47 protein-coding genes (2 of these 47 cut by a window edge) are annotated in these 57671 nt (G+C 34.3%); 24 read left to right on the forward strand and 23 right to left on the reverse strand.

Annotated features, from left to right (window positions below; genetic code table 11):
- The 8 genes from thiC to J2X17_RS00255 form a co-directional block, all read left to right on the forward strand.
- On the forward strand, positions 1–195 hold the 3' end of the coding sequence (gene thiC, locus J2X17_RS00220) for a phosphomethylpyrimidine synthase ThiC (RefSeq protein WP_310293581.1). 1629 nt of this gene lie to the left of the window's left edge; only the last 195 of its 1824 coding nucleotides appear in the window; its start codon lies off the left edge, out of view; the stop codon is at positions 193–195.
- A gap of 33 nt (positions 196–228) precedes the next feature.
- The gene (locus J2X17_RS00225) at positions 229–828 is read left to right on the forward strand and encodes a thiamine phosphate synthase (RefSeq protein ID WP_310293583.1); all 600 of its coding nucleotides are present in this window, start codon (positions 229–231) and stop codon (positions 826–828) included.
- Entirely contained in the window at positions 795–1550 is a 756-nt protein-coding gene (locus tag J2X17_RS00230; RefSeq protein ID WP_310293585.1) for a hydroxymethylpyrimidine/phosphomethylpyrimidine kinase, read from the forward strand. The genes J2X17_RS00225 and J2X17_RS00230 overlap by 34 nt, the downstream gene beginning before the upstream one ends.
- Complete coding sequence (locus J2X17_RS00235) at positions 1540–2178, forward strand: thiamine phosphate synthase (RefSeq protein ID WP_310293587.1); 639 nt, start codon at positions 1540–1542, stop codon at positions 2176–2178. The genes J2X17_RS00230 and J2X17_RS00235 overlap by 11 nt, the downstream gene beginning before the upstream one ends.
- Entirely contained in the window at positions 2159–2935 is a 777-nt protein-coding gene (locus J2X17_RS00240) for a thiazole synthase (RefSeq protein WP_310293589.1), read from the forward strand. The genes J2X17_RS00235 and J2X17_RS00240 overlap by 20 nt, the downstream gene beginning before the upstream one ends.
- 143 nt (positions 2936–3078) lie before the next feature.
- The gene (locus tag J2X17_RS00245) at positions 3079–3456 is read left to right on the forward strand and encodes a GxxExxY protein (RefSeq protein WP_310293591.1); all 378 of its coding nucleotides are present in this window, start codon (positions 3079–3081) and stop codon (positions 3454–3456) included.
- Positions 3457–3526: 70 nt separating this feature from the next.
- The gene (thiH, locus tag J2X17_RS00250; protein ID WP_310293593.1) at positions 3527–4663 is read left to right on the forward strand and encodes a 2-iminoacetate synthase ThiH; all 1137 of its coding nucleotides are present in this window, start codon (positions 3527–3529) and stop codon (positions 4661–4663) included.
- A 58-nt stretch (positions 4664–4721) separates the two neighbouring features.
- A complete protein-coding gene (locus tag J2X17_RS00255; RefSeq protein ID WP_310293595.1) occupies positions 4722–5432 on the forward strand; it encodes a HesA/MoeB/ThiF family protein in 711 nt (236 codons plus the stop codon).
- Here the strand turns inward: J2X17_RS00255 and J2X17_RS00260 are convergent.
- From J2X17_RS00260 to J2X17_RS00275, 4 genes are all read right to left on the reverse strand, one after another.
- Positions 5429–6223, reverse strand: coding sequence for an MOSC domain-containing protein (locus tag J2X17_RS00260; protein ID WP_310293597.1), 795 nt, complete (start codon positions 6221–6223; stop codon positions 5429–5431). The two genes, J2X17_RS00255 and J2X17_RS00260, sit on opposite strands and share 4 nt — an antisense overlap.
- Before the next feature lies 1 nt (position 6224).
- On the reverse strand, positions 6225–6863 hold the full coding sequence (aat, locus tag J2X17_RS00265) for a leucyl/phenylalanyl-tRNA--protein transferase (protein WP_310293598.1): 639 nt from the start codon (positions 6861–6863) through the stop codon (positions 6225–6227).
- 159 nt (positions 6864–7022) lie between these two features.
- Positions 7023–7394, reverse strand: a complete 372-nt coding sequence (locus J2X17_RS00270; protein WP_310293599.1) for a DUF3127 domain-containing protein — start codon at positions 7392–7394, stop codon at positions 7023–7025.
- 31 nt (positions 7395–7425) lie between these two features.
- Positions 7426–8301 (reverse strand): flavin reductase family protein, encoded by an 876-nt coding sequence (locus J2X17_RS00275; protein WP_310293600.1) that lies wholly within the window; start codon positions 8299–8301, stop codon positions 7426–7428.
- A gap of 299 nt (positions 8302–8600) precedes the next feature.
- On the opposite strand from J2X17_RS00275, the gene J2X17_RS00280 reads away from it, so the two are divergent.
- Positions 8601–9755, forward strand: coding sequence for a sensor histidine kinase (locus tag J2X17_RS00280; protein WP_310293601.1), 1155 nt, complete (start codon positions 8601–8603; stop codon positions 9753–9755).
- 40 nt (positions 9756–9795) lie between these two features.
- Here the strand turns inward: J2X17_RS00280 and J2X17_RS00285 are convergent, their stop codons facing one another.
- A complete protein-coding gene (locus J2X17_RS00285; RefSeq protein ID WP_310293603.1) occupies positions 9796–10185 on the reverse strand; it encodes an HIT family protein in 390 nt (129 codons plus the stop codon).
- A 116-nt stretch (positions 10186–10301) separates the two neighbouring features.
- Entirely contained in the window at positions 10302–10778 is a 477-nt protein-coding gene (gene greA / locus J2X17_RS00290) for a transcription elongation factor GreA (protein ID WP_029271926.1), read from the reverse strand.
- 155 nt (positions 10779–10933) lie between these two features.
- Here greA and J2X17_RS00295 point away from each other — a divergent pair, with 155 nt between their 5' ends.
- Positions 10934–11347, forward strand: coding sequence for a Rieske (2Fe-2S) protein (locus J2X17_RS00295; protein ID WP_310293607.1), 414 nt, complete (start codon positions 10934–10936; stop codon positions 11345–11347).
- Positions 11348–11402: 55 nt separating this feature from the next.
- Here J2X17_RS00295 and J2X17_RS00300 read toward each other — a convergent pair whose 3' ends face one another.
- The 5 genes from J2X17_RS00300 to J2X17_RS00320 form a co-directional block, all read right to left on the reverse strand.
- Positions 11403–13565, reverse strand: a complete 2163-nt coding sequence (locus tag J2X17_RS00300) for a TonB-dependent receptor (protein ID WP_310293609.1) — start codon at positions 13563–13565, stop codon at positions 11403–11405.
- A 339-nt stretch (positions 13566–13904) separates the two neighbouring features.
- Entirely contained in the window at positions 13905–14309 is a 405-nt protein-coding gene (gene arfB, locus J2X17_RS00305) for an alternative ribosome rescue aminoacyl-tRNA hydrolase ArfB (RefSeq protein ID WP_310293611.1), read from the reverse strand.
- Positions 14309–16423, reverse strand: a complete 2115-nt coding sequence (locus J2X17_RS00310; RefSeq protein WP_310293612.1) for a DUF4301 family protein — start codon at positions 16421–16423, stop codon at positions 14309–14311. Before J2X17_RS00310 ends, arfB begins: the two co-directional genes overlap by 1 nt.
- Positions 16384–17007 carry a nicotinamide riboside transporter PnuC gene (pnuC, locus tag J2X17_RS00315; RefSeq protein ID WP_310293614.1) on the reverse strand — a complete coding sequence of 208 codons (624 nt, stop codon included), beginning with the start codon at positions 17005–17007 and terminating at the stop codon, positions 16384–16386. The genes J2X17_RS00310 and pnuC overlap by 40 nt, the downstream gene beginning before the upstream one ends.
- A gap of 39 nt (positions 17008–17046) precedes the next feature.
- Positions 17047–17775, reverse strand: coding sequence for a phosphoglycerol geranylgeranyltransferase (locus J2X17_RS00320; RefSeq protein WP_310293616.1), 729 nt, complete (start codon positions 17773–17775; stop codon positions 17047–17049).
- A gap of 94 nt (positions 17776–17869) precedes the next feature.
- Here J2X17_RS00320 and J2X17_RS00325 point away from each other — a divergent pair, with 94 nt between their 5' ends.
- The 3 genes from J2X17_RS00325 (at position 17870) to J2X17_RS00335 (ending at position 19247) form a co-directional block, all read left to right on the forward strand.
- Positions 17870–18466, forward strand: a complete 597-nt coding sequence (locus tag J2X17_RS00325) for a Crp/Fnr family transcriptional regulator (RefSeq protein ID WP_310293618.1) — start codon at positions 17870–17872, stop codon at positions 18464–18466.
- Positions 18467–18546: 80 nt separating this feature from the next.
- The gene (locus J2X17_RS00330) at positions 18547–18834 is read left to right on the forward strand and encodes a hypothetical protein (protein WP_310293619.1); all 288 of its coding nucleotides are present in this window, start codon (positions 18547–18549) and stop codon (positions 18832–18834) included.
- Positions 18831–19247: a group III truncated hemoglobin gene (locus J2X17_RS00335; protein WP_310293620.1), complete on the forward strand. Its 417-nt coding sequence runs from the start codon at positions 18831–18833 to the stop codon at positions 19245–19247. Before J2X17_RS00330 ends, J2X17_RS00335 begins: the two co-directional genes overlap by 4 nt.
- A 42-nt stretch (positions 19248–19289) precedes the next feature.
- On the opposite strand, the gene J2X17_RS00340 is transcribed toward J2X17_RS00335, so the two are convergent.
- Positions 19290–19940 carry a 4'-phosphopantetheinyl transferase family protein gene (locus J2X17_RS00340; RefSeq protein WP_310293622.1) on the reverse strand — a complete coding sequence of 217 codons (651 nt, stop codon included), beginning with the start codon at positions 19938–19940 and terminating at the stop codon, positions 19290–19292.
- Positions 19941–20185: 245 nt separating this feature from the next.
- On the opposite strand from J2X17_RS00340, the gene ahcY reads away from it, so the two are divergent.
- From ahcY to J2X17_RS00360, 4 genes are all read left to right on the forward strand, one after another.
- Entirely contained in the window at positions 20186–21502 is a 1317-nt protein-coding gene (gene ahcY / locus J2X17_RS00345) for an adenosylhomocysteinase (RefSeq protein ID WP_310293625.1), read from the forward strand.
- Positions 21503–21696: 194 nt separating this feature from the next.
- The gene (locus tag J2X17_RS00350; RefSeq protein ID WP_310293627.1) at positions 21697–24015 is read left to right on the forward strand and encodes a patatin-like phospholipase family protein; all 2319 of its coding nucleotides are present in this window, start codon (positions 21697–21699) and stop codon (positions 24013–24015) included.
- 171 nt (positions 24016–24186) lie between these two features.
- Entirely contained in the window at positions 24187–25038 is an 852-nt protein-coding gene (locus J2X17_RS00355) for a methylated-DNA--[protein]-cysteine S-methyltransferase (protein WP_310293629.1), read from the forward strand.
- A 202-nt stretch (positions 25039–25240) separates the two neighbouring features.
- A complete protein-coding gene (locus J2X17_RS00360) occupies positions 25241–25849 on the forward strand; it encodes an alpha-ketoglutarate-dependent dioxygenase AlkB family protein (protein WP_310293630.1) in 609 nt (202 codons plus the stop codon).
- A gap of 111 nt (positions 25850–25960) precedes the next feature.
- Here the strand turns inward: J2X17_RS00360 and J2X17_RS00365 are convergent, their stop codons facing one another.
- The 9 genes from J2X17_RS00365 to J2X17_RS00405 form a co-directional block, all read right to left on the reverse strand.
- A complete protein-coding gene (locus J2X17_RS00365; protein ID WP_310293632.1) occupies positions 25961–26281 on the reverse strand; it encodes an MmcQ/YjbR family DNA-binding protein in 321 nt (106 codons plus the stop codon).
- 206 nt (positions 26282–26487) lie between these two features.
- Positions 26488–28716: a beta-glucosidase BglX gene (bglX, locus tag J2X17_RS00370; protein ID WP_310293634.1), complete on the reverse strand. Its 2229-nt coding sequence runs from the start codon at positions 28714–28716 to the stop codon at positions 26488–26490.
- Between the two features lie 102 nt (positions 28717–28818).
- Positions 28819–29916 (reverse strand): glycoside hydrolase family 16 protein, encoded by a 1098-nt coding sequence (locus tag J2X17_RS00375; protein WP_310293635.1) that lies wholly within the window; start codon positions 29914–29916, stop codon positions 28819–28821.
- A 45-nt stretch (positions 29917–29961) separates the two neighbouring features.
- Entirely contained in the window at positions 29962–31719 is a 1758-nt protein-coding gene (locus J2X17_RS00380; RefSeq protein WP_310293637.1) for a cellulase family glycosylhydrolase, read from the reverse strand.
- Positions 31720–32131: 412 nt separating this feature from the next.
- Positions 32132–34399, reverse strand: a complete 2268-nt coding sequence (locus J2X17_RS00385; RefSeq protein ID WP_310293638.1) for a glycoside hydrolase family 3 N-terminal domain-containing protein — start codon at positions 34397–34399, stop codon at positions 32132–32134.
- Positions 34400–34433: 34 nt separating this feature from the next.
- Positions 34434–35894, reverse strand: a complete 1461-nt coding sequence (locus J2X17_RS00390; protein ID WP_310293641.1) for a glycoside hydrolase family 30 protein — start codon at positions 35892–35894, stop codon at positions 34434–34436.
- A 384-nt stretch (positions 35895–36278) separates the two neighbouring features.
- Positions 36279–37064, reverse strand: a complete 786-nt coding sequence (locus J2X17_RS00395) for a hypothetical protein (protein ID WP_310293642.1) — start codon at positions 37062–37064, stop codon at positions 36279–36281.
- A 27-nt stretch (positions 37065–37091) separates the two neighbouring features.
- The gene (locus J2X17_RS00400; protein ID WP_310293643.1) at positions 37092–38798 is read right to left on the reverse strand and encodes a RagB/SusD family nutrient uptake outer membrane protein; all 1707 of its coding nucleotides are present in this window, start codon (positions 38796–38798) and stop codon (positions 37092–37094) included.
- 16 nt (positions 38799–38814) lie between these two features.
- Positions 38815–42042: a SusC/RagA family TonB-linked outer membrane protein gene (locus J2X17_RS00405; protein WP_310293645.1), complete on the reverse strand. Its 3228-nt coding sequence runs from the start codon at positions 42040–42042 to the stop codon at positions 38815–38817.
- A gap of 342 nt (positions 42043–42384) precedes the next feature.
- Between J2X17_RS00405 and J2X17_RS00410 the strand changes: the two genes are divergently transcribed.
- Positions 42385–45264 carry a helix-turn-helix and ligand-binding sensor domain-containing protein gene (locus tag J2X17_RS00410; RefSeq protein WP_310293646.1) on the forward strand — a complete coding sequence of 960 codons (2880 nt, stop codon included), beginning with the start codon at positions 42385–42387 and terminating at the stop codon, positions 45262–45264.
- A 58-nt stretch (positions 45265–45322) separates the two neighbouring features.
- Here J2X17_RS00410 and J2X17_RS00415 read toward each other — a convergent pair whose 3' ends face one another.
- Complete coding sequence (locus J2X17_RS00415; protein ID WP_310293647.1) at positions 45323–46606, reverse strand: UDP-N-acetylmuramoyl-tripeptide--D-alanyl-D-alanine ligase; 1284 nt, start codon at positions 46604–46606, stop codon at positions 45323–45325.
- A 116-nt stretch (positions 46607–46722) separates the two neighbouring features.
- Positions 46723–48408 carry a gliding motility lipoprotein GldJ gene (gene gldJ / locus J2X17_RS00420; protein ID WP_310293648.1) on the reverse strand — a complete coding sequence of 562 codons (1686 nt, stop codon included), beginning with the start codon at positions 48406–48408 and terminating at the stop codon, positions 46723–46725.
- A gap of 214 nt (positions 48409–48622) precedes the next feature.
- On the opposite strand from gldJ, the gene porU reads away from it, so the two are divergent.
- The 6 genes from porU to J2X17_RS00450 all read left to right on the forward strand — a co-directional run.
- Entirely contained in the window at positions 48623–52459 is a 3837-nt protein-coding gene (porU, locus tag J2X17_RS00425; RefSeq protein WP_310293649.1) for a type IX secretion system sortase PorU, read from the forward strand.
- 41 nt (positions 52460–52500) lie between these two features.
- The gene (gene porV, locus J2X17_RS00430) at positions 52501–53703 is read left to right on the forward strand and encodes a type IX secretion system outer membrane channel protein PorV (protein ID WP_310293650.1); all 1203 of its coding nucleotides are present in this window, start codon (positions 52501–52503) and stop codon (positions 53701–53703) included.
- A 74-nt stretch (positions 53704–53777) separates the two neighbouring features.
- Positions 53778–54260, forward strand: a complete 483-nt coding sequence (gene cdd, locus J2X17_RS00435) for a cytidine deaminase (RefSeq protein ID WP_310293652.1) — start codon at positions 53778–53780, stop codon at positions 54258–54260.
- A 157-nt stretch (positions 54261–54417) separates the two neighbouring features.
- Entirely contained in the window at positions 54418–55416 is a 999-nt protein-coding gene (pdhA, locus tag J2X17_RS00440) for a pyruvate dehydrogenase (acetyl-transferring) E1 component subunit alpha (RefSeq protein ID WP_134147759.1), read from the forward strand.
- Positions 55417–55422: 6 nt separating this feature from the next.
- On the forward strand, positions 55423–57090 hold the full coding sequence (locus tag J2X17_RS00445) for a 2-oxo acid dehydrogenase subunit E2 (protein WP_310293655.1): 1668 nt from the start codon (positions 55423–55425) through the stop codon (positions 57088–57090).
- 91 nt (positions 57091–57181) lie between these two features.
- Positions 57182–57671 carry the beginning of a hydrolase/aminopeptidase gene (locus tag J2X17_RS00450; RefSeq protein ID WP_310293656.1) on the forward strand. It continues 1358 nt past the right edge of the window, so 490 of the gene's 1848 nt are visible here — the first part of the coding sequence; its start codon is at positions 57182–57184; its stop codon lies beyond the right edge, outside the window.

Here is a 57671-nt window from a genome sequence, read left to right on the forward strand (position 1 = left end):
GATACCGCCAGAGAATTTCATGATGAAACGCTTCCTGCTGATGGTGCAAAAGTGGCCCATTTCTGTTCTATGTGTGGTCCTAAATTCTGCTCGATGAAAATATCTCAGGAAATTAGAGATGTCGCCGCCGCAGAAAAAGGAATGCAGGAGAAATCAGAAGAGTTTATTGAACAAGGGAAAGAGATTTATATTTAGTAGAAAATAGAGTCAAGAATCAAGAGAAAAGATATGATTGTGATTACTAATCCTTCCGCAATTTCTGGCGAAATTGGCATTATTGATTCTTTGTTTGAGGAAGGATTGTCTTTGCTTCATATTCGGAAACCCGAATTTTCTGAAGTTGAAATGGCGCATTTTATTAATCATATAAAAAAGGAATTCAGATCTAATTTGGTTTTACACAGCCATCATCAATTGGCAGAAGATTTTGGAATTAACCGAATTCATTTTTCTGAAAAAGACAGAAAAAATTCTCATGTTGTTCCTGCAAGGTTTTCAAAACCTTATAGGTATTCAACGTCAACGCATTCTATTGACGATTTTAACGCCTTGGAAAGCCTTTTTGAATATGCCTTTTTAAGCCCTGTTTTCAAAAGCATTTCTAAAGAAGAATATTATTCTGAAAAAGATCTTTTTGAGGCGTTAAAATTAAGAACAAATTCTAAGACAAAAGTTATCGCTTTAGGCGGAATTGATCTTAAAAACATAAAAAAAACACTTGAAAATGGCTTTGATAATATCGCGCTTTTAGGAAGCATCTGGAATAGTGAAAACCCAATAAAACAATTTAAATTATGTCAGAAAATCGCCCTTTCGTACTTAGTGTAGCAGGATTTGACCCTTGTGGTGGCGCGGGTGTTTTGGCAGATGTTAAAACATTCGAACAGCATCAGGTGACAGGTTTTGCTGTCGTAACGGCAAATACAATTCAAACTGAAAATTCTTTTTATGAAATTCAATGGACTAATTTGAGTTTTGTAATCCGTTCTATTGAAACCCTTTTCCTAAGCTATAAAATTCAAACGGTAAAAATTGGAATTGTACCAAGTTTCCATTATTTAAACCGAATTCTTTCGACAATAAAACTGTTGTCCCCTACCTCCAAAATTGTTTGGGACCCCGTTCTAAAATCCACAACAAAATTCGAATTTTTAAAAGTCGAAGAAAATCTGGATCTGAATACAATTCTCTCAAAAATTGATTTGATTACACCTAATTACAATGAAATTGAAATTTTATTTCCAGGTTTTGTTCCAAACAAACTTTGGCTCCAAAATGAAATTCCAACCAACATTTTACTAAAAGGAGGACATAACGAATTGGAAATCGGAACTGATCGTTTGTTCTTAAAAAATGAAAATATTGAACTCTCCCCTTCAGCAAAAAAATGCTTTGAAAAACATGGTTCCGGCTGTGTTTTATCAGCAGCAATCGCCGCAAATCTGGCGTTAGATCAAACTTTGGAAGAAGCTTGTAAAAATGCTAAAACCTACATAGAAAAATACCTGAATTCAACATCAACCTTAATCGGATATCACTATGTACAATAAACTGCAATACATTTCGCAAGGAAAAACAATCGAAGAACAATTGTATAATATTCATCACGCCTTAGATGCAGGATGCGATTGGATACAGCTGCGTTTCAAAAATCAAACAGCCAAAGACACTTTTGCTTTAGCGGAAGCGGTAAAATTTTTATGCGAAGAATATCTCGCCAATTTTATTGTAAATGACAATTTATATCTGGCACAACAAATCGCTGCAGATGGTGTGCATTTGGGGTTAACCGATATGAATATTGCAGAGGCAAGAGCAATTTTAGGAAATACAAAAATTATCGGCGGAACAGCCAACACTTTTGAAGATATTGAAAATCATGTAAAAAATGGTTGTGATTATATCGGATTAGGACCTTTTCGGTTTACCGATACAAAAGAAAAATTAAGTCCCATTTTAGGTTTGTCAGGCTACTATACTACTCTTCAAAAAATGAAAAACAGTAAAATAGAAACTCCTGTTTACGCCATTGGCGGTATCACATTAAATGATATAAATCCATTATTGGAAACCGGAATTCACGGAATAGCTGTTTCCGGAATGATTACAAAAAGTGATCAAAAAGAAAAATTAATTCAACAACTCAACGAAAAATTATATGCAAACGTCAGTGTTTAATATTGGGGATAAAAGCTTTAAATCGCGTTTATTTTTGGGAACAGGAAAATTCGGTTCCAATATCCAAATGGAAGAAGCGATTTTAGCTTCAGGAACTGAATTGGTAACTGTGGCCTTAAAGCGCATTGATCTTGAAACAGAAACTGATGCTATTTTATCACATTTAAAACATCCAAATATTAATTTATTGCCCAATACATCCGGGGCAAGAAATGCTAAAGAAGCTGTTTTCGCCGCACAATTAGCGAGAGAAGCGCTCGAAACCAATTGGGTAAAACTTGAGATTCATCCGGATCCAAAATATTTAATGCCCGATCCTATTGAAACTTTAAAAGCTACAGAAGAATTGGCAAAACTTGGATTTTTTGTATTGCCTTATATTCACGCTGATCCTGTTTTATGCAAACATTTAGAAAGCGCCGGAACGACCGCGGTGATGCCTTTAGGATCCCCAATTGGAAGTAATAAGGGATTAAAAACTATTGATTTCCTGGAGATAATTATCGAACAAAGTACTGTTCCTGTAATTATCGATGCCGGAATTGGCGCTCCATCCGACGCTGCAAAAGCAATGGAAATTGGTGCTGATGCTGTTTTGGTCAATACTGCCATTGCGGTCGCCGGAAATCCAAAATTAATGGCTGAAGCTTTTAAAGAAGCTGTTATTGCAGGACGAAAAGCTTTTGAAGCTAAGATTGCTAATCAGCAGAATCGTGCGATTGCTTCTAGCCCTTTGACTTCTTTTTTATATGAATAAAATTTTTCACGCAGATTCTGCAGATTTAAGCAGATTAAAAATGATTTTATTTTACATGTCAAATATTATAAAATCTTAGATAATAGAAACAATAAAAAAGAAAGAAAATTCTTTAATTTTGAGTAAATTTAAATTAAAGAATAATGACTGAAAATGAAATATCGTATATAATTAGAGGAGCAATTTTTAAAGTGTATAATAATTTAGGACCTGGATTATTTGAATCAGTGTATGAAAGCGCTTTGTTTTATGAATTAACAAAAACAGATTTACAAGTTCAGAAACAAGTTGAAATTATAATTCCTTACGGAGATATAATATTAGATCCTGCTTTTAGAATTGATCTCTTAGTTGAAGACAAAGTGATAATCGAATTAAAATCTGTTGAAGATTTAGCTCCAATACATTACAAACAACTTTCGACATATTTAAGACTCTCCAATAAAAAATTAGGTTTGCTGGTTAATTTCAATACTCTAAACATATTAGATGATATAAAAAGAATTGCAAATAAGATATAAATATTATAAAAAAATCATTTTTAATCTGCTTAAATCTGCCAAAATCTGCGTGAAATAAAAAACAATCAAAATGAAAACATTTAAATCGGTTTTTGAAAACTATAATTGGGATTCCATTCAATCAAAAATATACCAAGCGACTTCGCAGGATGTAGAACGTGCGCTGGCAAAAACAAAACGTAACCTTGACGATTTTTTAGCTTTGATTTCTCCTGTTGCCCAAAATTACTTAGAGCAAATGGCACAGCAATGCCATGAACTAACCAAAAAACGTTTCGGAAAAACGATTCAAATGTACGCGCCATTGTATTTAAGCAATGAATGCCAAAACATCTGTACGTATTGTGGTTTCAGTTTAGACAATAAAATCAAACGAAAAACACTTACAGACGCAGAGATAAAACTCGAAGTTGAAGCACTAAAAAATGTTGGTTTTGATCATGTTTTATTGGTAACCGGCGAAGCAAATTACACGGTAAATATTAATTATTTCCTGAATGCCATTACCTTAATAAGAGAACAATTCTCCATTATTTCTGTAGAAGTTCAGCCGCTTTCTACCGAAGATTATGAACGTTTGCATGAGGCTGGTGTATATTCAGTTTTGGTATATCAGGAAACATATCATCAGGAAGTCTATAAAAAATACCACACGAAAGGAAAAAAATCGAATTTCGATTACAGGCTGGAAACTCCTGACCGAATCGGGAGTGCCGGAATTCATAAAATAGGTTTAGGTGTTTTATTAGGTTTGGAAGATTGGCGAACGGATAGTTTTTTCAACGCACTGCATTTAGATTATCTTCAAAAAAAATATTGGCAGACAAAATATTCAGTTTCTTTTCCGAGGCTGCGTCCTGCGGAAGGCATTATTGAACCCAATTTTATTATGGATGATAAAGATTTGACACAGTTAATTTGTGCATATCGTTTGTGGAATGAAGATCTGGAAATCTCTATTTCAACTCGTGAAAATGAAAAATTCAGAAACAATATTATTCCGATTGGCGTAACCAGCATGAGTGCCGGTTCTAAAACCAATCCCGGTGGTTACGTTGTTGATCCACAATCGTTGGAACAATTTGAAATAAGTGATGAAAGATCTGCAAATGAAATAGCACAAATCATAAAAAACTCAGGCTACGAACCTGTTTGGAAGGACTGGGATAGAACATTTAGTCAAAGGTCTGAAAGTCGAAAGTCCTAAAGTCCACCAACTTTTGACTTTATGACTTTCGACTTTCAAACTTTAAGACTTAAAAAAAATGAGTATCATACAAGAATTTCTACGTTACAACCGACAAACCATTCTTCCTGAAATTGGCGATGAAGGTCAGGAAAAACTGAAAAAAGCAAGAGTATTGGTAATTGGAGCTGGGGGTTTGGGCTGTCCTGTTTTACAATATATTGCAACGGCAGGTGTTGGCTTTATTGGGATAATGGATTTTGATACCGTTGAGATACACAACTTACATCGACAGATTTTATATACTGAAAATGAAATTGGAAAAGAGAAAGCAATTGTTGCCAAAGAAGTCGTTTCAAAACTGAATCCGTTAATTGAGGTTGCAGCTATTAATATGAAACTGACAAGGGAAAATGCAGCAACAATCATTCAACAATACGATGTTATTGTAGATGGCTCTGATAATTTTGCAACCCGTTATTTGGTAAACGATACCTGTATCCAATTTCAGAAACCTTTGATCTACGGAAGTATTTTAAAATTTGAAGGTCAGGTTGCTGTTTTTAATCATAACGGAGGTAAAAACTTACGTGATTTATTTCCTGAAATGCCAGACCCGAAAGAAGTTCCAAATTGTAACTTGAATGGTGTTTTGGGAACTTTACCCGGAATTATAGGCACGATAATGGCGCATGAAACGCTGAAATTAATTTTAGAATTACAAACTTTAAAAAATGAATTGGTGATTTTCAACACGTTAAACTGGAGTTTTACCAAATTGAATTTCTAAAAAATAACGGCATCGCCAACACTAATTATTCCCGAATTCAAACTCACGATATTAGTTCCGAATAAAACGGAATTATTTACATTTCGATACTTGCTTAAGGTTTTTAAAGGTTCTTTTTTTACGATTCCTTTCTGTGGATCATTGTTTACCATAATGCATCTTCCGCAAGGTTTTACATTTTTAAATTGAACCTCTCCAATTTTGAAAGTATCAAGATTGTCTTCTTCATGTTCTTTTTGAGTACTGATTACAATGTTTGGACGAAATCTTTTTATGGTAATTTTTTCTGCTAATTTAATATTCAAAAAATCAAGGCTCTCTGTTCCGATTAATAAATACGGATAACCATCGGCTAAACTTACATTGAAGGTTTCTTTAAGTCTTGAACTTTCGTGTTTTCGTCCTCCAGTTTTTATGATTTTAACCAATTTGCATTCAAAACCCAATTGCTGGCTAAACCATTCTGAAGTAACAATATTCACTTCAACCACTTCACTTTTATCATCCCAAACATTAACTTCTATTGAATTTTCTAAACTTTCATTAATAGAGAACTCATGCTTTTGATCTTTAAAAGAAATACTAATTTTTCCATCTGAAATTTGAGGATAAAACTGACTCATAATTGGATATTCTCTTTGCGTTATCATTTGGTTTTCAGCATCAATCAACATCCATCTGCGGTCATTTTCAAAACCCATTTCTTCTGCTTTAGCGTTTTGACAGCTAATTCCGGCCAAACTTTTTATCGGATAAATGTAAATTTCTTTTACAACATGAATTGTACTCATTTTACTTACTTTTTAAAATAGACATAAATGCATCACGATCAATTTCGCAACAACCCAAACTTTCTAAATGCGGATTATAAACCTGACAATCCAGAAGCTTATAATTCTTTTCTCTTAAATAATTGACCAAAGCTATAAAGGCAACTTTAGAAGCATTTGATACTTTTGAAAACATACTTTCCCCACAAAAAACATGACCCAAATCAATTCCGTACAAACCTCCAACTAAAACTTCATCCTGCCAAACCTCAACTGATTTTGCAATTCCCTGAGTATGTAATTTGCAATATGATTCGATCATTTCATTTGAAATCCAGGTTCCGTTTTGACCGTCGCGTTTTATTTTTTGACAATTTGAGATTACATCTTCAAAATTTTGATTAAAGGTAACTTTAAACTGATTTCGGTTCAAAATATTACGCATGCTTTTGGATACAATTAATTCATCCAAAAACAAAACCATCCGAGGATCCGGTGACCACCACAAAATAGGCTCTCCCGCGTTAAACCACGGAAAAATTCCGCTTTGGTAAGCCAGCTTTAAACGCTCCGGATTTAAATCACCACCAATGGCCAGAATCCCTTCTTCATCGGCTTCTGAAACGGGTGGAAAAAACAGCTCTTCACGTAAATAATACATCTTATAAAAAATTCCAATAATAAAAATCCAAATTCCAAACCCTTAGAAAACCTTTGTCAAAGTTTAAAACTTTGACAAAGGTGTACAGAATATAAAAAATTCCAAATCCCATACACAGAATGATTGGAATTTGGAATTTTTAAATTGTATTTTAAACTCTTAGAAAGGCAAATCGTCCGGTTCGTCTTCGTTTAAGTTTGTAGCTGGAGCAAAAGCCTCTGCAGCAGGCATTGCTGGTGTCTGAGCAGGACCTTCTGGAGCTAATCTTTCGATTCTCCAACCTTGAATACTATTAAAATATCTAGTTTCTCCTTGTGGATTAACCCATTCTCTTCCTCTTAAATTGATAGAAACTTTTACTGCTTCACCTTGCTTGTAGCTGCTCAATAAATCGCATTTATCCTGAGTGAATTCAATCAAAATGTGTTGAGGATATTGCTCGTCTGTAGTAACGACCAACTCTCTTTTTTTGAATGCAGCACTAACTTGTTGCTCTGGATTAACCACTTTTACTTTTCCTGTAACTTCCATCTTCGTCTATATTAATTATTGTTTCTATTCTTTATTTTTTGGCTAAAAGCACTTTCCAAGCCGATGAAACATCTTCTTTATCCAGATATTTTTTGGCTTCTAAATGAATTTTTTCCTGATCATCTGAGCTTAAAACTCCTTTCACAGAAAAATTTTCTTTCACAAATATACTAACTTCTTCTGTTGTGGGCAAGGCTTCAATATTGCCTAATTTTCCGAGATCATTTCCGCTAAAAACACCGCTTTCCCTAATGAAATTCGGAATTGCATCTACCCCAACCCCTAAAGCCGTAAGTGGTTTTGTCACTTCAAAAAGTCCCTGGTTTGATCTTGAGTACCAATTATTTCCAAGTCTTGAAACCAAATCAATTTTATGCTGGTCAATGGCTCCATTTTCATCTAAAATCGATTCGTGAATATGAATTTTCACTACTTCACAAAGGATCAAATTCCCGGCTCCGCCTTCTGTCCCTAACGGAATAATCTGCGTCACTTTGCATTCAAACTGCACCGGAGATTCTTTAACACGATACGGTTTTACCAAATCTGACGGAATTTGAGTTAATCCGGCTTTGATAAATTCGTTTACACCATCTCCATATTCTGTACTTGCCAGCGAAGTTTGCTGTACCAAATCATAATTAACCACATTAATAACCACTTCGCGAGTTGCTTCAACATTAACAAGCGTATGTTTTACCGTATTGTCGCGCACGCGTCGTGCCGGCGAAAAAACCAAAATTGGCGGATTGGCACTAAAGACATTAAAGAAACTAAAAGGAGACAAATTAGGAATTCCTTTTGAACTTATTGTACTTGCAAATGCAATAGGCCTCGGCCCTACAGCGCTTTGCAAATAACCTTGTAGTTTTACCGTTGGTATTTCTTTTGGATCAATGCTAATCATATTTTTTGTTTTAAACCGAAGCTCGTTTCGGCAGCTACAAAAGTATAGAAATCGTTTATGCCAAAGAAATACTTTAGGGCATAAAAACAAAAATCTTTAGTAAATAACAAAATATTATATGATTATCCATGACTAATAGCATACTGAAAAATTAGCCACAGATTAACACAGATTCAACAGATTAAGGGCATAAAATCTGTGCTAATCTGTGGCAAAAAAAACATTTGGTACACTTTGCAGACTTTCATAAAATATTAAATGTGATTATTTCGTTATATTTATACCTCAAAACAATATTTATGTTTTTTTCCGAAAGAAGAAATACAACCCGCTGGATCATCATTTCTATTTCCTTTTTAATCATTTCTTTGATTCTTTGGAATACCTATACTTTTTTTCAGGTTTTCAAAAATGAAGAAAGAATAAAAATGAATCTTGTGGCCAATGCGCAAAAAACCTTAGTCAGTGCTGATGAAAATACGGACTTAAATTTAACTGTTGAGATTTTAAACAACAACCACTCGATTCCTGTTATGCTGACAATGTACGGAGATAAAATTATTGGCTCTGTCAATGTACCGGAAAAAATAATGGCAGATGAAAAAAAATCACTGCAATATTTGAATAATCTGAAGCACGAAAATGACCCAATTAATATTGAATATGCACCCGGAAAATTTCAAACATTATATTATGGTAATTCGGAATTACTGAATAAACTTAAATACTATCCGATAGCATTATTGCTGATTTTCTTTTTGTTTGGAGCATTAATCTATAATTTCTACAGAAGTACCAAAATGGCGACCCAAAACAAACTTTGGGCAGGAATGGCAAAGGAAACAGCACATCAGATTGGCACACCATTATCCTCATTAATTGGCTGGGTTGAAATTTTAAGAACCGAAGAAATTGATCCGTCTATAACAGTCGAAATCGAGAAAGACGTTGACCGACTACAAACTATTGCAGACCGTTTCTCAAAAATTGGGTCTATCCCCGTTTTAGAAGCGCATAATATTGTTTCTGAGACTTTAAACACGTACGAATATTTACAGTCGCGATTTTCAAAGCAGGTAACATTTTCCTATAATGTTCCAGAAGAACCTATTTTTGCCATGATAAATCCGACCCTTCACAGTTGGACTATTGAAAATTTAATCAAAAATGCGATTGATGCCATGAGGGGAAAAGGAAGTTTAGAACTTCAAATTGAGCAAGATGCGCATCATGTAAAAATAAACATCAAGGATTCTGGAACCGGAATTCCCAAAAAACAATTTAAAAGCATTTTTGAACCTGGTTTTACCACCAAAAAACGCGGTTGGGGATTAGGGCTTTCTTTAACCAAAAGAATTGTTGAAGAATACCATAACGGAAAAATTAAAATTTTGCATTCTGAAGTTGGAAAAGGCACTACTTTTCAAATTCAATACAATAAAAAAGAGCAGTAAATTTTACTTTACTGCTCTTTTTTATTGTATTGAATTTGTTTTATAAATTCGCCTGAATACTTTTTGCCAAATCTTCAAATTCTTCTTTAGAAAGAGATACTTTATTTTGAAAACGCATTTCATCCATATGATTTAATGGAATCAGATGAACGTGCGCGTGAGGAACTTCTAAACCAACAACCGCCATTCCGACTCTTTTGCAGGGAACCGTCTTTTCTAAAGCAATTGCAATTTTTTTAGAAAACTTCATCAATCCTAAATACAGCTCATCATCCATATCAAAAATCTTATCGATTTCTTGTTTTGGAATACAAAGTGTGTGACCTTTTGCGTTTGGATTTACATCTAAAAAAGCCAAATACTTATCGTCTTCAGCAATTTTATAAGAAGGAATTTCTCCGTTTACTATTTTAGTGAATATGCTGCTCATTGTATATTTGTTGAATCGGTTAACCGTTTATTTGTTTAATCGTTTATTCGGTTAATTGTTTAATCGGGTTTTTCCGTTTAACCGATTGAACGATTAAACAGTTAAACTAAAAATTACTAGTCTCTTGAGATTTCAAGAATTTCAAATTTCAAAACGCCATTTGGTACTGTAATTTCTGCTACCTCTCCAACTGATTTTCCTAGTAAACCTTTTCCAATAGGAGAAGTCACTGAGATTTTTCCAGTTTTAAGGTCCGCTTCACTTTCAGCAACAAGCGTATATTTCATTTCCATTCCGTTGCTTTGGTTTTTAATTTTTACATTAGAAAGTACCAATGCCTTTGAAACATCCAATTGTGATTCGTCAATTAATCTGGCATTAGAATACACTTCTTCCAGTTTAGCAATTCTCATTTCTAATAAACCTTGTGCTTCTTTTGCTGCATCGTATTCGGCGTTTTCAGATAAATCACCTTTGTCTCTTGCTTCTGCTATATCTTGGGATGCCTTCGGACGCATTACACTTTTTAAATGCTCCAATTCATCTTTTAATTTTTTTAATCCTTCTGCGGTATAATAAGATACTTTACTCATAACTTCATCGTTTATATAAATACAAAAAATCCCATCGGGACGGGATTTCTTATTACAAATATACTATTATTTTTAATAGTACATAATTATATGTTAATCATATAGAATTCAAAACTAAATAATTTATTTTTGTTTCACTAATACTCCATAAAATAATGAAAAAATTCTGGCTACTAATAATATTTGTTTCTGTACTTTTCTCTTGTAGTGATAAAGAAAGAAGCAATAATAACCCAAATATCCCTAACTATTCCGTTAACTTATCTGTAGATATGAATCTGCCAGCTTATTCAAATCTTAAGTTTGTGAGTAATGGTGTTATTGTTCCGAATTTTGGAGCCAAAGGTGTTATCATTTTCAATGCCGGAAGCGGTTACAATGCTTTTGATGCCGCTTGTCCAAATCAGGCTCTGAATTCTTGTACCGCTATGACTATTGACGGCATCAATGCTGTCTGCTCTTGCGATAAAACTTCTTATAGTTTATTTACAGGACTTGGAGGCAAGGAATATCCTTTAAAACAATACAAAGTCGAAGTTATAGGAACTGTAATTCACGTTTATAATTAAAAATAGAAAAGCCTGAAAATTTTAAACTTTCAGGCTTTTTAGTTTTTGGAAACTTTTAGAATTTTAAAGTCAATCCTGCTAAGAAATTAATTCCTGCCTGAGGATAATAGTACGGGTAAACGTCCCACATATATCCGTTTGACACATATTTCTTGTCTAAAATATTATTCACTAAACCGGTAATCATAATTGATTTGAAGACAGATTTTGGTTTTATTTCATAAGACACATTCAAATCGTTTACGAAATAATCTGCCAGTTTTGCTGATGGCAATTCGATATTGTTCATGTATTGTTCACCAACAAATTTCTGCAATAACGATATGTGCAAACTTTCAATTGGGCTGTAAACAATAATATTTCCTACAATCACTTCTGGCGAATATGCTATTTTAGTAGTTCCGTAGTTTTGGCCTTCAACTGCCAGATTAACATTTTTATTACTGCTTATGGTTAAGTTTGGTCGAAGCAAAAACTGTTCAGAAAGTTTAATTGTCGCATCAACTTCAAAACCTAAACGGTAACTTTTATCAGTATTGGAGCGAATTGGCGAGCCAACATCATCTAATGTTCCGGTTAAAATCAACTGATCTTTGTATGCCATGTAGTAGAAGTTTGAATTCAGTTGAAATTTCTCCGAATTGAATCTCCAGCCTAATTCGAAATCATTTAGTTTTTCAGGCTTTACGTTTCCACCTTCGTAATCCGTCCTGTTTGGTTCACGATTCGCTCTGGCGTATGAAAAATAAAGTGTGCTTTTTTGATTGATTTCATAATTCAAACCCGCTTTCGGATTAAAAAAATTGAAATTATCATCGACAATACCAGTTTCAACACTATTGGCTTTATACTTTACATTTCTATATTGCAAATCACCATAAAAGCTTAATTTTTCTGTGAATTGATAATTGGCTTTCGCGAAAATATTGCCATCTGTTTTTGTTGAAAAATCATCGTAATAATGATCTCCTAATTCTGATTGCGAAGCATATCTCGCCCAGATTACTTTTCCGTAATGATCGCCTTCGTACTTATTCCCGCCTCCGCCAAAAATAACGTCCAGTTTTTCTTCTTTGTATTTTACTGAGAAAGTTGTTCCGTAGAAATCATTATCCAACCATTTCTGACGCACTAAATCGGTCGTTGTTACACCCCCAACTGGTAATAAACCATACTCGGCCATATCTGCATCTTCTTTGTAATTTTCGTAATAGCCTTTTCCTTTTGTGTAATGAAAAGCCAGGTTCATACTCCATTTATCAGACAGCGATTCGCTCCAATGCAATTGATAATGATCCTGTTGATAATTATCGGTTTCATTATCGTAAAAACGAACATTTCCGGCTTCATCTGTGTACATTCCGGCAGAGTTAAAAGTACGGTTTGTATTTAGGGTTTCGGCATCAATTCCGTTCCAGGATTGGTATGTTTTTTCTGTTCCGCCAAAAACCAAAGCTTTAATTAAAGTAGTTTTTCCAACGTAAGTTCCTTGTAAAAAATACGATTTCAAATCAGAACTTGCTCTGTCTACATAACCATCCGATTTAATTCTTGACAAACGTCCTGCCAATTCAAAATGATCGTTTAATAAGCCTGTGCTGAATTTTATAGTTTCTTTTTGAGAATTAAAACTTCCAAACGAACCTGAGATTTCGCCATTTGCTTTTGAAGCATAATTATCAGTCAGCATATTTAAACTGGCACCAAAAGCAGCCGCTCCATTTGTAGAAGTTCCAACACCGCGTTGTAATTGCAGACTCTCCAAAGAAGAAGCAAAATCAGGCATATTCACCCAAAATGTTCCCTGACTTTCGGCATCGTTGTACGGAATTCCGTTGATGGTAACATTTACCCTTGTTGCATCGCTTCCGCGGACACGAATCCCAGTGTAGCCCATTCCGTTTCCAGCATCAGAAGTAGTGATAACAGAAGGCAGATAATTCATTAAAATTGGAATATCCTGACCCAGATTTCGATATTTAATATCTTTTTTATCCAAATTACTAAATGTAACAGGCGTTTTTGTAGTCACACGAACTGCCGAAACCAAGACATCATCAAGCTTATTGACTTTGGTTGAATCCTGTTCTTGTGAAAAAGAAAAAAGAGAATAGAGTAAAGAAAATAGAGTAAAGAAAATAGATTTGTTGTTCAACTTTGAACCTTTGTGCCTTTGCACCTTTGTACCTTTAAGAGCACCTTTAAAAAATGTTTTCATCCGTAAAAAAAATTACGAATAAAAGGGGGAATTATTCTTTTTGTTAAATTAGTAAATGTGTTTCTTTACGACAAGATATAGTGTGCACGCTAACAATTGTCGTTTTTTCCCTTAGCAACATTACTTGCTCAGGTTCTTTGGGTATGATCTCAGCTCGTTATTTAGAGCACCCCTTTGAGACAGTGCAAATGTAAGCTTAAAAAGCAAATTCCAAAAATTAAAATTCCAAATTCCAAAAAAACTTACAGATTAAATCAAATTCCAAAACTAAAATTCCAAATTCCAATTGAAAACTACATAAAGTAATCTTTTTGGAATTTGGAATTTATAAATTGGAATTTAATCTAAATCTGGCTTTCTACGAGATTGCTTTATTTCAGAGATATTCTTTTTGTCTTTGATTCGTTTTTTGATCACTGATTTTGGAACTTTCGTCGCTTTTCGAACTTTAGGAACATGCAATCCTTTTTTGATGATTTCTAGAAAACGTTTTACAACAATATCTTTATTTTTTAGCTGACTTCGATCTTCATCACAATTTAAAATCAGAATATTTTCAGTTGTTAAACGTGGAGAAATGTTAGTCAATAAAAGTAATTTTTCTTCATCAGATAAGGACTGAGAAGCATTTAAATCAAAAGTCAATACCACTTTTGATGATACTTTATTTACGTTTTGACCACCGGCACCACTGCTGCGAACGGCTTTAAAACTCAATTCTGATATGATTTTATCGATTTCCATTATTGTGGCTGATGTGCTGCTTTTAATAAATCATTTACTGTTTTTACAGGATTAAAAGTGATCAGCGGAACTGCTACAAAAATAGTCAGCCAATTCGCCATAGCACCATTCCATAGGCCAGGCAATTCATAACTTTTAACCGTTTTGCCTTCAACACTTTTTTCAACTATAAAGCCGGCATTATGATCTACAAATTGTTTCAGATCAAATCTTTTGTTTTTATAATTTTTAATTCCGCAAACTAAATCTACCGGATTAAAATGAGTTGCTTCAGATAAAATTTCGAGATGTTTTTTATTGTGTAAATCTACCTGAGAAGTTTCTACAATTTGTAATGAAAGTATGCCTTTATCATTCATCACCCAAAATGGCCCACCACCCGGTTCTCCTTCATTTCTTACCATTCCACATACCCGAATTGGCCGATCTAACAACTCTTTGATTTTGTTTATTTTATTTTCGAAAGTAAATTTATTAAAATCATTTGTTACTGTGATATTCAATTTTTGCTTTAAAAACTCAATGATTACGGCAATGTCGTTTTCTCTTATTTCTTGTTTTTCAATAGCTATCAAATACCCAAAAACTTTTTGCTGAATTTCGATTAAAACACCAGCCAAAGCCTTTTTGTAAAGCGCAATTTTATCAATATGATTTTGAATTACATTGTCAATATTCTTAATGAAAATAATATCTGAATCAAGTTCATTTAAATTTTCAATCAAAGCACCATGTCCTCCCGGTCTAAAAACCAGTGATCCATTACTATTTCGCGCAAATTTATTAGCACTATCAACTGTAATAGAATCCGTTCTTTTGTTTTGATACGAATATCCAATATTAATTTTTGTTCCTGATAGCTCTTCAATTTTACTTTTTAACAAGCCAACAGCTTCCTCAAATAGATTTTGATGTGCTTCGGTTACCGTAAAATGAAGATTAGAAACTTGATTTGATGACGCATAATGCACACACTCATTCAAATGTTCTTCAATAGGATTTGCAATATGGGTCTTATACTTATGAAAAGGCAAAACTGCTTTTGGCTTATTTGCAAAATCAAAATAATATGAAGAAAGCAATAATTTTATGAAATAATAATTTTTATAATCACGCTCTAAATTGTCAAAATCCGGATAAACTAATTTTAATTTTTTATCGATCGCCTTAAAAAAAGGAAATTTATCCATTGCTACAATAAAAATAGAAAGTTCTTTGTCCTTTTTTCTATTGATATAGGCATTTATAGTTTCTTTTTCAATATCAAAATCATTCAAAAATGCATTTAAAAACTTAAACATTCTTGTAGCCGCTCCAGAAGCAGGCACGAATTTTTTTATTTTCAAATTTGATTTCTGACTATCAAAAAAACTAGCTTTTTCTTCGAATTCATCTTCCGATAAGGTCAAAATTCCATTACCAATTGTCGCCGGACTTACTAAATTACTCTTTGCAATTCCGTTTTTTAAAATATCCAATTGCTGTAAAATGTTTTCAATCGAAATTCCGTGTTCATAAATTTCTACAAAATCAGCCGATGAAAATCCCTTTTCTTTAGCTATGGCTAAATTATTTATAATAGTTGACGCTTTTGCCAAACGGCTTTTCTTATCACCTGAAAGCGTAATAAATGGCTTTTTAGTATCAATTAAAGTTTGTTTGAAAACAGAAAATACGCTTTCTCTACCGACAGGAGAATCTCTGATATCATCTTTTTCCCAAGGGACATCAATATCCGTCAGGAAAAATAAATCATATTCATGTTCCAGTGCGGCTTCATTTAATAAAGAATCACAGAACCCATAATACATTTCAGAAAAAACCTTTGTAACCATTAAATTGGTATCACAAAAAAGATATTTTTTAGCCGAAGAAAGTTTTTTATTTTCTAATGCAACCTGCCCGTAAGCAATAGGAAGCAAGTCATCAGCTACGCAAATATGCTGATTTTCTTCCCACTTTTCTTGTAGGTAATCGCGTGCAAATTCGGGAACCCATTGAGTTTCGTAATATTCTGCAAGTTGTTTTGCCAAAGTTGTTTTCCCGGTACTTTCGGGCCCAAATAACGCAATTTTTATAATGTTTGTTTTTTGTTGTCTAAGATTTTTTTCCATTCTAAATAAGCTGAAATAGCTAAAATTGTAAAAATTAAATATTGTAGTGACAACATTCCTAAGCCACGATAAGCATAAAGAGGCACTACAATAATATCACCAATAATCCAAAGTGTCCAGTTTTCGATTTTTTTTCTGGCCATGTACCACATTCCTGCGAAAAATATTCCGGACGAAATCATATCGACATAATTGTCATTTTTGATTTCATAATCGAAGTATTTATAAATGCCGAAAACTACAAAAACAGTAACAATAAATAGTACGATTCCGATTATTTTTTCATTAAAATTTGTACGAGTAATTGGCATATTATCTTCGGCCGTTCCTCCTTTTGCCCAAACGTACCAGCCATAGATACTCATAATTGAAAAATAGCCGTTAATAATCATATCTCCTATATATCCGGCAATAAATAATAGATATACTGAAATGACTGTTGCAATCAAACCCGTTGGGTACACCCAAATATTTTCTTTTTTTGCAAACCAAACGCTTAATATCCCAAAAACAAACACTAAAAACTCTAAAGCAATATGCCACAAAGGGGCGTTTTTATAACTGTCAAGAAAAAAATCAATCATTTGGGTCAGTTGTTTGGTTGGTTGTTTTTGGTTATGTTTTTATGATTCAAAAAAATGACTGTCGTTTTCAAAAGCAGTTCCAATAACTACTAAATCTGCGCCAGCATTATAGGCATTTTGAATTCCGTGCAAATCTACAATTCCTCCGCCAACAATTATAGGAATTTCAATATTTCGCGAAATTAACTCTATCATTTTCAGTGGAACAGCATTTTTAGCACCGCTTCCTGCTTCCAGATAGATTAATTTATTCCCTAACATTTCTCCCGCTTGTGCTGTGGCTAAAACTAAATCGAAATTTTCACGATTAAGCGGTTTCGTTTTACTCACACGCGCAACGGCAGTTTCATTGCCGCTTTCTATCAAAATATAACCCGTAGAAATCACTTCAAGATTGGTCTTTTTAAGAATCGGAGCTGCCTGAACCTGATATTCGATCAAATAATCCGGATTTCGACCAGACAATAACGATAAAAACAAAATCGCATCGGCCTGAGGTGAAATTTGTGACGGATCGCCCGGAAATATCACAACGGGTAAATTTGTCTTTTGTTTCAATTCGAAAATCAATTCCTCCAAAATAGTATTCTGAACAATACTGCCGCCCACAAATATATGTGTGGCAGGAGATTGACTTATTTTTTTTATTAATTGATCTAAGTTTTCCAACACAATTTTATCCGGATCTAAAAGTATGGCGAGTAACTTTTCGCTACTTCTTTTAGCTTTCAAAATCTGTTGATGAATATTGAGTATTTTTTGCTCCATAATGGGCGTAAAAGTAAAAGTTTTTTAATGCAGAAGAACTATTTTGAATGAATTATATTTGTATGGAGATGTAGAATAAAGTAAAAAACAAATTATGATTGCTGCTGAATTACTAGAAAAATACGGTGCTGTAAAAAAGTTTTTTTCCAAAAACGATATTGTCTTTGAAGAAAGAAGTTTGCCCGCCTATTATTATCAGATCATTTCGGGAGAAATAAAAATGAGCAATTATAATGATGACGGGCGCGAATTTATTCAGGGGATTTTTTATAAAGAACAATCTTTTGGTGAACCGCCATTGTTTTTAAACCAAAATTATCCTGCAAACGCTATTGCTGTTGAAGATTCTGAGATTCTTCTTCTTCCCAAAAACAGCTTCATGAAATTGTTAGAAGAAAATGCCGCAGTAAGCCTTAAAATAATCCAAAATTTAGCGCAGCGATTATATTACAAATCGGTTATGGCGGCAGAAATGTCTACGCAGGAACCAGAACATCGGGTTTTAAAACTGATTGATCACGGAATCGCTTATTTTAATTTCAAAAAAGATGAAAATGGTTACCTCATCACTTTTACGAGACAGCAAATTGGCGATTTAACTGGCTTACGTGTCGAAACCGTAATCAGAACCATTAAAGCCTTGGAAAAAAAAGGTATTTTGAAGATTATAAACCGAAAAGTATACAGATAAAATAATTCTTGTTTTATGATTTAAGTCATAAAATGAAGTGTCATAACGAATGTAAATTTGTGGTATAAAATCTCAACATCATGACACTATATCAAACAACATTCGAAAATTTCAATAAAAATTACATGGGTTCTGCAGCAATGGCTGTTATTGGTCAAAGCTGTTTAGGCGGTGCGGCTGCCATGTATATTCTTTCACACGGAACCTCTGTTGGACAAATGATTCAGCTGGCAATTATTGTTTTGGCCTGTGTTTTTGCCAACACTTCAATTTTAGCACAAATGAAACATAAAGTGGTTTTTAACCTCATTATTTTGAGCGCTATTTTAAGTGTTTTACTAATATTTCTGAATAGTTTTGTACTATGAAAAAGCTAATAGAAAATAGAACTGATGTCGAATTTTTAGTACATCAGTTCTATGCTAAAATTCGGGGCGATAAGGAAATTGGATTCTATTTTAATACAATGATTAAAGATTGGGATGCACACCTCGAAAAACTGACAGATTTTTGGGAAACCAATTTATTTGCAGTCAAAAAATACATAGGCAATCCGCATACTGTTCACAATGAGGTTGACGCTCGTTTTGAAGGCAAAATCACTTCAAACGAATTTGGAATCTGGCTTAACTATTGGTTTCAAACTTTAGACGAACATTTTGAAGGCGAAAATGTAGAAACATTAAAAAGACGCGCCAGAAAAATGGGAACTTTTTTATTTTTAAGTATGTTTGAACATCGTAAGAAAACCGCTGAAATATCTTTTGATCCATTAAATTAAATCAGTCTCTGGAATTTTTACACTTGGAATTTCCTGAAAAACTTATTTCTCAAAAGCATACACCAATGTAAAATCCTGATCAAAATTATCCGATTTTACTTCTTTATAATGTACTTCAAAATCTTTTACCAAATCATCAAAATGAAGACTTGCCTGAGTCTTGCAGTTGTCTAAAGAAAAATCTCCAACTCTTATATGATCTTTAAAACTGATTCCTTTTTCGTTTCTGATTTTAAAGATTGCTTCTTTTGCTCCCCAGATTACAGTAAGTTTCTTGATGTACTCTTCAGAAACATTTGGATTTAAGTAACTAAATTCGGTATCGACAAATTTATCCGCGATTTTAAGAATTTTTTCGCGTTGTAATTCCATGTCAATGCCCACTGTCTGATGGCTAATAATGATTGCGGCAAAATGATATGAATGTGTAATCGAAATATAATTATGACAATCGAAATACGGTTTTCCGAATTCATCATAATGCAAATCCTTATCTGTAAAACCCATTTCCTGAATCAGCATACGAACACTCAAAAAAGCACGCTGATGCATTTGGGATTTCATTCCGTCTAGTCTGCGCTGTGTTTTTTCTTTTAAAACTACTTGGCTCAATAACTCCTCAAACGATTCGGTTATTTCCCAAATTAAAAGTTTGGTCGATTCGTTACATTGTATGGTTTCAAATAAAGGCATTACTTATTTAATTATGAATTATAAGTTGTGAATTATAAATTTAAGCAATTCGTAATTTAAAAAGTATTTATGAAGAGAATCTTTTTAAATGAACTTATATCACTTATATGGTTTAAAAACAATTCACAAACTAACCTTCTAAAGATTAAGAAATTAAACATTTCACAAATCTTACAGAAATAGTAAAAATTCCAAAGGTATTCCGTAAATTTGCAAAAATTTTACAATATACAAATATACTATAAATGAGTACTACAACTACGCCTTTTGTGGCTTTCAAAGTAAAAGACATTTCTCTAGCGGCTTGGGGAAGAAAAGAAATTGAACTAGCTGAAGCTGAAATGCCAGGTTTAATGGCACTTCGTGCTGAATATAAAGACGAACAGCCTCTTGCAGGTGCTCGTATCGCTGGATGTTTGCACATGACGATTCAGACTGCTGTTTTGATCGAAACTTTAATCGCTCTTGGTGCTGAAGTTACTTGGTCTTCTTGTAATATTTTCTCTACTCAGGATCAGGCTGCTGCTGCTATTGCTGCTGCCGGAATTCAGGTTTACGCCTGGAAAGGTCTTGATGAGCAATCATTTGACTGGTGTATTGAGCAAACTTTATTCTTTGGTGAAGACAGAAAACCATTGAACATGATTCTTGATGATGGTGGAGATTTAACAAACATGGTTATTGACCGTTTCCCGGAATTGGTTCCTGGAATCAAAGGATTATCTGAAGAAACTACAACTGGTGTTCACAGACTTTACGAAAGAGTAAAAGCCGGAACTTTACCAATGCCTGCCATCAATATTAATGATTCTGTTACTAAATCTAAATTTGATAACAAATACGGTTGTAAAGAATCTGCTGTAGATGCTGTACGTCGTGCAACTGACTTAATGTTGGCTGGAAAAAGAGTTGTTGTTTGTGGATACGGTGATGTTGGAAAAGGAACTGCTGCTTCTTTCAGAGGTGCCGGATCTATTGTAACTGTTACTGAAATCGACCCAATTTGTGCTTTACAAGCTGCAATGGACGGTTATGAAGTTAAAAAATTAAACACTGTAATTGCTAATGCTGACATCATCATTACAACTACTGGAAATAAAGATATCGTTCTTGGAGAGCACTTCGAGCAAATGAAAGACAAAACTGTTGTTTGTAACATCGGACACTTTGACAACGAAATTGATATGGCTTGGTTAAACAAAAACCACGGTGCATCTAAAATCGAAATCAAACCTCAGGTTGACAAATATTCCATCAACGGAAAAGATATCATCATCTTGGCTGAAGGTCGTTTAGTAAACCTTGGTTGTGCTACAGGTCACCCAAGTTTTGTAATGAGTAACTCATTTACAAACCAAACTTTGGCTCAAATCGAATTATGGAAAAACAGTGCTGCTTACAACAATGATGTTTACATGTTACCAAAACATTTAGATGAAAAAGTTGCTGCTTTGCACTTAGCTAAATTAGGAGTTGAATTGGAAACTTTACGTGACGATCAGGCTGCTTATATTGGTGTTCCGGTTGAAGGTCCATTCAAACCAGAATACTACAGATACTAAGACATCTTAGATTTTAGATTTTAGATTTTAGATTTACATATTTAAACCCGACAGATTTTAAAAATCTGTCGGGTTTTTTGTTTTGCATTTCATCCAAAAAACATTTCTCTCAAAAAATTGCACGTTTACAAATATCTACTTACTTTTAAGAATCAAAATAAGACCCTATTTCTCAAATACTTAAACGTACAAACTTGAAAAAAACAACTTATTTAATCGTCTTCTTATTTTTTCTAAGTCTCCCACAAATTATTTTTTCTCAGGAAAAGAAACCTAAAGTCGTATTAGTACTGAGTGGCGGTGGAGCAAAAGGAATTGCACACGTTCCACTTTTGCAAAAACTCGATTCTTTACACATTGTCCCCGATCTTATTGTGGGAAATAGTATGGGAAGCATCATTGGAGGTTTGTATGCAATGGGTTATTCCGGAGATAGTATCGAAAAACTAACCAAAAATATTCATTGGGATAAAATTCTTGGTGGTGGTCAGTCTCTGCGAACCGTAAGCGTTGAGGAAAAGAGAGAGTTTCAGAGATATTTAGTCGGAATAGGAGTCAAAGATGGAAAACTAAACAGTGTGAGTTCTTTATTAAATGACCAGAATTTAAGAGAATATCTTTCCGAATTAACTTTTCCGGTTTACAATGTAAGAGATTTTGATAGTCTGCCAATACCATTTAGGGCAATGGCAACAGATTTGTCTGAAGGGAAAGAAGTTGTTTTAAGTAAAGGCAGTCTGTCTTATGCCATGAGAGCCAGTATGTCTCTTCCGGCTGTATTCAAACCTATGCCATACGAAAAAACAATTTTGGTTGATGGCGGTGTGCTGAATAATTTCCCTACAGATGTTGCCAAGCAATTGGGGGCCGACATTATAATTGGAAGTGATGTAGGTGGTGGACTGGAATCAATAGATAAGCTGAATAACCTTGTAACTGTATTGGTGCAAACGAGTATGTTTCCGAGCAATATTAAAAATCCTGCAAATCGGGACCTTTGTGACATATTGATAGATCACCTGCCCTATTTACGTTTTTCTACCGCGGATTTTGCACAAAGTGATGAAATCTATAAGGATGGAAAAATTGCAACAGAAAAAAATTTACCAGCTTTAATTGCTTTAGCAGAAAAACTAAAAAATTATCCACAACGAAAGCATGAACTTCCAAAAATGCTTGACGAATTTATACTTGATACTATTGTTTATAAAAGAATAAGTCCTGAAAATATTCCGTTGGTGAGGGCCAGAGTAAACCTTAAAACCCATACAAAATACACCTCTAAAGATTTAATAGCCGGTATAAACAGAGCTATGGGAACCAATCTTTTTAACGAAATCACCTATAATTATTTCATAACAGATGATAATAAACTTGGAATTGCAATAATTGGTTTTGAATATGATAAAAATCAACTTAACACTTCTGTGCATTATGACACATATCGAGGCGTGGGTATCATTTTTAATTATACTGCCAGAAATGTTCTTGACAAATCGTCCCGTCTTCTTATAACGGGAGATATCGCAGAACAGCCAAAAGTGCGAATCAATTTTCAGAAAAATTTTGGAAAAAACAAAGATTGGTGGTCGGTATCTGAGCTTTACGGCGCATTTTTAAAGCAGGAAATTTTTATAGATGGCAAATCTGCGGATAACATGCTTTATAATGCTTTTGAATTCAATAATGAGATAAACAAAAATATAAACTCCCTAAAAAGTTACGTTGGATTTGGATTAAACTATCACTTTACAAACGTAAACCCAAAATACGATACCGAATATAACCCAAACGTTTTCAACATAATAGACTACAATTTTAACGATATAGAACTCAACATGCATTATTCTTATAATGACATGGATAAAGTTTTCTTCGCCACAGAGGGAACTATTATGAAGGCCAATGTAAGCCGATCGTTACTCACTGAAATGAATGCCTCATTTTCTGATCCGAGTCAGGCAAATATTTCCGGATCAACGAATGGCTACACGAAATTGGGTTTCAGTTATGAAAGGAGACTTTTAATAAAAAAGAAAATTACGGGTCTTGTTGGGTTTGATTCTTATTTTATTTTTCAGGACAAACTTAAAGATGATCAAATCTCGTTTTCGCAATTTGGTTACGCCGCCAAATATTTCATCGGTGGAATTATCCCAACTTCCGGCAGTAATCGTTTTTCATTTGCTGGTTTAAATGAAGACGAACTCAATGCTACCCAATTTATGCAAGTTAAATTAGGAACTCAAATAAATCTATTAAGAAAAATATATCTGACCCCTCATTTTAATATTGCAACTGTTGGTTTTGGCGATTTTAAAGACTACATTGACGAAGCGTTTTCCCCAAAAGGAAATTGGGATGAAAACGACCAACCCAGTCTCGTCCTTTCAGGAGGGGCAGCGCTTTCTTATCAATCTATTTTAGGCCCTATTCATTTTGATATGTCATGGGCAAACCACATCGATAACGTAAGATTGTTTTTTAGTGTTGGATTATCACTCAATCCATAATTAAAATTGTTTCAAGTTTCTGGTTTCAGGTTTCAGGTTCCAGGTTCCAGGTTCCTACAGAACTTGAAACCTGAAACCTGAAACAAAAAGAACAAAAACAAAAAACTTCGCAAGTTTCGGATTTTATGACTGCAAAAACCGGTCGATATTTGCATTATAAAATGGAAAGAAATGAATACTCAGGAAAACATCAATTATAACCGAATTGCAGCTGCGATCGATTATATCAAAGCCAATTTTAAAGCGCAGCCCAATCTTGATGAAGTTGCCGAGAAAGTGCATTTGAGTCCGTTTCATTTTCAGCGTATTTTTACCGAATGGGCAGGCACAAGTCCGAAGAAGTTTTTGCAATATATTAGTGTCGAGCACGCCAAAAAAATCTTGAAAGAAGACCGTCAGGCAACCTTATTTGATGCCGCTTTTGATACCGGACTTTCCGGAACGAGCCGCCTTCATGATTTATTTGTAAACATCGAAGGAATGACGCCTGCGGAATATAAAAATGGCGGAAAAAATTTAGAAATCAATTACAGTTTTGCTGAAAGTCCGTTTGGGAATATCGTTGTTGCGTCAACTCAAAAAGGCGTTTGTTTTATGGCTTTCGCCGAAACCGAAGAGATTGGTTTTGAAGATTTAAAACACAAATTCCCCAACGCAATTTTTACTCGTAAATTAGATTTATTACAACAAAATGCCCTGTTTATTTTCCAAAACGACTGGAGCAAATTATCTGAAATCAAACTGCATTTGAAAGGAACCGATTTTCAATTGAAAGTTTGGGAAGCCCTGCTTAAGATCCCAATGGGGCAGCTCTCTACGTATGGTTCAATCGCACAAAAAATCGAGAAACCAAATGCTGCTCGAGCTGTCGGAACTGCAATTGGGAGTAATCCTGTAGCGTTTTTAATTCCGTGTCATCGTGTGATTCAATCCACAGGAACATTTGGCGGTTACATGTGGGGAAATACCAGAAAAACTGCGATTATTGGTTGGGAAAGTGCGCAAATTGATTCGGATTTATAAAAATTTAGAAACATATTATCGTAAAAATGGATATTCGTTGGGGAAGACGCACTGCTGTGCGCCTCTACAATGAAAATTCGTTAAAAATATTAAGAGATATTATAACGATGAAATTGAATAAATCTCATCAATACTTTATCATAGATCACAAATAAAATGCGGAAATTTGCTTCGATAAAAACCGAATATCAAAACTTGGAAAATGGACTTATTTAATCCACATTCAGACGAAACAACCAATTTACTTCCGAAAGATGGAACTGTAAATTATTACGGAAAATTATTCTCAAGAGATGAATCAAATCATTATCTGGACGTACTTTTAAATTCAATTGAATGGAAAAACGACGAAGCCATTATCTTCGGAAAATTAATTATTACCAAACGAAAAGTAGCCTGGTACGGCGATTCTGGTTTTGAATATACGTACTCAAATACAACAAAAAAAGCACTTCCGTGGACGAAGGAATTATTGGAACTAAAAGCTTTTATCGAAGAAAAAACAGGAGAAACTTTCAACTCTTGTTTGCTTAATTTATATCATTCCGGTGATGAAGGAATGGCCTGGCACAGTGACGCCGAAAAAGATTTAAAGAAAAATGGCGCCATTGCTTCAGTAAGTTTTGGTGCTGAACGAAAGTTTGGCTTTAAACATAAAGAAACCAAGGAAACGGTTTCACTGATTTTAGAACACGGCAGTTTATTAATTATGAAAGATGAAACACAAACGCATTGGCTTCATCGTTTACCACCAACCAAAACAACTTTAAAACCTCGGGTAAATTTGACTTTTAGAACGATTGTTGAATAACATTCAACATAAAAAAATTAAACCATTAAGAAATTAAGAAATTAAGAAATTAATAAAAATTAAGAGCTTGACTTTATGAACCTTAATATCTCAATGGTAAAATATAAAAATTTATTTCTTTTTTGAAATTACATTTTCATAAGATCTTATCAAAGCATCTTCGAACATTTCGGGTCTTACTTTTGAAAGTTCAACAATTGTCCAGCCCTGTTTCCCCCATTTATTTGGGATCGGATAAAAAATCATTTCGCTTGAAGCGCAAAAAACAGATTGATCGATCTCGTTTAATTTTAGAAACGCCCTGTCGTTCTTCTCATCAAAAGTGGCGAAGATTTTCTTTTTGATGCGGAAAGAAGTTTTCTCGAAATGCGGCTCTTCCGTTGTTTCCGGAAAAGACAAAGCTAATTTTCTAAATGTTTCAATGGAGACCATAATCGCTAATTTTAAAATTAAATTTCAATTTTTATCTTCCCAGATTTACATATTTATCTTAATCAAAAGCACACAAATTTAGCGTTTTACATTTATTATTCACCTCGTTATAAAGGAATTGGCGTCATGGGTTTATAAATACAGTCCTGAAATAAATCAAAACCTTTATAAAATCCATAACGCCAATATTTTAATCTGAATATAGTTTATTGCACTAATTCAAAGTCAGCTTTAAGTTTAATATCTGCTGATGAAGCTCCAATCATTACTTCAAAATCTCCAGGTTCAGCAACCCATTCTAATTTATTATTGTAAAAAGAAAGTTTTTCTTTGTCAATGGTAAACTCGATTGTTTTAGATTCTCCTGCATTCAGTTTTACTTTTTGGAAATCTCTCAGTTCCAAAACTGGTCTTACAACAGAACCGAATTTATCTTTCAAATACAATTGCACTACTTCTTCCCCAGCTACTTTTCCAACATTTGATAATTGAAAAGAAACCTTAATTGTTTCGTTACTTTTTATTTTTGTTGAAGACAATTTCAAATCTGAATAATTGAATTTTGTATAACTCAAACCATATCCAAACGGAAACTTAGGCGAGTTTTTTAAATCAATATAAGCCGAAACATAATTTGTTGCGTTTTCATCCTTAGCAGGTCTTCCCGTACTGAAATGGTTGTAATAAATTGGCACTTGCCCTACTTCTCTCGGGAATGTCATAGGCAATTTTCCAGACGGATTGTAATCTCCAAACAAAACATTTGCAATTGCAGTTCCAGCCTCAGTTCCTAACCACCACGTATATACAATTGCCGGAACATTATCTGCCGTCCAGTTAAAAATCAAAGGTCTTCCTGCATTTACCAAAACTACAACCGGTTTTCCTGTTGCCTGAATTGCTTTTACCAAATCTTCCTGAACTCCCGGTAAATGAAGATCGCTTCGGCTTTTTGCTTCGCCGCTCATGTCGCGTCTTTCTCCAATACTCAAAATAATAACATCGGCTTGTTTGGCAGTTGCAACAGCTTCAGCAAAACCATCTTTATTATCTCCATCAACTTCACAACCTTTTGCGTACAATAGTTTTGTGTTTTTACCCACTTTATTTTGCAGTCCATCCCATTGCGAAACTACCCATTTATCATAATCAACATCTGGCAATTCAACAGCCCAAAATCCCATATTGGCTTTGTATTCTTTTACCATCGGTCCAATAAATGCAATTGTTTTCAGGTTTTTAGAAAGTGGCAAAGTCTGATTTTCATTCTTTAACAAAACAATACTTTTTTCAGCAACTTCAAGCGCTGCTTTTCTATTTTCAGGATTGCTTAAAGCTTTTTCAGCTCTTTTTTCATCTGAATATCTGTATGGATCATCAAATAGACCTAACTCATATTTTTTGCGTAAAATACGTTTCACCGCATCATCAATCAAATCGATAGAGACTTTTCCTTCTTTTACCAATTCGGCCAAATTATAACGATATGCATTACTTTCCATATCCATGTCGCTTCCAGCTGTAATTGCAGAAAGTGCTGCAGATTTCAAATCTTTTGAATATCCGTGTGCTACCATTTCTCCAATTGAACCCCAATCTGAAACTACAAATCCCTGAAAGTTCCATTTTCCTTTTAAGATATCACGTTGTAAATGCACATTTCCTGTTGCCGGAATACCGTTTAAATCATTAAAAGAATTCATAAACGTTGCCGCTCCAGCGTCTAAAGCTGCTTTAAATGGAGGCAAATAAGTTTCAAGTAACATTCTTTCGCTCATATCTACTGAGTTATAATCGCGTCCGCCAACACCTGCACCGTAGGCCGCAAAGTGTTTTACGCAAGCCATAACGGAGTTTAAATCGCCTAATTTATTTCCTTGAAAACCTTTTACTCGCGCATAAGCAATTTTAGAACCTAAGTACGTATCTTCTCCTGCTCCTTCCATTACTCTGCCCCAACGCGGGTCACGCCCGATGTCTACCATTGGCGCAAATGTCCAATGAATACCGCTTGCAGAAGCTTCTGTTGCGGCCACTCTTGCGGCCAATTCGATCGCTGCTAAATCCCAGCTTGCAGCCTCGGCTAGCGGAATCGGGAATGTTGTTTTGTAACCGTGAATGACGTCCTGACCAAATAGCATTGGAATTTTAAGACGTGACTGCATCGCCAATTCCTGATATTGTCTGGTATATTTTGTTCCGATGATATTCAGCATCGAACCTACTAAACCTGCTTTAATTTCAGCTTGTTTGTTTGGATTTATGGTGATTGGTCCCGTTGCAGAATTATCACCTGTATATTGCGTAAGCTGACCAATTTTTTCTTCAATAGTCATTTTTTTCAATAAATCATTTACTTTCTGATCTATTGTTTGTTGCTGAGCCACCGCAAAAAGCGACACCATCAACAAGGTAAAAGTGGTTAATTTTTTCATTTTTAGTTTAGTTAATTTGGTACAAAGTCAATATTGACAACGCCTCTTGACTTTTGTCCCGTCCCGAAGCTTCGGGATCGGGATTGACTTGCGACTATTAGGTTAATTATACACTCTCACGTAATCAATTTCATAAGTTGCGCTGGTAAAATTCGGATCAACTATCCCTCCAAAATTTCCTCCCATAGCCAAATTCATAATGATAAAAAACTTTTCATTAAACGGTGTTGAAGCACTATTTTTATAAGTATAAAACAATTTATCATCTACAAAAAACTTAATATTTTCAGCATTCCATTCGGCAGCATAAATATGAAATTCTGTATAAGCAGTTGGGTTAGTGGTGGTTGCTGTATCAGGGGTATTTCCTGAACGTCCAGGAGAATGCAGCGAAGAATGAATCACATTTGGACTGTTTCCAACTGATTCTAAAATATCAATTTCACCACATAATGGCCAGCCAGCTGTATCAATATTATCACCCAACATCCAGAATGCCGGCCATGTTCCGCCACCAACTGGTAATTTTGCACGCACTTCAGCTCTTCCATATTTAAATGAAAATTTGCCTTTTGTAAGCATGCGAGATGATGTATAATGACTTCCCTGATATTCTTCTTTAATGGCTTTGATTTTTAAAATACCATTTTCGATAACTACATTTTCTGGTCTGTTGGTATAATACTGTAACTCATTATTCCCAAAACCATTTCCTGTTCCTAAATCATAACCCCATTTTGAAGTATTCGGAGATCCGTTCACATCAAATTCATCTGACCAGATTAACTTTCGAGCTACAAAAATGCTTCCTGTAACTGAAGTACTCGCATATTTTATTCCGTTGAATGAAGTTACTTCTATCGTGTAATCTTTATTTCCGGATTCCTGAAATTCATAAATAAAATCTCCGGTTGCATTTTCAATTACTTTACTGTTGATCGTTACTTTAATTGATTTTGAATCTGCCGCAGAAATCGTCAAATGTATTTTTCCGCTTCCGTCACCAAATGGTTTATCAGCCGTTTTACCAATTGTTTCAACATTAACAGTTGGCTTTACCGCTTCAGTAATAACAGGTGAGGTTGGGTTCTCATCGCTTTCATTACCACTGCTGCAAGCCTGAGCCTGGAACGCGAACAATAAAACAAATGTTAAAACAACTGTTTTATTCATTAGATTCTTCATTTTCATTAGTATCATTTTGGTTTATTTTTTAAATTAAATTCTCAGAATGTAAATTCTTTATTATTTTTTGGATGAAGCTTTTTTATCAGCTGTAAAATCGAAATAATTCAGATTGAAACCTCCTTTATCAAAAACGACTTTAATTTTATTCGTTCCCGAATTTAAATCGACACCAGATAAAACAACGGTTTTCCAATTATCATTTCCGCCAGTTGAAGGTAGTATAATTATTTCTGATTTTTTTCCGCTTTCTGTTTCAAAATGAAGTTTACCTTCCGCTTTTTCACTCGAATAGCGAATCGCAACTTTATATGAATTCTGTGTTTTAACTTCAGTTGTAAATTGCAGCCACTCTCCATCTTCGATAAAAGAAACCTGATAACCGTTTGATCCTGAATCTTTGCAAGGCAAAATATCAACACCATCATTTCTCATGACATTACCTTTATTCCATTGATCGAAATTTCCTGTTGCAACTCTGTAATTAATAAAATCCTTATCAGAATAGGCTTTTTCATTGGTACCCAAATCATAGTAAACTGCTATAATTTTCCCCGGAATTGTATTCTTTTTATACGGTTTTGTATCATCTGTCTGAACTTGTCTGAACATAGCATCAATCACATCTGGTTTAACAGTTACGTTTCCCATTTTATAATTGTCTGCCATTTTCATCAGTGCTTTTTTAGCGAAAGCTTCTGTAGGTTTTTGACCGCCGTCTTTCCAGTATTTCAACAAAACATCGTATTCCGGAATTTTAGTTACCGAAGTTACGCCTGCAATATTTTCTATCTTTTTCATTGGCCAGAAAGCCCATCCAATATTATTTCCTTCTACGAGTGTAAGGGCATCTTTGAACCAGACATTAGAGTTTTCTCCACTTTCTCCCATCCAAATCGGAACATTATATTTCTTTCTGTAATCGAGCATTTGCTGAATAGAAGCGGTCGTGTTGTAGTTCCAGTATTTATGAAAACTCAACGCCATATTTTCGTCCCATAAAGGAAAAATTCCGTTGTAATTATTCCCCCAGCAATTTCCTTCAATAAAAATTAAATGATTGGTATCAACTTCGCGAATTGCTTTTGTCACCTGAACCATTAAATCTCTTAAAGGTCCGTTTGAATTTTCATCGCAGCCATTTTTATTGGTTCCGGTAAAATTCCAGTTTGGTTCGTTGATAATGTCGTACGCTCCCATCCATGGATTATCTCTGTATCTTGAAGCTAATTTTTTCCAAAGCGCAATCATTTTTTTCTGATTGGCTTCGCTTTCCCAAAGTGATGGTTTTGTAGTATCGTAATCTGAAATTGCGGCATCATTTCCCTGACCTCCCGGTGCGGCGTGCAAATCGAGAATAAGGTAGATTTTGTTTTCGGCACACCATTTCAGTAAATTATCTGTCATGGTAAAACCTTCTTCAATCCAGGTAATTTCACCATTTTTTTCTTCCTGAATTGATGGTGTGTACAAGTTGTAATGCATGGGTAAACGGATCGAATTGAAACCCCAGGCTGCTAGTGAATCGACATCTCTTTTTGTGATTCCATTTGCTTTATAGGCCGCGTAAAATTCTTTTGTGCCCTGTTCTCCGGCAACTTCCTGAATTTTTTGTCTGATTTGATATTGCGGACTGGCAAAAGGCTGTGTTTGTAACATATAACCTTCCTGAACCATCCAGCCTCCAACTCCTAATCCTCTTAAAAGCACATTTTTCCCATTGCCATCAACAATGTTCTGGCCATCTCTGTGCAAAAATCCTTGCCCAAAAGAAGCGATTGAGAACAATAATTGTAATGTTAAAACTAATTTTTTCATGTTTATTATTTAATAAATCTGGCTATAATCAGCATTTAATTTTTACCATATAAGTCATAGAAGCTTTTTTAAAATTTTAATCAATTAATGATTAAAAAAGAACATATAATTTAAAAATGTTTTTAAACATTTTGGCTCAAATGAACTTATATCTTATTTTTAAGAAAACTAAAAACTCATACTGAGTCCTATGGTGAAAATTCATTCCATAAAGTTCATTTAAAATTTTACTTGACTTTTCTTATATTTTAACTTAATACTTGAGAAAACATCTGGCTTATAATCTCTTAAATGAACTTATATGGTTAAAATTTATTTGATAAAAATGCTGTTATTTACAGCATTTAGCGATAAATCTGAATCGATTATTAATTCCTGCAAGGTTTATTGAAAACCTCGCAGGAATGTTTTTTTATTTCAAAAGAAAATCCTTTTTAAGGTTTGAAACCTGAATTGTAAAAGTGCCTTTTTCAGAAATCCATTTTAAATCGTCATTTACAAATTGCAGATCTTTTTGATTCAGAGTAAACTTTACCGTTTTAGTTTCGTTTGGCGCTAAGCTAATTTTATCGAATCTTTTTAATGCTTTAACTTCTGGTGTAATTGAGGCAAAATTGTCGTTCAGATATAATAAAACTGTTTCTTTTCCGGCTTTTTTTCCAGAGTTGGTAACATCTACTGAAACATTGATTTCATCTGTATTGCTGATTTCTGTCTTATCAATTTTTAAGTTTGAATAACTGAAAGTGGTGTATGATAATCCTGTTCCGAATTCATATTGAGGCGAATAGCTTTTTTCATATTTAGCGTCGTCATTTTGTTCTCCTTCAGAAATACTCTCCGTATATTTTCGATTGTATTTTTCGAAAGAATTTGGATATCTTGGATAGTTGTAAGGCAATCTTCCACTCGGATTTACATCTCCGTATAAGATATCAATTAATGCTCTTCCACCTTCGTTTCCTGGTAAATAGCATTGTACCACAGCATTCATTTTACTTTCAAAATCATTAATTAATCTTGGTCTTCCTTCATTTAAAACCAAAACAATAGGCTTGTTTAGTTTTGATAAGGCAAGTGCTAATTTTATTTGCGATTTACTGATATAAATGTCGCTGATATCACCAGGCGTTTCGGTATAATTTTTCTCCCCTAAACACAAAACAATTTTTGATGCGCTTTTGGCAAGTTCTACTGCTTTTTGAATCTCGTTATCATCCTCCTTTTCTAAATCGGCACCAGCTGTATACAACACATTCTCTTTGCCGATTTTACTTTGAAAAGCTTCTAAAATAGTTGATTTATCTGCAGCATATACATCAGCATTTTCACCTTGCCAGGTATAAGTCCAACCTCCATTAAGGTACTTCATGCTATTAGCAGTCGGGCCTGTTACCAGGACCTTCTCACTCTTGTTTAATGGTAAAACAGCACCTGTATTTTTCAGTAAAGTAATTGATTCTGCTGCCGTATTATAAGCTTCCTGAACATGCTCGTGAGAACCAAATTTGGGATAATCTTTTAAATCTGCAACGGTATTTTGGAACAAATTCAGTTCGAACTTCATTCTTAAAATACGAGTTACGGCATCATCAATTCTTGACATTGGCACCTCTCCTTTTTGCACTAAATCTAATAAATCAGTATAAAAAGAATATTCTTCAGGAACCATACTCATATCGATTCCCGCCATAACCGCAATACGAACAGCATCTCTTTTGGTTTCGGCAACTTTATGTCTGGTGTTCAGATTAATAATATCTTTCCAATCTGTTACTACAACTCCCGTAAAACCAAGTTCATTTTTAAGAATATCAGTAATTAAATGTTTGCTTGCATGTACCGGAGTTCCGTTTATTTCTCCAGAACTTACCATAATACTTTTTGCTCCCGCATTAATTGCTGCCTGATATATTGTTAAGTCATATTGTCTTAAAATACGTTCCGGAATAATACTTGGCGTTCTGTCTTTTCCTGTAGTTGTACTGCCGTATCCAATATAGTGTTTCATACAGGAAGCCACGCTATATTTAGAACCTACATTATTATTTCCTTCAAAACCATTCACTAAAGCCACAGCCATTCTTGAAGACAAATAGGCATCTTCTCCAAAAGATTCCCACATTCTTGACCATGCCGGATTTCTTGGAAAATCTAAATCTGGAGAAAAAACCCATGGAATAGATGAAGCTCTTGTTTCGTATGCTGAAATTTCGGCACCACGCTTTACCAAATCAGTATTGAAAGTGGCTGCCAAACCTATTTGTTGCGGAAATAACGTAGATCCTGCAGTATAATTGGCACCATGAATTGCATCTATACCATATAAAACAGGAATTTTAAGTCTCGTTTTATTAGCTTCATTTGTAATTGCAGTCATCGTTTCCTGCCATCTTTTTACCGTTGGAGCTCCTGGATTTGGTACATTCAAAATTGACCCGATGTGATAATCCTGAATTCCCTGTTTTAATTTTGCAGCATCAAAGTATCCTTGTTTTTTAGAATCTTCAAAAATGGTTACCGTAATTTGGGTCATCTGCCCAACTTTTTCTTCGAGTGTCATTTTTGATAGCAATTCCGAAACTTTGGCATCAATATCAGTTTTTGTTTTTTTTACTTCCTGACTCCATATCGCTCCACAAAAAAGAAAAGCAATCACAAGACATTTTGTGTTTTTCATTTTATATTTTTAAATTAATATCAAATTTAAAACTCTAATACACTAGAGTTTGTATGGCATGCGCCGGAATTTTGACAATTGTTTTTTCAGATGCAATAATAAAATTATAGGTGATTTCATTATCTGTATGATTCATTACAATTGTTGCCATTTTTCCATCAGTATTTAAAAATGAAGTACTTAATAAATAACTTCTGCTTACGGAAGAACTCACACGCACTGCATTAGGACGAATGAATTTTGAAAAATGTCCGATATAATAATAAGACGGCGTGTAAATTAACTCGCCTGTTGCAGTATCTGCATGTATTGGGGCAAAACAAAAATTACCAACGTGATTTGGTCCTCCAAATTGGTCCAAAAGGATATTCCAATCTGTCCATGCTACTGTTCCATTATTAAAATCATTTATCATTGCTGTTCCATATCTTTCGGCATTTGGCCAAAACTGATATTGGGAAGCATCAAATTTTTCTACGCAGCCTTCTGTAAACATTAAATTTTTATCAGGGTATGCTTCATGTACTCTCGCGACATTTTCAAACATAGGCTGTGCACCGGTCCACGTTTCGTACCAATGAAATCCCATTCCCCAAACATACTTTGAGGCTTCAGGATCTGAGAAAATAACATTAGCACGTTGTACCATTAAATCACGATTATGATCCCAGGCAATGATTTTAACATCGCCCAAGCCTTCTTTTTTTAATGTTGGCCCAAGATAGTTTTTAATATAATCTCTTTCTTCATCTGCTGTGTATAAACACGATTCCCAGGTTTGGGTCGCCATAGGTTCATTTTGTACCGATGTTCCCCAAATTGGAATTCCCTCTTTATTGTAAGCTTTTATAAATTTGGCATAAAAATTAGCCCATGGCTGAAAATATTCCGGCAATAATTTACCACCCTTCAGCACGTCTTTATTGCTTTTCATAAAAGCATTTGGTGACCATGGAGTAGCATAGGTAATTATTTTTCCACCGGCAGTTTTAATTGCTTCTTTAATCAAGGGAATGCGATATTTTCGATCATGATCAATAGAAAAAGTTTTTAAATCCTTATCTCCTTCTTCGATATAAGAGTAGCTTCCGCTGCTAAAATCAGAACTCTGAATCGTTGTTCTTAGCAATGAATAGCCGATTCCTTTTTGAGTATCGTAATAGGCATTTAAAAATTCTGTTTGTTTTTCCTTTGATAATTTAGCGAAAATTTCTGCACTGGCATCAGTGATAGCGCCGCCAATTCCCATAAAAGTCTGAAATTGTTTTAATGGTTCTACAAAAACAGAAATTTCTGTTTCAACGGGTTGTTTTGATGATGTAAAACTTAAATTATCAGTAGCTGTTAGTTTTAATTTTGTATCTGCTGCTGTAGTATAAACAGTGATTTTTTTGTTGGTTGTTGTAAATTTCTGTATTTGCTTTTGACTTTTTTGTGAAAAAACAGATAAAGAAAAACATAAACAAGTAGTAATAATAAATCCAAATTTTTTCATTGTATATGTTTTTAGGAAGTAAGACTTGGATATAAATCTTTGAATTCAGCTAAATTGATTTTAAAAAATAGCCCATAATCAAGAAGAATATGGGCTATTCTGGCAACCAAACTTAAACTTAACTTTAACGTAGTTTAGCACTTACCTGAAAACAAAATCTTAGTTTCATTTTAGGTGGTACTAAGTTTATTATTATTTCACCTCTTTTAGGCAGAGGCTTTTTCTGAAAATTACGAATATTCAAGAGCGTGTTTATCCATAAGAGAAAAATCAAAAGCTTATTACAAACGCTTTCTTCCTTCTAATGATTAACACTTTTAATTTTAAAATTCGAAAAGAGAAGTTTTTTATCTTCCCTTTTCGAAAAATAACTAACACAAAATATTATTGCGGTCTAAAAACAAATGTCCAACCAGTTCCGTTAGCTTCATTGTTACTTAAGTAAAGTACCAATTTAGTTTCAGTAAGTGTTACAATAGTATAAACACCATCCTTATTCCCTGCAGCGTAACCTAACATTTTAGAGTCTTTAATTATAAGTTTTTTATTCGTCGGATCTAAAACAAAACTTCCTTTTTCAGCTGGTGAAGTAAGAGTTTCATAGTGATTGTAATTTGCGGCACCATTCAGGTCAAAATGCATCTTACCATTGGCATCACTTGGAGGACAACAATCTCCAGCATTCCACCAAGCTGTCATAGCACCGTCAGCGCTACCAGGAGGAGACATGAACCACCATAGTGATCCTGCACCTTGGTTATCAAAAACCCAAGTTTTTCCAGTTGCAGTATTTTTACCAACTAAATCATACCAATCCTGATCTAATGGTGTATCTAATCTGTCAACTTGTACATCAATTTTCTTAGTAAAAAACTGTGATCCTAAACTACCCACATAAGTAAAAGTAGATTTACCAGGAATTGGGTAAACAACTGTTACTTCATTTGTTAGTGCTGTTCCTAAATTATAGTCCCAGTAACCTGTAATTCCAGGTGAAGCCATCTTAAGCGTAATTTTATTTCCTCCCGGAGGCGATTGAGTTGCTACTAATTGAACTCCGGCAACATCCGTAGAATCACTCAAATGCGCTTCGTCTACAATTGGATCGCATGCAGTAAAGACTAGCATAAACGAAGCAATTAAGAGATATATTATTTTATTAATTTTCATATTTAAATTATTAATAGTTATTAAATTTTACCAACCTGGATTTTGTTTGTAAACTCCATTAGATAATCTAATTTCCGTTTCAGGAAGCGGAACTAATCCTTTAGTTTCAGGTCTGTATTTTACGCTGTAATTAACCGCAGTTCCAGAATTTTTAACCGGAATAACACTATTAAATGCCGTATCAACATCTCCCCAACGAATTAAGTCAAACCAATGTAAACCTTCAAAAGCGAATTCATGCAAACGCTCTTCTTTGATAGCATCTAATGAATATCCAACTGGTCCTAATTTTGCTCTTCCTCTTACTGCATTAAGTCCATCAGGAGTTTTAGTAATTTCTGAATGCATTAATAATACATCAGCGTAACGCATGAAGATAAAATCTTGTGCATGCATTAACTGCATATCAGTATTACTCCAATTATATAATTGCACAAACATACCTACAGTAGTTCCATCAGCATTAGGATATTGTAAAGAAGTATACTTTTTATTGAAGTATCCAGTCTCATGATCTCCTTTGTTAGCAGCATAACCATCTGTACCTTGGTCTGCTTTACCAACTTCAAGTATAGAACCTCTTTTTCTTGGATCAAGATCTGACCAACCACTAAATAAATTAGGGTTTACAGTACACCATCCCCAACCAGCTCCAAACGGAACTAATGAGTTATCACGTAATGCATCAAACAAACAAAGTCTGTTAGTGTAAATATTACCATTCGTCCATTGCCAATCTCCAAAAGAGAATCTTTGTACAAACATTGACTCGTAGTTTCCTGTACCAAAAGTTGGCGCAGCACCGTCCTGACCTACCCATGAAAGACCTTCAGTTGCTGCCCAAGGCAATACATTTTTACCAGAAGCCTTATTTACATATGAATACGGCCAAAGATTTCTAAAATCTGAAGCTAATTTATGTCCACTATTAGTCATACAATCTTGTAAATATCCTGCAACCTGAGTAGCGGTTAAAGCACCACCACCTACAAGAGGCAAATCAGTAGTTGCTTTTTTCTCTATGTTAGTCATGTAACCAGTATAGAACAAGAATACACGTCCCATATAAGCTTCAGCAACCCATTTGTTTGCATGTCCGTATCTTGAAGTAGGTATACTTGGAAACGGAGTAGCCGGCATAGTTTCAATTGCTAATTTTAAATCACTTGCAATTTGGGCAAATGTTTCAGTATAAGTTGCTCTTGGGCCATTCTTTGGTCCGTCAACTGTAGTAATTAGAGGCACTCCTCCAAAAAACTTAGCCAATCTGAAATAAAAGAAAGCTCTCATAAATAATGCTTCTCCAATTGCTTGTTGTTTAAACGATTGTGCTTCAGCAGGAGAGTTAAAATACTTAGAGAAATCTGCAGCTTTGGTTTTTTCAATAATTGCATTTGCTCTTGCAATACCTTTATAAGACTGTCCGAATAAATCGAAATATGTATCTTCTACCGGGTCTTCGAAATTGTCAACCCATTTAGCGGTTTTATCATCAGGACCACCGCCACCTAACATCATATTATCCATCAAGTTGGCTGCGATTTGTTCTTCACTATGAACATTTGTAGTATAAATCGCATTATAAACACCCGCTATTGCCTCATTAATATCATCCGGAGTTTTATAAAAAGTCTCTAAACTCTTGTCCTTAATGTTCTCTGTATCCAGATAATTATCGCAACTCGATGCTGCAAAAATTGCTGAAATTGCTATAAAATATTTTATTGTTTTCATTGTGAATTTGTTTATATTAAAAATCAGCACTTAATCCAAACATTACTGTTCTTGCTTGTGGGTATAAACCTAAATCTACACCAGAAGCCCATGCATATTTTTCGTTATCTCCCCCGAAACGAACTTCAGGATCCATACCATCGTAATTAGTAAATGTATACAAGTTATTTACTGCGACATAAAATTTAAGATTTGACATAAATTTAAAGTCTTTTAATATTTCATTAAAATTATATCCTACCGTTAAGTTATTAATTCTCAAATAATCTGCATTTTGCATAAATATATCAGACATATAACTTGTATTTTGATTCACAACAGAACTTAATCTAGGCATTTTATTTGAAGTTCCTTCACCATGCCAACGATCAAATACATCAGAGGTATAGTTTTGTTTCGGATTATCAGCAAAAGATCTGTAAGATTGCATTACCTGCATTCCAAATTTTCCTGCCATAGTTGTATTCAAATAAACATTTTTATATTCAAAATTCAACTGAATCCCTAATTCAAAATCTGGATTTGGATTACCTAAGAAAACTTTATCACTATCATCAATTACACCATCCTGGTTTTGGTCTACAAAACGAACATCACCTGGTCGTTGATTTGGAAAGTAAGCAGCACCTGTAGGTCCAACGTACTCATTTACTTCTTGTTGATTTTGTAAAATACCTGCTGTTTTGAAACCATAGAATGCTCCAATTGGATATCCAACCTGTGCTCTGTAAATTTCTGAAGTACCTTGAGACAATAAATGTTGTAATCCATTGATTACACCATTTGCATTATCAATTTTAGTAATTTTATTTTTGTTTGCAGCGCCACTCACAGTAACACCATATTTAAAATCTCCTATTTTATCTCTCCAGTTTACAGACAATTCAAAACCTGTATTTTGAATATCTCCACCATTGATGTATGGTGCTGGTGCTCCTGCAGCTTGTCCGATAGAAGCTAATACTAACCAATCTTTAGTTGTTTTTTTATACCAGTCAAAAGTCACTCCTAATTTAGAATCAATTAAGCTTGCGTCAAATCCAAAGTCCAATTGCTCTGAAACTTCCCAAGAAATATCTGGATTTGTAACTCTTGAAGGGTAAGCTGTTGAACCAGAAACTGGTTTTGTATCACCAAAAAAGTATCCTGGGAAAACATTCGAAATAGTTGCTGAATATTGAAAATTATCAACCGATTGATTTCCATTTTGTCCCCAGCTTCCTCTTAATTTTAAAGAGTTAAGAATGTTTGAAGAACCAGCCATAAAATCTTCTTTTGTAATTACCCAACCTGCAGAAACTGAAGGAAAGTAACCCCATCTGTTATCTTCAGCAAAATTCGAAGATCCATCAGCACGAATAGTGGCAGAAAATAAGTATTTTTCTTTATAATCATACTGAGCTCTCGCGATATATGACATTAAACCTCCGCCACCAGCAGCTGTATCAAAACCAGTAGTATTGATATCATTGATTGAAGTTACGGGAAGCGTATTATCTAAGTAAGCATATTTAGGATCTCCAGGGAATTTTAAACCATTTCTAGATCCGTATATGTTAGTATTTACAACGTTTTGAAGTAACTCTGTTCCAATCAAAGCATTAAAACTATGGTCTCCAATTTGTTTAGAATAAGAAACTGTATTTGTCCAGGTTGTATTTAATCCCTGGTATTGACTTTGTGATGCACCTTCTGTACTATCATCATATAATCTTCCTAAATGATAAGTTGGATTCATTGATCTGCTATAACCAAACCATGAATCAACTCCAAAAACAGATCTGAATTTTAAATCTTTAATAGGCTCAATTTCCACAAAAGCATTTCCAATAATTTTACCGTCATGAGGGTAGTTATAGTTACTTCTGTAAAACATTACTGCCAAAGGATTAGTTTGTCCTGTTGATAAACCATCTAATGTAGGAGTATATCCAAACTCATTGATGTTTTTATCAATAGCAGGCTGCCAAAAAGCAGGTTGCAATGGGTTTTGTGTAAGTGCGTTATGCAAGTCATTACCATAAATATTACCTGTAGAAACTGATCTGTTTTGAGTATTTGTATACGTAAGATTTTCTCCAACAGTAATAATATTATGACTATCATTCTTTTTCAAAACCATTTGAGTATTCAATCTTGTAGTCAATCTCTTAAATCCTGCGTCTACAATATTTCCACCGATGATACCATCCTGATCAAAATAAGCAACCCCGAATGAATAGATAATATCTTCACTTCCCCCAGTGATATTTAATGAATGATTAACAACTGGAGCATCTTTTTTAGACATCTCATTAATCCAATTTGTTCCTTTCCATCCATTTTTAAGTTTATCCCAAATTTCAGTTCCCAATTGAGTTCCTAATCCTGGAGATTTATCATTTAACCAGCTATTGTTAGAAAGGATCGCTTTCCAATCGTTAGGAGCCAAACCATCATTAACCATACCTTCATCCATGATATACATGTATTCCTGTGCGTCTAATGGGTCAAGATTTTTATATACATTTTGAATTCCGAAATAACCATCATAACTAATTTTTGCCGGTCTTCCTTTTTTTCCTTTTATAGTTGTTACCAAAACAACACCATTAGCCGCTCTGGAACCGTAAATTGCTGCAGATGCCGCATCTTTTAAAACGTCAATAGATTCGATGTCAGAAGGACTCAAATAATCAATATTACCAACAGAAATACCATCTACGACATATAATGGATTTGAATTTCCGATAGTTCCTAATCCACGAATCGTAACTCTGGTACCTGCTCCAGGTACACCACTGTTTCTGGTAACACTAACTCCCGGTGCGATACCTTGAAGAGCCTCCATTGCAGATCCTGTATTTAACTCTTTAAGTGTTTCACCTTTGAGGTTCGTGGTTGATCCAGTGATTAAACCTTTCTTTTGAGTACCATATCCTACTACAACAACCTCATTTAAATTTTGAGACGCTGCCTTAAGTACAATACTTACTTTCGTTCTACCATTTACAATTTCATTGACTGTATCAAAACCAACGAAACTAATTGTCAGGGTTCCATTAGAAGGAACATTTATTTGAAATTTCCCATCAAAGTCAGAAGCAGTAGCTTTAGTAGTTCCTTTAATTAAAACTGTTGCCCCTGGGACGGGTAATCCACTTTCATCATTTATAGTTCCATTTACCGTAACATCCTGTGCAATTGCGATAACTGAAAACAGCAAAGATGAAATACAAAAAATAAGTAATTTTGTTAATTTCATTTTTCTAAAAATTTTGGTTAATTAATTAGTAATTTAATGCAATAATAATGTTAAATTTGACAATTTGCAATTAAAAATCATTACAAAAACACATCAAAACATAAATTAATATGTTACAAAAACACATCAATTAAATTATAATTACCTGATTATAAATATATTAAAAATCTCAATATAATGTTATAAAAATGTTAACTAAAAAAAATAACACTACAAATATAAAATTCTAACTATTTCGATGTAAATTCAAAATAATCTGGAAAAATTAAACCAAAGCAAATAATAAATCAAAAAACATATCGCTTTATAAAACATTTCTAATAAAAATACACTAAAAATATTATGAAATTCGCAAAAAATTTTTTTTTCATTGTTGTATTCTTTCTCTTACATTCCTCTCATTATGCTCAGGTAAAAAGTATTGGTTTGCCTAATATTAACAATTATAAAAGAGCAGAATATAAGGGTGGGACACAAAATTGGGATATCGATCAGGATAAAAATGGAAATATGTATTTTGCCAATAACAATGGATTGATTCAGTTTGACGGATCAAGCTGGCGAAAATATTCACTACCTTCAGAAACCGAAATCAGAAGTTTAAAGATCGATTCGTCAGGCAGAATTTATGTAGGGGGAAATAATGAATTTGGTTACTTTCAAAGCAATGATAAAGGAGTCTTAGAGTATCACTCGCTTTCTCATTTAATTAGTAAAATTGACAAGCAGAATTTCAATTTAATATGGAAAATACATATATTCAAGGATGAAGTTATTTTTCAATCTTTCACCAAAGTTTTTTTTCTTAAAAACAATAAATTACGATCGGTAAACGCTCCGACGAAATTTCAATTTTCATTTTTGGTGAAAAATCGCCTTTATTTTCAGGATAAATCATTGGGGATACTTGAATACAAAAACCGAAAATTGGTACCAATAAAAGGAACATCATTTTTCAACGACAAAGAAATCTGGTCTGTTTTTCCTCTCGCCAATGACAAACTACTTATAGCTACTTTAGAAAAAGGCCTTTTTACCGCAGATGGCAAAACAATTGAACCATGGAATACTGACGCCAATGCTTTCATCAAAAAAAACACATCATTAGGCGGCTCAATAATAAAAGGGAGGTTTATTATACTAAATTCTGTATTAGACGGGTTCATTATCTGTGACCTAAATGGCAAAATTATACAGCATCTTAATCGTCAAAAAGGACTTCAGAATAATACTGTATTGACTTCTTTTGTCGATAATAAGGACAATCTTTGGTTAGGACTTGATAATGGAATCACCTTTATATATGAGAACTCTCCATTCTCCTATTTTGATTACAGCTACAATTTAGGAACCGTTTATTCTTCAACTGTTCATGACGGTAATTTATATGTCGCAACCAATCAGGGGCTTTTTTATCATCCTATTGCAAACCATTTTAAGGACAGTCCTTTTGAAAGAGTAGAAGGAACAATTTCGCAAGCATGGAATATCCAAGTATTAAATAATGTATTGATATGCGCAAGTAATAGTGGAGCATTAGTAATAAACCAAAATAAAGTATCCAAAATATTGGATACTAAAGGGTATTTTGGATTTAAAAAAATCCCGTTAAATGACAATTATATAATAGGAGAAAGTTATAACGGTTTTACCGTTTTCAAAAAAACTGATGGAGGCTATGAGTATTCACATCAAGTTCAAGGATTTGATGAAACAACAAATACATTTTCTATAGAACTGGACGAAAATTACTTGTGGCTCAAGAAGGACAAATTTCTTTATCAGATGAAATTATCAAACGATTTAAAAAGATTTGACTTCGTAAAAAAACATTCAAATATTTCTAAGTCATATAGAGGAATTGGAAGTATACAAACGATAAATAATAAAGTTTATATCCAGACACAAAATCACTTTTTTAGATTTTCTAAAGAACAGGAAACCTTTTTCGAAGATAAAAAGATTAGCCACTTATTTCGAGAAATTCCGCTGATAAACACATTAATAGAAGATTCTCATGGAAATTTATGGTATATTTTTAATGAATCCCTTGGGGTATTAACAAAGAACCAAAACGGTACTTTTACAAGAAAGCAAACACCATTTTTAAATCTGACAGGAAATTTGGTAAACAAATACATTTCGGTTAATACCGTAGATCCGGCCAACATTTTTATTGGCCTGACTGATGGATTAACGCATTACGATTCTAAAATCCCGAACTCGTTTATAACAAAACCAAGGGCTTTTATAGAAAGTTTTTCATTTCCTGGCGACACAATACTAACTGGAAATGTAGATCAAAACTTAAAGTCATATAGTTTACCATATAGCTCAAATCGGGTCAAATTCACATTTTCATCCCCAACCTATGAAAATCAGGAAAAAGTAATGTATTCGTACAAACTAATCCCTTTTGAGGATAATTGGCGTAACTGGTCACCAAACGCTACTATAGAATATACAAATTTGAGAGAAGGCAATTATACCATGAAGTTAAAAGCTAAAAACAGTTATGGTATAGAGTCAAATATCAGCGAAATTCAGTTTACTGTTTCACCGCCATGGTACAGACACTATTTAGCCTACCTACTATATTGTATGGTATTTTTGGCAGGTACTTTTATCATTTCGAATCGCATTAAACTTAAAATAAGAAAAAATAAATATTACGAAACTATAGAACAACGAAGATTGTATCTTGAAAAAGAATCAAAAATCAGACATGAACAACACGAACTAGAAAAAGAAATTGAAAAATTAAAGAACGACAAGCTTCAAATAAAAATCCTGGCAAAAGACAAAGAACTAGTGAATAACTCGTTACAGGTTGTTAAGAAAAATAAAGTGCTAAATGGAATTATTCACAAGCTTAAAGATATTGATTCTATTATCCTTGACGACTCCACAAAATTCGAATTTAATAAATTACACAAAAGCATTGTGAAGGAAGTTAATACGGATAAGAGTTGGAAAGATTTAGAAAAACACATCAAAAACGTTCACTTTGAGTTTCTAAAGCGATTAAAGGAAAAATATCCAACCATTTCTCCGCGTGAACTAGATTTATCAACGTATCTGCTTATGAACATGTCCACGAAAGAAATAGCAGAAATTATGAATATCTCGGGCGGAGGAGTTGAACTTGCCAGATATCGTTTAAGAAAAAAATTAGGCCTAAACAAAAAAGAAAATTTAATTGGCTTTTTAATGAGCATTTAAACCAAACAAAACCCCATTCGCATCAACGAATGGGGTTATATATTTCATCAATTAAAAATTAAATATAATCTAATGTTCGTTCCAAAGCCATTCCTCTGGAGCCTTTTATTAATATCGAATTGTTATCAAAATTTCTTGTTTTAAGATAATCCGAAAAATCATTGAAAGTCTCGAAAAACTGAATATTTTTATTGAAAGCTTTATTTTCATAAAACGCTTTTCCAATTAAATAACAAACCGATTTATCCTGATTCGATAATAATTCAACTAGATTTTTATGCTCTTGCTGACTCTCATTTCCAAGTTCGAACATATCTCCTAAAATCATTATTTTATTCTGACTTTCCAATTGCAGGAAATTAGCAATTGCCACCGACATACTGCTAGGATTTGCATTATAAGCATCAAGAATAATTTGGTTTGATCCTTTTTTTAGTAATTGAGATCTGTTGTTTTCCGGAATATAATTTTCTATTGCTTCTTTTACAGCCTTATTATCGACTTCAAAATAGCGTCCGATAGCAACTGCAGCATTTATATTATTAGCGTTATACAAACCAATTAAATGCGACTGAACACTGAAGCTTTCGTAATCAATCTCAACAAAAGGGTTCGCTTTTATTTTATTAATTTTAATATCTGCTACATCATTATTAAGTCCAAAAGTAAATGACCTGATAGATTTCGACTTCTCAATCTGAATTGGATCTTCAAGGTTTACAAAAGCCAATTTATCGTTCTTTGCCAAGTATTGGTACATTTCACTTTTTCCTTCAATTACACCTTCAACACCACCGAAACCCTCTAAATGCGCTTTTCCAAAATTAGTTATATAGCCATAATCCGGCTGCGCAATCCCGCATAAAAACGCAATCTCTTTTTTGTGATTAGCACCCATTTCAACAATTCCTATCTGAGTTTCTTTTGTAAAAGACAACAAAGTCAAAGGAACTCCAATATGATTGTTCAAATTCCCAACAGTAGCTTTTGTAACATATTTTTTAGACAAAACCACATTTATAAGCTCTTTAGTTGTTGTTTTCCCGTTACTACCCGTTAAGGCAACAATTGGTAATTTCAAATAAGTGCGATGAAATTTTGCCAATTCCTGTAATGTTGCTAAACTATTTTGAACCAAAATGGTTCTTTCATCTATAAAGTAAGATTCATTGTCAATAACAACAAATAAAGCACCTAATTCCAAAGCTTCTTTAGCAAAAGTGTTTGCATCAAAATTATCTCCTTTGATGGCAAAAAACATAGAACCTTTCTCAATTTTCCTTGTGTCAATTGATACAGATTTACATTGTAAAAAGAGATTATGAATGTCTTGAATATTCATTTATATATTTTTTAATAGATCATAAATGTAGAAAAAATTCCATAAAAAAATTCCAAATTCCAGACTGAAATATTCAGCTTTGGAATTTGGAATTATAATATTGAAATTTCTAAAACTTAATTTCTTGGTGATTTTCTTTTTTCAGCTTTAGAACCTACTCTAGACATCGCACATCTAAATCCGATGTAGTCAGTAGCCATATCCTGCGGGAAATATCTTCTTTGAGCCGGATCTAACCAATAAGCTCTATCTCTCCAAGAACCTCCTTTATAAACTCTAACTTTATCATCGATTAAAGTAGTACGTTTACTAGAGCTGTCATATTTTCTAACCATTTTTCCTAAACTATCTACTGTAACATTGTGCTTAGGAGAGTTGTACATTGCCTGATCAGCTTTAGGACCTGACTCAGAATCTCCAAAGTCAAAATATCTTGAAGATTGTTTATCACCATCTCTATAGTTGATGTTATCGCTTGTACTAAAGTTTTGTCTCAAATATGTTTCTTGGTCGTCAACTGGAACCTGAGCAATTTCACCTGGAAGGTTTCTTGCTACAATTTTACCATTACTTAAAGTATCATATTTTATATTAGCTGTAGAAACAATTTCGATTTTACCATCTTTACCGATTTTGTTTTTAGCATATTGATTTCCTCTGTAGTAGTTGAAATCATTTGCTTCATTATCAATTATAGGTCTGTATACATCGGCAACCCATTCTGCAACGTTACCAGCCATATCGTACAATCCGAAATCATTTGGCGCATAACTTTTTACAGAGTTTGTGATATCAGCTCCATCATCAGACCAACCTGCAATTCCACCGTAATCACCGTTTCCTTGTTTAAAGTTAGCCAATTGATCTCCTTTGTTTTTACGTTTTGATGAACGTGTATAATCTCCGGACCAAGGATATTTCTTTTGTCCTTTATAAATATTGTATTCTCTTTGTCCAACATCTGCAGCAGCTGCGTATTCCCATTCTGCTTCAGTAGGAAGTCTGTACTCAGGTAAAATAACTCCGGAAGAACGTTGTGCATACACATTTTTTTCTTCAGGAACTACACCGTCTTTTCCAGCTTTAGGTTTTTTTCCGTTTGGATTTTTCTTTAATACAAGCTCTTCATTTCCTCCGTAGGTTGTAGATGGAGATGCAAGATAAGCTTCTGTATTAAATAAACTTTCAGCACTAACATCTTGTGTTTTAGCACCTTTTTTAAGATATCCGTCTTTTTCTAAAACAGCTTCGTTTACACGGTCTGTTCTCCATTTACTGAATTCAACTGCCTGAATCCAATTTACACCCACTACAGGATAGTTTGCGTATGAAGGATGTCTTAAGTAGTTATTAGTCATCGTTTCGTTGTATCCTAAACGATTTCTCCACACTAAAGTATCTGGCGATGCTCCTTCGTAAATATTTTTGTAATTTTCTTCTGTAGGAGGAAATACTTTCTTCAACCACTCCAGGTATTCTAGGTACATACCATTCGTAACTTCGGTTTCATCCATATAGAATGACTGAACGTGTTGTTGAGTTGGTGTGTTATTCCAATCGTGCATAACATCATCCTGTACTTTACCCATAGTAAATGTACCTCCTTCAACAAAAACCAAACCAGGACCAGCCTGTTGTTTCTTTCCTGCATTTCTAGCAGCAGTTCCATTCTGACTGTCTACGTCCCAACCTGTCGCTCGAGAAGCGTGAGTGGAACTCGATTTTTTGCTACAACTAGCCGTGCCTAACATCAATACCATTGACATCATTAATTGCAAGGCTACAATTTTGTTTACTTTCATACTCATTCTTAGGTGATAAATTTAGGTGCTGCAATATAATAATTAACATTTAATTAGCAACATCTGTTCTAATAATTTTATTTTACTGTTTTTTACCAGAAAAATAACCTATAGTTACGAACGCAAAAATATACTTTTTATTATTCACTATAACATGAAATACTATATTTTTACTTACTAAAATGTTATTAAAAATAATTTTGTTTTTCATCCTATGAAGCAAGCCCTAATCTTATATTTTTTTCTAATTCCAATTTTGGCATTTCCCCAATCAAAACAGGACTTTACGATAGATTGGCAACCGAAAAAAGAAATGAGTTTTGGCGATTTTAAAACCATTATTCCCTACTTTTCCGGGAACAGTTTCAGATATGAAATTTCAAAAAAAAGCATCACCTTGCTTCTTAATTTGAATGAATCTAATTATTCTAAAAACTCTTCGGTTCAAATCTCAAATGTTATTTACGAATCGATCTCACTATCTGATCTTGGCAATTTATCGCTTGAAAACATCCCTGAAAAACCAAATGAAACGTTAAAAATCGCCTCCTCAAGAGATAAAACCGAAATTTTTCTTTCGCTTTCTCCAGTAATAAAAGAAGGAAATAGTTATAAAAGAATTCGATCATTTTCATATAATTTAAACAATGCCACTTCAAAAAGCAGCAATACTTCTTTCACACAAAAATTAACTATTATCCAGAATTCAGTTTTAGCGAATGGAGACTGGTATCGCTTTTATGTCGAAAAATCAGGCGTTTATAAAATCTCAAAATCTTTTTTACAAAGTTTAGGCTTTGACACCTCTAAAATAGATCCAAGAAGAATAAAAATCTATGGAAATGGAGGAAAAATGCTTCCGCTGGCGAACGACATTTATTACCCTAATGATTTAACTGAAAATAGTATTCAGATTATTGGCGAATCCGATGGTGTTTTCAACAATGAAGATTATATTCTTTTTTACGCTGAAGCCGTTGATAATTGGAATATTGAGAGTCAGACCAACATCAATTTATTCAGCACAAAATCCTACTATTATATTACTGTAACTGGTGGTGATGGCAAACGAATTCAAACACTAAACCAACCTTCCGCGAATGCGACACTAGAGCTAAATACGTTTGATGACTATCAATTTCATGAAATCGACCAGACAAACATCGCTCATTTAGGCCGACAGTGGTTTGGAGAAGCATTTGACATAAATCAGGAACAGGAATTTTCATTTATTTTTCCCAATCTTGAAACCTCAGTACCTGTAAAAATTGAAGTCAAAGCAGCCTCAGCAGCCTTTACCCCTACTTCATTTGCAATTACCGCAAACGGACAAAACGTTGGTAGTATCAATTTTAACCCACTAGTATCAAACTCTGATGTTAAATTCTACACTGGAAACTTACCCGCTAACACTACATTTACAGGAGCAGAAAGTGTAAAAATAAAACTTACCTATAATAATAATGGCGTTCCCGGATCGAAAGGATATCTGGATTACATCAATATTATTGCCAAAAGAAAACTTATTGGAACAGGGAAACAATTCAAATTTCAATACAATTTAGCCGGTTCAACTGCCGGAATTGCAAATTACACCCTAAGTGGTGCAGCTGGCATCAGTCAAATTTGGGATATAACAGACCTATATAATGTATCAAAAATAGAAAACCCAAATCAGTCCACTTTTAGCTTCAAGGCTTCTTTAGGAGAAATCAGAAAATATATCGCTATTGACCCTGCAGATTATTTAACTCCATTAAAAGAAAATCAGTCTAAAATAAACAATCAAAACCTAAAAGGAACTCTTTTTAAAAATTCTCAAAACAGCTTTCAGGACATCGATTATGTTATAGTAGCTCCAAAGTTTTTAGTTTCACAAGCTGAAAAATTAGCCAACTTCCATCGCAGTTATTCTAATTTAAACACAAAAGTAATTGCACTAGAAGACATATACCAGGAATTTTCTTCGGGAAAACAAGACATTTCAGCTATTCGAAATTGTATTAAATATATCTATGAAAATGCTTCTTCTCCAGAAAAAAGAATAAAATATGTAAACCTATTTGGAGATGCATCATTTGATTACAAAGACCGAATTTCGAACAACACTAATATTGTACCTATATATCACTCCTTAAATAGTAATACAGTTGGAGAATCTTCTTTTGCCTCTGATGATTTTTACGGACTTATGGATCCTGATGAAGGAAATGTTATTTCATTTTTTGGAGGAATTGACATTGCCGTTGGAAGAATGCTGGTTTCAGATAACGCTCAGGCAGGAGAAATGGTTAACAAAGTCTTAGAATATCACGATACTAAATCGTATGGAAACTGGCGAAACAATTTCGTTTTAGTCAGTGACGATTCAGACCAAAGTTCAGATGCTTCTTTGCAATCGCGCCAGAATAATTTAGCCGATCTTATTTCGACTCAAAAACCCTTTTTTAATATTGATAAAATCATTTTAGATTCCTATACCCAGGAAGCCTCTGCCGGAGGATCCAGATATCCAAAAGCAAGGAGTGATTTTTTTGATGCTTTTGAAAAAGGAGCCTTGGTCTTTAATTATTTAGGACATGGAGGCGAAGATGGCTTGGCAAGCGAACGAATTTGGGAAAAATCAGATGGTCAGAACCTAAACAATCAATTTAAGTATCCTTTATTTATTACTATTACCTGCGAATTCTCAAGATTTGACGACCCAACAAGGCCAACTGCGGGAGAATATACATTTTGGAATCCAAAAGGAGGAGCCATTTCTATGTTAACCACCATTCGTTCCATCGGTCAATTTAATGCAGAAAACTTCAATGATAACTTAAGTAAGAACCTGCTTTCTTATGGCTCAAATCAATATACTACAATTGCCGAAGCACTTCGGATTTCAAAAAACGAAAATCCAAGTTCTTCCAGTAATGTTATTTTTTATATTGGAGATCCTGCTTTAAGGCTGGCAATTCCGAAGCCCCAAATTAATTTAACCAAAGTAAATGATATTCCCATTTCGCAGCCAATCCCCGATCTGAAATCACTTTCAAAAATTAAGATCACAGGTGAAGTTACTGATGAAAATAACACCTTATTAAATAATTACAATGGTGAATTAGCTACTGCAATTTTTGATAAATTAATTACAACATCAACATTAAATAATGACGGATATAGCCCGGCAATGTCATTTAAGACCTTGGGCGAAACCATTTTCAGAGGTAATGCAACGGTAACTAATGGTCAGTTTGAATTTAGTTTTATTGTACCAAGAGACATCAGAATTCCTGTTGATTATGGCAAAATCAGCTTTTATTCGAAAAAAAACCAATCTTTAGAAAACCAATCCGGCTTCAGTAACGTTATTAAAATAGGAGGAATAAATGAAAATGCACCTCAGGACAATATTAGTCCAAAAGTGAAGTTATATATGAACGACGAAACTTTTGTTTCAGGCGGCATTACCAATAGCTCACCATTCTTACTAGCCCTATTAGAAGATGAAAATGGAATAAATACCGCAAGCGGAATTGGACATGATATAGTTGCAATTTTAGATGGCGATGTAAGTAATCCTTATATTTTGAATGATTATTATCAAACAAAATTAGACGATTACACCAATGGTAATTTACGTTTTCCCCTACGAAATTTATCAGCAGGAATACATACAATAAGTTTTACCGCCTGGGATGTTTACAATAATCCGGTGACAAGCGAAATACAGTTTGTTGTAGTCGGTGACGAATCATTAACATTAACACACGTTCTTAATTACCCAAATCCATTTTCAACCTATACACAATTTTGGTTTTCACACAACAGACCTTACGAACCATTAGATGTACAGGTTCAGGTAATGACAATAACAGGAAAAGTAGTCTGGACCAAAAATCAAATCATTACAACGGAAGGTTTTTTATCAAGAGAAATAACCTGGGATGGAAAAGATGACTTTGGCGATCGAATAGGAAAAGGGGTTTATATTTATAAGCTCACGGTCAAATCTAATTTGACAAATAAAAAGGCAGAAAAGTTTGAAAAGCTTGTCATCCTATAATAATATATATATTTGTACAATAAATTACCATTATTTCATAAATGAAAAAAATAACCCTACTATTAATTTGTTTTTTAATTGTTTCATACGCAAAAGCCCAAGATCGAACTATTACAACCGGAGTTCCTTTTTTATTAGTAGCTGCTGATGCACGTGCAGCCGGTTTGGGAGATCAGGGTGTTGCAACTTCTGCCGATGTATTCTCTCAGCAATGGAATCCGGCAAAATATGCATTTTCAGTTGACAAGCAAGGTTTTTCAATCAGTTACACTCCTTATTTAAGCGACATAGCTAATGATATAGCATTGGCGCAATTAACTTATTATAATAAAATAGATGACCGAAGTGCCTTTGCCGGTAGTATTCGATATTTCGGTTTTGGAGATATTGAACAACGCTTTACCTCAGACCCAAACGAACCAACAACAACATTAAAACCAAGCGAACTTGCTATTGATGGATCATATTCCTTAAAATTAAGCGAAACATTCTCTATGGCAGTTGCTGCTCGTTTTATTAATTCTAATCTAAAATTCCCATCAGAATACACGGATGCTTCATCTGCAAGCTCTTTTGCTGTAGACGTTGCAGGATTTTATCAATCAGAAGAAATTGCATACAACAGTTTTAACGGAAGATGGAGAGCTGGTTTCAATTTTCAGAACATGGGCCCGAAAATAAGTTATGATAATGATGACTTAAGCTCAAACTTCTTGCCTGCAAACCTAAGAGTAGGAGGAGGTTTCGATTTTATTTTAGACGATTACAATAAAGTTGGCGTTAGTCTGGAATTTACTAAACTATTAGTACCAACTCCTCCGGGACCAGGAACACCGGTAGACACAAATGGAGACGGTGATTTTACCGATCCGGAAGACATTACGCAAGAGGAAGCAAACACTACAAACTACAATAACTATAATAGTATTGGTTGGTTTGAAGGAATGTTTAAATCATTTGGAGATGCTCCCGACGGTTTTAGTGAAGAATTAAAGGAGATTACCTATAGCGCAGCAGCCGAATATACATATCAGGATGCCTTTTCGATGCGATTAGGATATTTTCATGAAAGCCCTGAAAAAGGTGCAAGAAAATTTTTCTCATTAGGAGCGGGTTTTAAATACAATGTAGTTAAAGTTGATGTTTCATACTTATTTTCAGCATCAAACGTAAAAAATCCATTAGAAAATACGCTTCGTTTTTCTTTAACCTTTAACTTTGGCGACAAATATGAAGTTTATTAAAGCTAAAAAATAAAAAACAATAACAATCCAAATTTCTATTTTTAGGAATTTGGATTTTTTTTCCCATAAAAACAATGAAAGAAATAAGTATTACATCATCATTTATAGTTTATGATAGTTTAAAAGAACTTTCAGAAGAAATTCAGGATTTAATGCAACAGGCTGTTGAAATTCGCAAAAAAGCATACGCTCCTTATTCTCAATTTAGAGTTGGAGCTGCTTTACTTTTAGATAATGGTAAAATAGTTTTAGGATCAAATCAGGAAAATGCAGCCTATCCTTCAGGCTTATGTGCCGAAAGAGTGGCAATTTTTCATGCAGGAAGTATTTATCCTGAGGCTAAAATCCTAAAAATGGCCATTACCGCTGCTTCAGACAACAATCAAACCATGGCTCCTATTCCGCCGTGTGGTTCTTGCAGACAATCAATTGCTGAATACGAAATTAAACAGGATACCCCTATAGAAATCTATTTTATGGGCGAAATTGGCGAAGTTTACAAATCGGCATCCCTAAAAAATCTGCTCCCATTTATGTTTGACAAAAAGTTCTTGTAAAAAAAAGCCAAAAAGTAGCGTTTAAATTTTAGTTCTTAAATCTAATGTCTTATTTTTGCATCCCGACCTTTCGGGCGCAAATTTGTGGGAGGAAACTATTTTGCGTTATAGGCAACAATTGATAACACAAACAACTTTAGCAAAAGAAAGAATTCAGATGAAAGAAGTTACAAAAGAAGTATATTTAAAGTGGTACGAAGACATGCTGCTTTGGAGAAAGTTTGAAGACAAACTTGCAGCATTATACATTCAACAAAAAGTTAGAGGTTTTCTACACTTATATAATGGTCAGGAAGCTGTATTAGCGGGCGCTTTGCACGCTATGGATTTGACCAAAGACAAAATGATTACTGCTTACAGAAACCACGTACAGCCAATTGGTATGGGAGTTGATCCTAGACGCGTAATGGCTGAACTTTTAGGAAAAGCAACAGGAACTTCTAAAGGTATGGGAGGTTCTATGCACATTTTCTCTAAAGAACACCGTTTTTACGGAGGTCACGGAATCGTAGGTGGACAAATTCCGGTAGGAGCTGGTTTAGCTTTTGCTGATAAATATTTTGAAACTGGAGGTGTAACCATGACTTACTTTGGTGATGGAGCTGCCAGACAAGGTTCATTACACGAAGCTTTTAACATGGCGATGCTATGGAAACTTCCGGTTGTATTTATCGTTGAAAACAACGGTTACGCAATGGGAACTTCTGTTGAAAGAACTGCAAATCATACTGACATCTGGAAACTTGGTTTAGGTTACGAAATGCCTTGTGGACCTGTTGACGGAATGAACCCTGTAAAAGTTGCTGAAGCAATGACTGAAGCAATTGAAAGAGCTCGTCGTGGAGACGGACCAACTTTCCTTGAAATGAAAACGTACCGTTACAGAGGACACTCTATGTCTGATGCACAATTATACCGTTCGAAAGAAGAGGTTGAAGAATACAAGAAAATTGACCCTATTACTCAGGTTTTAGATGTAATTATGGATCAAAAATATGCTACAGAAGAAGAAATTGAAGTAATTGATCAAAGAGTTAAAGATTTGGTTGAAGAATGTGTGAAATTCGCTGAAGAATCTCCATATCCTGAATTACAACAATTATACGATGTAGTATACGCACAAGAAGACTATCCATTTACACCTCATAAACTATAATATATTATGGCGATAAAAGTAACAATGCCTCGTTTGAGCGATACTATGACGGAAGGAACGGTAGCGACTTGGTTAAAAAAAGTAGGCGACAAAATTAGCGAAGGAGATATCCTTGCTGAAATTGAAACAGACAAAGCAACTATGGAGTTCGAATCTTTTAACGAAGGAACTCTTTTACATATTGGAATTCAGGCTGGAGAAACTGCTCCTGTTGATTCATTACTAGCAATTATTGGAAACGAAGGAGAAGACATTTCAGCTTTATTGGCTGGTGGTGACGCTCCTGCGGCTGAAGCACCAAAAGCTGAAACAAAAGAAGCTCCTGCTGCTGAAGCAAAAACTGAAACTGCTGCTGCTCCTGCAAAAGCTGCAGCTGCATTACCAAAAGGTGTTGTAGTTGTAACCATGCCTCGTTTGAGCGATACAATGACAGAAGGAACTGTAGCAACGTGGTTGAAAAAAGTAGGTGATGCTGTCGCTGAAGGTGATATCTTAGCCGAAATTGAAACAGACAAAGCTACTATGGAGTTTGAATCTTTCAATGAAGGAACATTACTATATATCGGGATTCAGGAAGGAAATACAGCTCCTGTTGATAGTTTATTAGCTATCATCGGACCTGCTGGAACTGACATTTCTGGAATTGCTGAAAACTATACTGCCGGAGGTGCTGCACCTGCTCCCGAAGCTTCGGGACCTGCAACTGAAGAAAAAGCTGCTCCTGCTGCTGAAAAAGCTACTGAAGCAACTGCTGATACTTCATCAAATGGAGGAAGAATTTTAGCTTCGCCTTTAGCGAAGAAAATCGCTTCTGACAAAGGAATCCAATTAACTCAGGTTAAAGGATCGGGAGAAAACGGACGTATCGTAAAAAGTGATATCGAAAACTTTACTCCAGCTGCGCAAGCTCAACCTGCTGCAGCTGCAACTTCTGCTGCACCAAAAGCTGATGCTGCTCCTGCTGCTCCAAAAGTATTTGTTCCTGCCGGAGAAGTTTTCACAGAAGAGATCAAAAACTCTCAAATGCGTAAAATTATCGCAAAACGTCTTGCTGAATCATTATTTACTGCGCCTCACTACAACTTAGTGATCGAAGTAAGCATGGACGAAGCTATGGGCGCAAGAGCGACAATCAATACTGTTCCGGATACAAAAGTATCTTTCAACGATATGGTAATTAAAGCTTGTGCTTTAGCCTTGAAAAAACATCCAAAAATTAACTCTCAGTGGAAAGAAGATGCTATCATCATCAACCACCACGTTAACATTGGTGTTGCTGTTGCTGTTGAAGACGGATTAGTAGTGCCTGTATTGAAATTTACAGATGCTATGAGTTTATCTCAAATTGGTGCTTCAGTAAGAGATCTTGCAGGAAGAGCTAAAAACAAAAAATTAGGACCACAAGAAATGGAAGGAAGTACTTTTACAGTATCTAACCTTGGAATGTTTGGTATCACTGAATTTAATTCAATTATCAACCAGCCAAACTCTGCTATCCTTTCTGTAGGTGCAATTGTTGAGAAACCAGTAGTTAAAAACGGTCAGATTGTAGTTGGAAACACAATGATGTTATCATTAGCATGTGACCACAGAACAATTGATGGTGCAACTGGTGCTCAGTTCTTACAAACATTAAAACAATACATCGAAAGCCCGGTTACAATGTTGGCATAATCGCTGTTAATTTTATATTTAAATCCCGTTTTGTTTATTCAAAACGGGATTTTTTATTTAATTTCATCCTCAAAATTCAATACTTCATAAAATGAAAAAACTAATCCTTTTAACTTTATTCCTGACAGCAATTGCCTGCCAGAAAAAAGATCAAACCGAAAAACCAGCAGTTGTTGCAGATGAACATACTTTCGCCAAACCAGAACTTGCTGTAGTAAAACATTTAGATCTTGACATCAAAGTTGATTTTGACACTCAGACTATTTCAGGAAAAGCTTCCTGGTCAATTGACAATGTTAGTAAAGGAAATGAAATTATCTTCGACGAGAACACATTAAACATTACCAAAGTAACGTTGGGTGACGACGAAAAAGAAACTAAATTTGAATTGGGTGCAGCCGTTGAATTTCATGGAAAACCACTTCATATCACTATCGAACCAAATACTACCAAGGTCAATATTTACTACAGCACAACAAAAGATGCAGTAGCGTTACAATGGTTAACTCCACAACAAACCGCAGATAAAAAGAAACCTTTTGTTTTCTCTCAAGGAGAAAGTATTTGGTCACGTACCTGGA

Source organism: Flavobacterium aquidurense (genome assembly GCF_031458035.1).
Lineage (GTDB): Bacteria > Bacteroidota > Bacteroidia > Flavobacteriales > Flavobacteriaceae > Flavobacterium > Flavobacterium aquidurense_C.

Excerpts from the sequence above, each read along its gene's own strand:
- J2X17_RS00225 (WP_310293583.1), top strand. The coding sequence starts at position 229 with ATGATTGTGATTACTAATCCTTCCGCAATTTCTGGCGAAATTGGCATT.
- J2X17_RS00230 (WP_310293585.1), top strand. The coding sequence starts at position 795 with ATGTCAGAAAATCGCCCTTTCGTACTTAGTGTAGCAGGATTTGACCCT.
- J2X17_RS00235 (WP_310293587.1), top strand. The coding sequence starts at position 1,540 with ATGTACAATAAACTGCAATACATTTCGCAAGGAAAAACAATCGAAGAA.
- J2X17_RS00240 (WP_310293589.1), top strand. The coding sequence starts at position 2,159 with ATGCAAACGTCAGTGTTTAATATTGGGGATAAAAGCTTTAAATCGCGT.
- J2X17_RS00245 (WP_310293591.1), top strand. The coding sequence starts at position 3,079 with ATGACTGAAAATGAAATATCGTATATAATTAGAGGAGCAATTTTTAAA.
- thiH (WP_310293593.1), top strand. The coding sequence starts at position 3,527 with ATGAAAACATTTAAATCGGTTTTTGAAAACTATAATTGGGATTCCATT.
- J2X17_RS00255 (WP_310293595.1), top strand. The coding sequence starts at position 4,722 with ATGAGTATCATACAAGAATTTCTACGTTACAACCGACAAACCATTCTT.
- J2X17_RS00260 (WP_310293597.1), bottom strand. The coding sequence starts at position 6,223 with ATGAGTACAATTCATGTTGTAAAAGAAATTTACATTTATCCGATAAAA.
- aat (WP_310293598.1), bottom strand. The coding sequence starts at position 6,863 with ATGTATTATTTACGTGAAGAGCTGTTTTTTCCACCCGTTTCAGAAGCC.
- J2X17_RS00270 (WP_310293599.1), bottom strand. The coding sequence starts at position 7,394 with ATGGAAGTTACAGGAAAAGTAAAAGTGGTTAATCCAGAGCAACAAGTT.
- J2X17_RS00275 (WP_310293600.1), bottom strand. The coding sequence starts at position 8,301 with ATGATTAGCATTGATCCAAAAGAAATACCAACGGTAAAACTACAAGGT.
- J2X17_RS00280 (WP_310293601.1), top strand. The coding sequence starts at position 8,601 with ATGTTTTTTTCCGAAAGAAGAAATACAACCCGCTGGATCATCATTTCT.
- J2X17_RS00285 (WP_310293603.1), bottom strand. The coding sequence starts at position 10,185 with ATGAGCAGCATATTCACTAAAATAGTAAACGGAGAAATTCCTTCTTAT.
- greA (WP_029271926.1), bottom strand. The coding sequence starts at position 10,778 with ATGAGTAAAGTATCTTATTATACCGCAGAAGGATTAAAAAAATTAAAA.
- J2X17_RS00295 (WP_310293607.1), top strand. The coding sequence starts at position 10,934 with ATGAAAAAATTCTGGCTACTAATAATATTTGTTTCTGTACTTTTCTCT.
- J2X17_RS00300 (WP_310293609.1), bottom strand. The coding sequence starts at position 13,565 with ATGAAAACATTTTTTAAAGGTGCTCTTAAAGGTACAAAGGTGCAAAGG.
- arfB (WP_310293611.1), bottom strand. The coding sequence starts at position 14,309 with ATGGAAATCGATAAAATCATATCAGAATTGAGTTTTAAAGCCGTTCGC.
- J2X17_RS00310 (WP_310293612.1), bottom strand. The coding sequence starts at position 16,423 with ATGGAAAAAAATCTTAGACAACAAAAAACAAACATTATAAAAATTGCG.
- pnuC (WP_310293614.1), bottom strand. The coding sequence starts at position 17,007 with ATGATTGATTTTTTTCTTGACAGTTATAAAAACGCCCCTTTGTGGCAT.
- J2X17_RS00320 (WP_310293616.1), bottom strand. The coding sequence starts at position 17,775 with ATGGAGCAAAAAATACTCAATATTCATCAACAGATTTTGAAAGCTAAA.
- J2X17_RS00325 (WP_310293618.1), top strand. The coding sequence starts at position 17,870 with ATGATTGCTGCTGAATTACTAGAAAAATACGGTGCTGTAAAAAAGTTT.
- J2X17_RS00330 (WP_310293619.1), top strand. The coding sequence starts at position 18,547 with ATGACACTATATCAAACAACATTCGAAAATTTCAATAAAAATTACATG.
- J2X17_RS00335 (WP_310293620.1), top strand. The coding sequence starts at position 18,831 with ATGAAAAAGCTAATAGAAAATAGAACTGATGTCGAATTTTTAGTACAT.
- J2X17_RS00340 (WP_310293622.1), bottom strand. The coding sequence starts at position 19,940 with ATGCCTTTATTTGAAACCATACAATGTAACGAATCGACCAAACTTTTA.
- ahcY (WP_310293625.1), top strand. The coding sequence starts at position 20,186 with ATGAGTACTACAACTACGCCTTTTGTGGCTTTCAAAGTAAAAGACATT.
- J2X17_RS00355 (WP_310293629.1), top strand. The coding sequence starts at position 24,187 with ATGAATACTCAGGAAAACATCAATTATAACCGAATTGCAGCTGCGATC.
- J2X17_RS00360 (WP_310293630.1), top strand. The coding sequence starts at position 25,241 with ATGGACTTATTTAATCCACATTCAGACGAAACAACCAATTTACTTCCG.
- J2X17_RS00365 (WP_310293632.1), bottom strand. The coding sequence starts at position 26,281 with ATGGTCTCCATTGAAACATTTAGAAAATTAGCTTTGTCTTTTCCGGAA.
- bglX (WP_310293634.1), bottom strand. The coding sequence starts at position 28,716 with ATGAAAAAATTAACCACTTTTACCTTGTTGATGGTGTCGCTTTTTGCG.
- J2X17_RS00375 (WP_310293635.1), bottom strand. The coding sequence starts at position 29,916 with ATGATACTAATGAAAATGAAGAATCTAATGAATAAAACAGTTGTTTTA.
- J2X17_RS00380 (WP_310293637.1), bottom strand. The coding sequence starts at position 31,719 with ATGAAAAAATTAGTTTTAACATTACAATTATTGTTCTCAATCGCTTCT.
- J2X17_RS00385 (WP_310293638.1), bottom strand. The coding sequence starts at position 34,399 with ATGAAAAACACAAAATGTCTTGTGATTGCTTTTCTTTTTTGTGGAGCG.
- J2X17_RS00390 (WP_310293641.1), bottom strand. The coding sequence starts at position 35,894 with ATGAAAAAATTTGGATTTATTATTACTACTTGTTTATGTTTTTCTTTA.
- J2X17_RS00395 (WP_310293642.1), bottom strand. The coding sequence starts at position 37,064 with ATGAAAATTAATAAAATAATATATCTCTTAATTGCTTCGTTTATGCTA.
- J2X17_RS00400 (WP_310293643.1), bottom strand. The coding sequence starts at position 38,798 with ATGAAAACAATAAAATATTTTATAGCAATTTCAGCAATTTTTGCAGCA.
- J2X17_RS00405 (WP_310293645.1), bottom strand. The coding sequence starts at position 42,042 with ATGAAATTAACAAAATTACTTATTTTTTGTATTTCATCTTTGCTGTTT.
- J2X17_RS00410 (WP_310293646.1), top strand. The coding sequence starts at position 42,385 with ATGAAATTCGCAAAAAATTTTTTTTTCATTGTTGTATTCTTTCTCTTA.
- J2X17_RS00415 (WP_310293647.1), bottom strand. The coding sequence starts at position 46,606 with ATGAATATTCAAGACATTCATAATCTCTTTTTACAATGTAAATCTGTA.
- gldJ (WP_310293648.1), bottom strand. The coding sequence starts at position 48,408 with ATGAAAGTAAACAAAATTGTAGCCTTGCAATTAATGATGTCAATGGTA.
- porU (WP_310293649.1), top strand. The coding sequence starts at position 48,623 with ATGAAGCAAGCCCTAATCTTATATTTTTTTCTAATTCCAATTTTGGCA.
- porV (WP_310293650.1), top strand. The coding sequence starts at position 52,501 with ATGAAAAAAATAACCCTACTATTAATTTGTTTTTTAATTGTTTCATAC.
- cdd (WP_310293652.1), top strand. The coding sequence starts at position 53,778 with ATGAAAGAAATAAGTATTACATCATCATTTATAGTTTATGATAGTTTA.
- pdhA (WP_134147759.1), top strand. The coding sequence starts at position 54,418 with ATGAAAGAAGTTACAAAAGAAGTATATTTAAAGTGGTACGAAGACATG.
- J2X17_RS00445 (WP_310293655.1), top strand. The coding sequence starts at position 55,423 with ATGGCGATAAAAGTAACAATGCCTCGTTTGAGCGATACTATGACGGAA.